Annotated in this window: 44 protein-coding genes, 6 tRNA genes and 1 riboswitch (1 of these 51 cut by a window edge); of the genes, 22 read left to right on the forward strand and 28 right to left on the reverse strand. The window is 71.6% G+C overall.

Annotated features, from left to right (window positions below; all coding sequences use genetic code 11):
- Window positions 1-474: 474 nt before the first annotated feature.
- Complete coding sequence (locus ACZ7MF_RS25790; RefSeq protein ID WP_471480136.1) at window positions 475-1,023, reverse strand: MarR family winged helix-turn-helix transcriptional regulator; 549 nt, start codon at window positions 1,021-1,023, stop codon at window positions 475-477.
- 145 nt (window positions 1,024-1,168) lie between these two features.
- Here ACZ7MF_RS25790 and ACZ7MF_RS25795 point away from each other — a divergent pair, with 145 nt between their 5' ends.
- Window positions 1,169-2,446 carry an MDR family MFS transporter gene (locus ACZ7MF_RS25795; RefSeq protein WP_471481182.1) on the forward strand — a complete coding sequence of 426 codons (1,278 nt, stop codon included), beginning with the start codon at window positions 1,169-1,171 and terminating at the stop codon, window positions 2,444-2,446.
- Window positions 2,447-2,500: 54 nt separating this feature from the next.
- Here ACZ7MF_RS25795 and ACZ7MF_RS25800 read toward each other — a convergent pair whose 3' ends face one another.
- Window positions 2,501-4,159: an ATP-binding SpoIIE family protein phosphatase gene (locus ACZ7MF_RS25800; RefSeq protein WP_471480138.1), complete on the reverse strand. Its 1,659-nt coding sequence runs from the start codon at window positions 4,157-4,159 to the stop codon at window positions 2,501-2,503.
- Window positions 4,160-4,341: 182 nt separating this feature from the next.
- Complete coding sequence (locus ACZ7MF_RS25805) at window positions 4,342-5,721, reverse strand: NAD(P)/FAD-dependent oxidoreductase (protein ID WP_471480140.1); 1,380 nt, start codon at window positions 5,719-5,721, stop codon at window positions 4,342-4,344.
- A gap of 374 nt (window positions 5,722-6,095) precedes the next feature.
- On the opposite strand from ACZ7MF_RS25805, the gene ACZ7MF_RS25810 reads away from it, so the two are divergent.
- Both ACZ7MF_RS25810 and ACZ7MF_RS25815 read left to right on the forward strand, forming a co-directional pair.
- Window positions 6,096-6,992 (forward strand): TetR/AcrR family transcriptional regulator, encoded by an 897-nt coding sequence (locus ACZ7MF_RS25810; RefSeq protein WP_471480142.1) that lies wholly within the window; start codon window positions 6,096-6,098, stop codon window positions 6,990-6,992.
- Window positions 6,993-7,175: 183 nt separating this feature from the next.
- Window positions 7,176-9,230 (forward strand): sigma-70 family RNA polymerase sigma factor, encoded by a 2,055-nt coding sequence (locus ACZ7MF_RS25815; RefSeq protein ID WP_471480143.1) that lies wholly within the window; start codon window positions 7,176-7,178, stop codon window positions 9,228-9,230.
- Here ACZ7MF_RS25815 and ACZ7MF_RS25820 read toward each other — a convergent pair.
- Complete coding sequence (locus tag ACZ7MF_RS25820; RefSeq protein ID WP_471480145.1) at window positions 9,217-12,519, reverse strand: BTAD domain-containing putative transcriptional regulator; 3,303 nt, start codon at window positions 12,517-12,519, stop codon at window positions 9,217-9,219. The two genes, ACZ7MF_RS25815 and ACZ7MF_RS25820, sit on opposite strands and share 14 nt — an antisense overlap.
- Window positions 12,520-12,560: 41 nt before the next feature.
- A complete protein-coding gene (locus ACZ7MF_RS25825) occupies window positions 12,561-14,687 on the reverse strand; it encodes an asparagine synthase-related protein (RefSeq protein ID WP_471480147.1) in 2,127 nt (708 codons plus the stop codon).
- Window positions 14,688-15,399: 712 nt separating this feature from the next.
- Between ACZ7MF_RS25825 and ACZ7MF_RS25830 the strand changes: the two genes are divergently transcribed.
- Both ACZ7MF_RS25830 and lhgO read left to right on the forward strand, forming a co-directional pair.
- Entirely contained in the window at window positions 15,400-16,821 is a 1,422-nt protein-coding gene (locus ACZ7MF_RS25830; RefSeq protein ID WP_030404821.1) for a hypothetical protein, read from the forward strand.
- 75 nt (window positions 16,822-16,896) lie between these two features.
- Window positions 16,897-18,126 carry an L-2-hydroxyglutarate oxidase gene (gene lhgO / locus ACZ7MF_RS25835; protein ID WP_471480149.1) on the forward strand — a complete coding sequence of 410 codons (1,230 nt, stop codon included), beginning with the start codon at window positions 16,897-16,899 and terminating at the stop codon, window positions 18,124-18,126.
- A 30-nt stretch (window positions 18,127-18,156) separates the two neighbouring features.
- Here lhgO and ACZ7MF_RS25840 read toward each other — a convergent pair whose 3' ends face one another.
- Entirely contained in the window at window positions 18,157-18,567 is a 411-nt protein-coding gene (locus ACZ7MF_RS25840; protein ID WP_471480150.1) for a Dabb family protein, read from the reverse strand.
- A 124-nt stretch (window positions 18,568-18,691) separates the two neighbouring features.
- Between ACZ7MF_RS25840 and trmB the strand changes: the two genes are divergently transcribed.
- Entirely contained in the window at window positions 18,692-19,507 is an 816-nt protein-coding gene (gene trmB / locus ACZ7MF_RS25845; RefSeq protein ID WP_471480152.1) for a tRNA (guanosine(46)-N7)-methyltransferase TrmB, read from the forward strand.
- A gap of 9 nt (window positions 19,508-19,516) precedes the next feature.
- Window positions 19,517-20,911 carry a PrsW family intramembrane metalloprotease gene (locus ACZ7MF_RS25850; protein WP_471480153.1) on the forward strand — a complete coding sequence of 465 codons (1,395 nt, stop codon included), beginning with the start codon at window positions 19,517-19,519 and terminating at the stop codon, window positions 20,909-20,911.
- 24 nt (window positions 20,912-20,935) lie between these two features.
- Here the strand turns inward: ACZ7MF_RS25850 and ACZ7MF_RS25855 are convergent, their stop codons facing one another.
- From ACZ7MF_RS25855 to ACZ7MF_RS25875, 5 genes are all read right to left on the reverse strand, one after another.
- The gene (locus ACZ7MF_RS25855; protein WP_471480155.1) at window positions 20,936-21,880 is read right to left on the reverse strand and encodes an aldo/keto reductase; all 945 of its coding nucleotides are present in this window, start codon (window positions 21,878-21,880) and stop codon (window positions 20,936-20,938) included.
- A 152-nt stretch (window positions 21,881-22,032) separates the two neighbouring features.
- A complete protein-coding gene (locus ACZ7MF_RS25860; protein WP_471480156.1) occupies window positions 22,033-23,076 on the reverse strand; it encodes a M23 family metallopeptidase in 1,044 nt (347 codons plus the stop codon).
- A gap of 10 nt (window positions 23,077-23,086) precedes the next feature.
- A riboswitch (cyclic di-AMP (ydaO/yuaA leader) is annotated at window positions 23,087-23,244 on the reverse strand.
- A gap of 224 nt (window positions 23,245-23,468) precedes the next feature.
- The gene (locus tag ACZ7MF_RS25865; RefSeq protein WP_471480158.1) at window positions 23,469-24,689 is read right to left on the reverse strand and encodes a PP2C family protein-serine/threonine phosphatase; all 1,221 of its coding nucleotides are present in this window, start codon (window positions 24,687-24,689) and stop codon (window positions 23,469-23,471) included.
- Between the two features lie 185 nt (window positions 24,690-24,874).
- A tRNA-Met gene (locus ACZ7MF_RS25870) sits at window positions 24,875-24,948 on the reverse strand.
- A gap of 70 nt (window positions 24,949-25,018) precedes the next feature.
- Window positions 25,019-26,149 (reverse strand): dihydrofolate reductase family protein, encoded by a 1,131-nt coding sequence (locus ACZ7MF_RS25875; RefSeq protein ID WP_471480160.1) that lies wholly within the window; start codon window positions 26,147-26,149, stop codon window positions 25,019-25,021.
- Between the two features lie 87 nt (window positions 26,150-26,236).
- Here ACZ7MF_RS25875 and ACZ7MF_RS25880 point away from each other — a divergent pair, with 87 nt between their 5' ends.
- Window positions 26,237-26,431, forward strand: a complete 195-nt coding sequence (locus ACZ7MF_RS25880; protein ID WP_471480162.1) for a GntR family transcriptional regulator — start codon at window positions 26,237-26,239, stop codon at window positions 26,429-26,431.
- 46 nt (window positions 26,432-26,477) lie between these two features.
- Complete coding sequence (locus ACZ7MF_RS25885; RefSeq protein ID WP_471480164.1) at window positions 26,478-27,437, forward strand: MerR family transcriptional regulator; 960 nt, start codon at window positions 26,478-26,480, stop codon at window positions 27,435-27,437.
- Here ACZ7MF_RS25885 and ACZ7MF_RS25890 read toward each other — a convergent pair.
- From ACZ7MF_RS25890 to ACZ7MF_RS25900, 3 genes are read right to left on the reverse strand one after another with little or no spacing between them, the layout of a single operon-like run.
- The gene (locus tag ACZ7MF_RS25890) at window positions 27,418-27,807 is read right to left on the reverse strand and encodes a hypothetical protein (RefSeq protein ID WP_471480166.1); all 390 of its coding nucleotides are present in this window, start codon (window positions 27,805-27,807) and stop codon (window positions 27,418-27,420) included. The genes ACZ7MF_RS25885 and ACZ7MF_RS25890 overlap by 20 nt on opposite strands.
- A 6-nt stretch (window positions 27,808-27,813) precedes the next feature.
- Window positions 27,814-28,206: a hypothetical protein gene (locus tag ACZ7MF_RS25895; RefSeq protein WP_471480167.1), complete on the reverse strand. Its 393-nt coding sequence runs from the start codon at window positions 28,204-28,206 to the stop codon at window positions 27,814-27,816.
- Window positions 28,207-28,243: 37 nt separating this feature from the next.
- Window positions 28,244-28,915 (reverse strand): TetR/AcrR family transcriptional regulator, encoded by a 672-nt coding sequence (locus ACZ7MF_RS25900; RefSeq protein WP_471480168.1) that lies wholly within the window; start codon window positions 28,913-28,915, stop codon window positions 28,244-28,246.
- Between the two features lie 100 nt (window positions 28,916-29,015).
- Between ACZ7MF_RS25900 and ACZ7MF_RS25905 the strand changes: the two genes are divergently transcribed.
- A complete protein-coding gene (locus tag ACZ7MF_RS25905; RefSeq protein ID WP_471480170.1) occupies window positions 29,016-29,705 on the forward strand; it encodes a CatB-related O-acetyltransferase in 690 nt (229 codons plus the stop codon).
- 357 nt (window positions 29,706-30,062) lie between these two features.
- On the opposite strand, the gene ACZ7MF_RS25910 is transcribed toward ACZ7MF_RS25905, so the two are convergent.
- Complete coding sequence (locus tag ACZ7MF_RS25910) at window positions 30,063-33,383, reverse strand: type ISP restriction/modification enzyme (RefSeq protein WP_471480172.1); 3,321 nt, start codon at window positions 33,381-33,383, stop codon at window positions 30,063-30,065.
- Window positions 33,384-33,734: 351 nt separating this feature from the next.
- On the opposite strand from ACZ7MF_RS25910, the gene ACZ7MF_RS25915 reads away from it, so the two are divergent.
- The 3 genes from ACZ7MF_RS25915 to ACZ7MF_RS25925 all read left to right on the forward strand — a co-directional run bounded on the left by ACZ7MF_RS25915 (window position 33,735) and on the right by ACZ7MF_RS25925 (window position 35,526).
- The gene (locus ACZ7MF_RS25915; RefSeq protein ID WP_471480174.1) at window positions 33,735-34,256 is read left to right on the forward strand and encodes a hypothetical protein; all 522 of its coding nucleotides are present in this window, start codon (window positions 33,735-33,737) and stop codon (window positions 34,254-34,256) included.
- 102 nt (window positions 34,257-34,358) lie between these two features.
- Window positions 34,359-35,015, forward strand: a complete 657-nt coding sequence (locus ACZ7MF_RS25920; RefSeq protein ID WP_399940740.1) for a hypothetical protein — start codon at window positions 34,359-34,361, stop codon at window positions 35,013-35,015.
- 61 nt (window positions 35,016-35,076) lie between these two features.
- Window positions 35,077-35,526, forward strand: coding sequence for a DUF6907 domain-containing protein (locus tag ACZ7MF_RS25925; RefSeq protein ID WP_471481184.1), 450 nt, complete (start codon window positions 35,077-35,079; stop codon window positions 35,524-35,526).
- A gap of 129 nt (window positions 35,527-35,655) precedes the next feature.
- Here ACZ7MF_RS25925 and ACZ7MF_RS25930 read toward each other — a convergent pair.
- From ACZ7MF_RS25930 to ACZ7MF_RS25950, 5 genes are all read right to left on the reverse strand, one after another.
- Window positions 35,656-35,728, reverse strand: a tRNA-Lys gene (locus ACZ7MF_RS25930).
- A gap of 121 nt (window positions 35,729-35,849) precedes the next feature.
- Complete coding sequence (locus ACZ7MF_RS25935) at window positions 35,850-37,385, reverse strand: amino acid permease (protein WP_471480176.1); 1,536 nt, start codon at window positions 37,383-37,385, stop codon at window positions 35,850-35,852.
- Window positions 37,386-37,516: 131 nt separating this feature from the next.
- Window positions 37,517-39,721, reverse strand: a complete 2,205-nt coding sequence (locus ACZ7MF_RS25940) for a DEAD/DEAH box helicase (protein ID WP_471480178.1) — start codon at window positions 39,719-39,721, stop codon at window positions 37,517-37,519.
- A gap of 247 nt (window positions 39,722-39,968) precedes the next feature.
- On the reverse strand, window positions 39,969-40,532 hold the full coding sequence (locus tag ACZ7MF_RS25945; RefSeq protein WP_471480180.1) for a hypothetical protein: 564 nt from the start codon (window positions 40,530-40,532) through the stop codon (window positions 39,969-39,971).
- 136 nt (window positions 40,533-40,668) lie between these two features.
- Entirely contained in the window at window positions 40,669-41,019 is a 351-nt protein-coding gene (locus tag ACZ7MF_RS25950) for a metallopeptidase family protein (protein ID WP_011029427.1), read from the reverse strand.
- A gap of 71 nt (window positions 41,020-41,090) precedes the next feature.
- Between ACZ7MF_RS25950 and ACZ7MF_RS25955 the strand changes: the two genes are divergently transcribed.
- The 7 genes from ACZ7MF_RS25955 (at window position 41,091) to ACZ7MF_RS25985 (ending at window position 47,857) form a co-directional block, all read left to right on the forward strand.
- On the forward strand, window positions 41,091-42,755 hold the full coding sequence (locus tag ACZ7MF_RS25955) for a metallophosphoesterase family protein (protein ID WP_471480182.1): 1,665 nt from the start codon (window positions 41,091-41,093) through the stop codon (window positions 42,753-42,755).
- A gap of 80 nt (window positions 42,756-42,835) precedes the next feature.
- Window positions 42,836-42,908: transfer RNA gene (locus ACZ7MF_RS25960), tRNA-Glu, on the forward strand.
- Between the two features lie 34 nt (window positions 42,909-42,942).
- Window positions 42,943-43,017: transfer RNA gene (locus tag ACZ7MF_RS25965), tRNA-Asp, on the forward strand.
- 24 nt (window positions 43,018-43,041) lie between these two features.
- Window positions 43,042-43,115, forward strand: a tRNA-Phe gene (locus tag ACZ7MF_RS25970).
- Window positions 43,116-43,233: 118 nt separating this feature from the next.
- Window positions 43,234-47,193, forward strand: a complete 3,960-nt coding sequence (gene hrpA, locus ACZ7MF_RS25975) for an ATP-dependent RNA helicase HrpA (RefSeq protein ID WP_471480183.1) — start codon at window positions 43,234-43,236, stop codon at window positions 47,191-47,193.
- Between the two features lie 93 nt (window positions 47,194-47,286).
- Window positions 47,287-47,361, forward strand: a tRNA-Asp gene (locus ACZ7MF_RS25980).
- A gap of 301 nt (window positions 47,362-47,662) precedes the next feature.
- The gene (locus ACZ7MF_RS25985) at window positions 47,663-47,857 is read left to right on the forward strand and encodes a DUF6274 family protein (RefSeq protein WP_471480185.1); all 195 of its coding nucleotides are present in this window, start codon (window positions 47,663-47,665) and stop codon (window positions 47,855-47,857) included.
- A 440-nt stretch (window positions 47,858-48,297) separates the two neighbouring features.
- On the opposite strand, the gene bldC is transcribed toward ACZ7MF_RS25985, so the two are convergent.
- Window positions 48,298-48,504: a developmental transcriptional regulator BldC gene (gene bldC, locus ACZ7MF_RS25990; RefSeq protein WP_003949541.1), complete on the reverse strand. Its 207-nt coding sequence runs from the start codon at window positions 48,502-48,504 to the stop codon at window positions 48,298-48,300.
- A 533-nt stretch (window positions 48,505-49,037) separates the two neighbouring features.
- Entirely contained in the window at window positions 49,038-49,889 is an 852-nt protein-coding gene (locus tag ACZ7MF_RS25995; protein ID WP_471480187.1) for a DUF8083 family protein, read from the reverse strand.
- Window positions 49,890-50,118: 229 nt separating this feature from the next.
- Between ACZ7MF_RS25995 and ACZ7MF_RS26000 the strand changes: the two genes are divergently transcribed.
- Together ACZ7MF_RS26000 and ACZ7MF_RS26005 are read left to right on the forward strand one after the other, a co-directional pair.
- Window positions 50,119-51,213, forward strand: a complete 1,095-nt coding sequence (locus ACZ7MF_RS26000; protein WP_471480189.1) for a Leu/Phe/Val dehydrogenase — start codon at window positions 50,119-50,121, stop codon at window positions 51,211-51,213.
- Window positions 51,214-51,534: 321 nt separating this feature from the next.
- Entirely contained in the window at window positions 51,535-51,789 is a 255-nt protein-coding gene (locus tag ACZ7MF_RS26005) for a DUF3073 domain-containing protein (protein WP_003974884.1), read from the forward strand.
- Window positions 51,790-51,885: 96 nt separating this feature from the next.
- On the opposite strand, the gene purM is transcribed toward ACZ7MF_RS26005, so the two are convergent.
- The 6 genes from purM to ACZ7MF_RS26035 all read right to left on the reverse strand — a co-directional run.
- Entirely contained in the window at window positions 51,886-52,953 is a 1,068-nt protein-coding gene (gene purM / locus ACZ7MF_RS26010; protein WP_471480191.1) for a phosphoribosylformylglycinamidine cyclo-ligase, read from the reverse strand.
- 79 nt (window positions 52,954-53,032) lie between these two features.
- Window positions 53,033-54,559: an amidophosphoribosyltransferase gene (gene purF, locus ACZ7MF_RS26015; RefSeq protein WP_471480193.1), complete on the reverse strand. Its 1,527-nt coding sequence runs from the start codon at window positions 54,557-54,559 to the stop codon at window positions 53,033-53,035.
- A gap of 62 nt (window positions 54,560-54,621) precedes the next feature.
- Window positions 54,622-55,461: an META domain-containing protein gene (locus ACZ7MF_RS26020; RefSeq protein WP_471480195.1), complete on the reverse strand. Its 840-nt coding sequence runs from the start codon at window positions 55,459-55,461 to the stop codon at window positions 54,622-54,624.
- Between the two features lie 72 nt (window positions 55,462-55,533).
- Window positions 55,534-56,331, reverse strand: a complete 798-nt coding sequence (locus ACZ7MF_RS26025; RefSeq protein WP_471480196.1) for a maleylpyruvate isomerase family mycothiol-dependent enzyme — start codon at window positions 56,329-56,331, stop codon at window positions 55,534-55,536.
- 36 nt (window positions 56,332-56,367) lie between these two features.
- Complete coding sequence (locus tag ACZ7MF_RS26030) at window positions 56,368-56,676, reverse strand: hypothetical protein (RefSeq protein ID WP_471480198.1); 309 nt, start codon at window positions 56,674-56,676, stop codon at window positions 56,368-56,370.
- Between the two features lie 82 nt (window positions 56,677-56,758).
- A protein-coding gene (locus ACZ7MF_RS26035; protein ID WP_471480200.1) for a M23 family metallopeptidase crosses the window boundary here: on the reverse strand, window positions 56,759-57,379 show its 3' portion. Its footprint extends 231 nt past the window's final position; 621 of the gene's 852 nt are visible here — the last part of the coding sequence; its start codon lies beyond the right edge, outside the window; it ends in the stop codon at window positions 56,759-56,761.

Raw genomic sequence — 57,379 nt, forward strand, 5'->3', positions numbered from 1 at the left:
AGTTCTCAAGGAACGGACGCTTCCTTTGTACTCACCCTCTCGGGCTTTCCTCCGGGCGCTTCCCTTCGGTCTTGCGTTTCCGACTCTATCAGATCCTTTCCGATCCGATTTCCTCGGTGCTTTCCAGGTTCCCGCTTTCGCGTTTCCCTTTCCGGCGGTTCCGACTCTATCAGATCCTTTCGGGCTCTGATTCCCCGTCAGAGGGGGTTGCCGTCCCGGCTGTTGGGCCGTTCCGACGTTTCAAACCTTAGCGGACCCTCTCGGCGATTCCCAATCGGGGTCGATCAGGCCGACGAGTGCCCAGCGGAATTGAATTCGGGCGCGCCGAAGCCATTCCCACTTGGGGATCGTGCTGGTGGTTTGATTGCCGCTGCTGCGGCGGGAGGTGCTGCCGCAGTACCGTTACGGTCCCGTGGCAACCCGGAGAACACTACGGATCCCGTGGGGGCCTGTCAAGCGTCGCTGTCAAGATCTTTAATCGAGGTCGCTGAGCCGGCCACCGGCGTCCGGCTGCGCGTGCTCCACCCTGCGCAGGAGGCGGGTCAGCACCTCGCCGAGCGCCGTGCGGTCGTCGGCGGAGAGGTCCTGGAGCAGGTCCTCCTCGAAGACCGTGGCGAGGCGCATGGCCGCCAGCCACTTCTCGCGCCCCTCCCCCGTGATCGCGACGATCACGCGGACCCGGTTGGTCTCGTCGCGTTCCCGGGTGACCAGGCCCTCCGTCACCATGCGGTCGATGCGGTGCGTCATCGCGGCCGGGGTGAGGCCGAGGCGCTTGGCGAGGTCGCCGGGGCCGAGGCGGTAGGGGGCGCCGGAGAGCACGAGGGCCTTCAGTACCTCCCAGTCCGTGTTGCCGATGCCCAGCTCGGCGGTCTGGCGGCCGTACGCGACGTTCATACGGCGGTTGAGGCGGGAGAGCGCCGAGACGATCTTCTCGACCTGCGGGTCGAGGTCCTGGAACTCGCGCTGGTAGGCGGCGATCTGCTCTTCGAGTGTCGGCTCGCCGGCGCCGGAGGTGTCGCCCATGACCGCAGTATGGCACGCGACTCCTTTGCTTTGAAGTCCTTCGGTATGTACTCTTTACCTTCGAACTTTAGCTTCTAAGTCTTCAGCTCTAACGGCTGGAGCGGACGATCCGAGAGATCAAGAGAGGGTGAACGTGACCAGGGCAATGGGCGCGGCGATGCGCCGGATCCACGTGGGCAACGCACTCAGCGCGTTCGGACTCGGCTTCACGGTCCCCTACCTGTACGTCTATGTGGCGCAGGTACGGGGACTGGGTTCTGTCACGGCGGGTCTCGTGCTCGCCGTCTTCGCCGTGGCCGCGCTGATCGTGCTGCCGTTCGCCGGGCGGGCCATCGTCCGGCGGGGTCCGCTGCCGGTGCTGCTGGTCGCCCTGGTCACCGCCGCGCTCGGTGCGCTGAGCCTCGGGCTGTCGGCCTCGGCCGGCACGGTGCTGCTGTCCGCCGCCGCGCTGGGAGCCGGGCAGGCCGTGATGCAGCCGGCGCTCGCGACGATGATCGTGGACTGCTCGACCACGGAGACCCGGTCGCGTGCCTTCGCGATGCAGTTCTTCCTGCAGAACCTGGGGCTCGGCGTCGGCGGGCTCATCGGCGGTCACCTGGTCGACACCACGAGCGCGTCGTCCTTCACGCTGCTGTTCGCCATCGAGGCGGCGATGTTCCTGGTGCTGGTCGCCGTCATGGCGACGGTGCGGTCGCCGCGCGCGCCGCGGATCGAGGGGGCGCCGGGACAGGCCGGCGGCGGAAGCTGGAAGCAGCTCCTCGGCAACCGGGCCATGGTGCAGCTGTGCGTCCTGGGCTTCGTGCTGTTCTTCGCCTGCTACGGGCAGTTCGAGTCAGGGCTGAGCGCGTACGGCGTCGAGGCGGCCGGGATCTCCACGTCCGCGCTGGGGACCGCGCTGGCGGCGAACACGCTGATGATCGTGATCGCGCAGTTCGCGGTGCTGAAGTTCGTGGAGCGGCGCAAGCGGTCCCGAGTCATCGCGTCCGTGGGGCTGATCTGGGCCGTGGCGTGGGCCGTGGCCGGGTACGCCGGGCTGGGGCACGGCAGCCAGACGATGGCCACGGCCGCCTTCATCTCGACGTACGCGCTGTTCGGGCTGGGTGAGGCGATGCTGTCGCCGACGCTGGCGCCGCTGGTGGCGGACCTGGCTCCGACCGGTCTCGCCGGGCAGTACAACTCCGCCTTCGCCCTGGTGAAGCAGCTCGCCCTGGCGATCGGTCCGGCGGTCGGCGGGCCGCTCGGGGCCTCGCTGCACGCGCCGTACATCGTGGCGTTCCTGTTGTTCTCGCTGGGCATCACGGTGCTGGCGGTGCGGCTGGGGCGGCAGCTCACCGATGTACAGAATCAGCCGTCGCTGGCCAGGAGCCGGGTGGTCACGCAGGGCGGGGCGCCGGCCGACGCCGTGGTGGCCGCGGAGGCGTGAGCGGGCCGGGCGGGTCGCGGCGGGGCCGGGGTCCGCGCCCGCTCCGCCGTCGGCTCAGGGCTTCTGCAGGACGAACTCGCACCAGACCGCCTTGCCGCCGCCCGGGGTCCGCCTGGACCCCCAGTTGGAGGCGATCGTCGCGACGATGGCGATGCCCCGGCCGGACTCGTCCCCCGGCTCCGCGCGGCGGCGTCGGGGCAGGTGGTCGTCGCCGTCGGTCACCTCGATGATCAGGCGGCGGTCGGTACGGCGCAGCCGCAGCCGCATCGGCGGGGTGCCGTGCTGGAGGGAGTTGGCGACCAGTTCGCTGGTGGCCAGGGCGCCGAGGTCGTGCAGCTCGGTGGGGAAGCGCCAGCTGGTGAGGACACCGGAGGCGAAGGCACGCGCGCGTGGGGCCGCTTCCACGCCGCCGAGCAGTTCCAGGGCGGCGTTGCGGAACAGCTCGGCCTCGGCGCCCTTGCGGGCGGGGTGCTGGAGGACCAGGACGGCGACGTCGTCGTCGTGGTCCGGGGTGACGCCCGCCGAGCGGACCAGTCGGTCGCAGACCACCTGGGGCGTGCCGGTGGCGCCGGACAGGGCGCGCTCCAGGGCGGCGATGCCCTCGTCCAGGTCCTCGTCGCGGCGTTCGACCAGGCCGTCGGTGTAGAGGACGGCCGTGGAGCCGGGGGGCAGGGCGATCGAGCCGGACGTGTGGATCCAGCCGCCGGTGCCGAGCGGCGGGCCGGTGGGTTCGTCGGCGCGCTGGACGGTGCCGTCCTCGTCGCGGACCAGGATGGGGAGGTGGCCGGCGGACGCGTAGACCAGCCGGCCCTCGTTGGGGTCGTGGATGGCGTAGACGCAGGTGGCGATCTGGTTGGCGTCGATCTCGGCGGCGAGGCCGTCGAGGAGCTGGAGCACCTCGTGCGGGGGCAGGTCGAGGCGGGCGTAGGCCCGGACCGCCGTGCGGAGCTGTCCCATGACGGCCGCCGCGCGGACGCCTCGGCCCATGACGTCGCCGATGACCAGGGCGGTGCGGCCGCCGCCGAGAGTGATCACGTCGTACCAGTCGCCGCCGACCGCTGCCTCGGTGCCGCCGGGGTGGTAGGTGGCGGCGACGCGCAGGTCGTCGGGCTCCTCCAGCTCCTGCGGGAGGAGGGAGCGCTGGAGCGTGACGGCGGTCTCGCGCTGGCTGCGTTCGCTCGCGCGGAGGCGGCCGGCGGCCTCGGCGTGGTCGGTGACGTCGGTCGCGAAGACGAGCACTCCGCGGCCGTCGCCGTTGTGCCCCGCGGTGACCGGGGTGCAGGTGAAGGTGTAGGAGCGGCCGTCCGGGGCCTTGCGGGACTTGAGGGTGCGGGGCCTGCCGCTGCGCTGGACCTGGTCCAGGAGCGGGAAGAGGCCCGGCTCGTCCAGCTCGGGGAGGGCCTCGCGCGCGCGGGCGCCGAGGTCGCGGATGCCGAAGGCGGCGACGTAGGCGTCGTTGACGTAGGCGAGGCGGTGTTCGGGGCCGTGCAGGAGGGCGACGAGGGCCGGGACGCGGCCGAGGACGTCGCGGACGGGCAGTTCGTCAACGCTGGGGGTGTTTGCGGCGGGCGGGGCCTCGTCGGTCAGCTGTTCGGCGCGGGCGGCGGGTACGGAGCCGTCCGCCCGCCGGTCCGGGGAGAGGGCCGTGTCGGTCCGCGCGGCGGCGCGGCGCTGTGTTCCGGGGAGTCGGGCGCTCCAGCGCGTGAAGTTCACGAATCCTTGCCTCGTGTAGTTGTCGGCGGCCGGGGACCGGGGCGGGCCGGGGCGGCCCGGGCCCCGGGGGCCGCGCTGGGGCGAGCGGCGGCGCGCCCGCGGTGGTGGACCAGTCTGGCAGGGTGCCCGCCTGGCCGACATCCGTCAGACGCCCCAGTGGCCTGGGGAGTTCCTGAGTCCGGTCAGGACGACCCCTTCGGGTTGTGCGGGGGCTCCTGAGAAGGCTTTCCACCGGCCGCGAGTTCGAACTCCGCCCGCGGATGTTCGAGTGAGCCCAGGGAGACGATCTCTCGTTTGAAGAGCCCGGCGATCACCCATTCGGCGAGCACGCGCGCCTTGCGGTTGACGGTGGGGACGCGGCTGAGGTGGTAGGCGCGGTGCATGAACCACGCGGGGTAGCCCTTGAGCTTGCGCCCGTAGACGTGTGCGACGCCCTTGTGGAAGCCGAGGGAGGCGACGGAGCCCGCGTACCGGTGCGCGTACGTGTCGAGGGGCTCGCCGCGCAGGGCGTGGGTGACGTTGTCGCCGAGGACCTTGGCCTGGCGGACGGCGTGCTGGGCGTTGGGGGCGCATTCCCGGCCGGGTTCGGGCGCGGTGACGTCGGGGACGGCGGCGGCGTCACCGGCCGCCCACGCGTGCGGGGCGCCGTCGACCGACAGGTGGGCGGTGCAGGCGAGCCGGCCGCGGTCGTCGAGGGGCAGGTCGGTGGAGGCCAGGACCGGGTGCGGTTTGACCCCGGCCGTCCAGACGACCGTGCGGGTGGGGAAGCGGGAGCCGTCGCTCAGGACGGCGACGCGGTCGGCGCAGGACTCGAGGCGGGTGTCCAGGCGTACGTCGATGTTGCGGCGGCGCAGTTCGGTGACCGTGTAGCGGCCCAGCTCCTCGCCGACCTCGGGCAGGATGCGGCCCGACGCCTCGACGAGGATCCACTTCATGTCCTCGGGGGTGACGTTGTGGTAGTACCGCGCGGCGTAGCGGGTCATGTCCTCCAGCTCGCCGAGGGCCTCCACGCCCGCGTAGCCGCCGCCGACGAAGACGAAGGTGAGGGCGGCGTCGCGGATGGCGGGGTCGCGGGTGGAGGAGGCGATGTCCATCTGTTCCAGGACGTGGTTGCGCAGGCCGATGGCCTCCTCGACGGTCTTGAATCCGACGCCGTGGTCGGCGAGTCCGGGCACGGGCAGGGTGCGCGAGACGGAGCCGGGGGCGAGGACGAGTTCGTCGTACGTCAGCCGGCGTGCGCCCGTCTCCTCCTCGTCGGTGGCGAGGGTGGTGATGGTGGCGGTGCGGGTCGTGTGGTCGATGGACCGGGCCTCGCCGACGACGACGTCGCACTGGCCGAGGACGCGGCGCAGGGGCACGACGACGTGCCGGGGGGAGATGGACCCGGCCGCCGCCTCGGGGAGGAACGGCTGATAGGTCATGTAGGCCTCGGGGGTGACGACCGTGATCTCGGCCTCGCCCCGCCGCAGTTCGCCCTTGAGATTCCGTTGCAGCCGCAGGGCCGTGTACATCCCGACGTAGCCACCGCCGACAACGAGAATGCGCGCACGTTCCTTCACCATCCCATGACGCACCCGACGCTTGCGTTTGTCCACAGGCTCGTCAATTTGTGTGACCGGAGATCGTCGGGGCGCCCAGCCGCGGGAATCACCGTCACACGGCATGATCACGCAGGTCAGCGTGGGTGAGTGCGGGCTCGGAGGGTGGCACATTCGGGGCGTGTGCGATCCGTGCTCCGATCGGGGGGCGCTCCGTGCGGAACGTGCCCCTTCTGAATTGACCCCCGCTCAACTATGTTCTTTCCCACGGTGTGCAGGGGGATGTGCTCATGGGGTCCGCGACGGGCGGGCCGCGCAACCGGGCCCGTTCCACGCACTCCGGCTTTCGATGGCGGGGAGTGTCTCCGGGGGGAGACGTCATTACCGGGGGATTGTCTATGCATGTTCAGGATTCTCATTGGTCGTCCGCGTCGGCCGTCGCGCCCGGCGGTGCGATGAGTACGGCGGCGGGCGGCGCACGCGCGGACGCGGCACGGAGCGCGCCCTTGCGCGTGGACGCCCAGCGCAATCTGGAGCACGTGCTGCGCGCGGCGCGTGAGGTGTTCGGCGAGCTGGGATACGGCGCGCCGATGGAGGACGTGGCGCGGCGCGCGCGGGTCGGTGTCGGCACGGTGTACCGGCGTTTCCCGAGCAAGGACGTGCTGGTGCGTCGGATAGCCGAGGAAGAGACGGCACGGCTGACCGACCAGGCCCGCACGGCGCTCGGGCAGGAGGACGAGCCGTGGTCGGCGCTGTCCCGCTTCCTGCGCACGTCGGTCGCCTCGGGCGCCGGCCGGCTGCTGCCGCCGCAGGTGCTGCGGGTCGGGGTGTCGGACGACGCCGACACCGACGGTCGCGTGGGCGGTTCCGGTGGTGCGGCAGCCGGTGATCCGCGGGTGCCGCAGCAGCGGATACAGCCGGGCACCGGCGAGTTGCGGCTGGTGCCCGAGGAGCCCACCGCGGCCAGGGCGTCGGCCGCCGCCGGAGGTTCCGTCGCGGACGCCGCGAGCCCTGTCGCAACCCCTGCCACAGGTCCGGCGGCAGGCTCTGTCGCAGGTTCCGTCGCGGGCTCCGTGGTCGGCGACGACGGTGCCGCGGCGCTGCTGGAGGTCGTGGGCCGGCTCGTGGAGCGGGCGCGCACGGCGGGTGAGCTGCGGCCGGACGTGTCGGTGTCGGACGTACTGCTGGTCATAGCCACGGCGGCGCCCTCGCTGCCGGACCCGGCCCAGCAGGCGGCGGCCTCGGCCCGGTTGCTGGACATCCTGCTGGAGGGGCTGCGGTCGCGGCCGGTGTGAGACGGCGGCGGCACCGTCGGGGGCCCGTATCTCCTTCCCCGAACGGCTGAGCGTTATTACCGCGGCACGTGAAGTCCGCACAGACGAGTGACGGTCGGCACAGGGGGGTCCTGAACAAAAGCCAATATGGCACGCTGACCCGGTGTTCGGACTGGCTGGGCAGGTTGGCGGGGGCTTTCCGCGATGAGCGTTGACGGGCGGGACGGGTCAATCGGTGACGGCGAGAGCGGTCCCGGTGACGCCGAGACCGGCGAGAGCCGGGGCGGCCGCACCGGGGACGGTGACGCCCGGGCGGGCGACTCGCCGCAGGTGCCGGGCCAGGGCGGTCGGCCCCATGCCGGGCGGGACGCCGCCCCCGTGGAGGACGGCGGCGCCCGTGACGGCGGCCGCGAGGGTCCCGCCGAGGACGAGCGCCCTGCGGGGACCGGTGTTCCGGCCCAGCGCGAGCTGCACGAGGACAGCGTCCTGCCGCCGCCGCGCGACCTGTACGACGACGGCGTCCTGCCGCCGCCGCGCGAGCTTCCGGCGTCCGACGCCGAGCTGATCGGGCGGATGCGCTCGGGCGACGACACGGCCTACGAGGAGCTGTACCGGCGCCATGCGGACGCGGTACGCCGGTACGCGCGCACCTGCTGCCGCGACGCCCACACCGCGGACGACCTCACCGCCGAGGTGTTCGCCCGCATGCTCCAGGCGGTGCGCGGCGGTTCGGGACCCGAGCACGCCGTACGCGCCTACCTGCTCACCGCGGTCCGGCGCGTCGCCGCCGGCTGGACCCGGTCGGCCGGGCGGGAGCAACTCGTCGAGGACTTCGCGGTGTTCGCCACGCAGGCCGCGCACACCGCGAAGGTGCCGGACGACGACACCCTGGAGCTGGGCGCCGACGTCCGCGCCATGCACGAGGCCGAGCAGTCGATGGCCATGCGGGCGTTCCGGTCACTGCCGGAGCGGTGGCAGGCCGTGCTGTGGCACACCGAGGTCGAGGACGAGTCGCCGAGCGAGGTGGCCATGCTCTTCGGGCTGGACGCCAACGGCACCCGTGTCCTGGCCAGCCGCGCCCGCGAAGGGCTCAAGCAGGCCTACCTCCAGGCCCACGTCAGCGATGCCCTCGCCACCGACGAGGAGTGCGCCCGCTACGCCGACCAGCTCGGCACGTACGCGCGCGGCAGACTGCGCGTCCGGGCCGAGCGCGGGCTGCGCAAACACCTGGAGGAGTGCGCGAGGTGCCGACTGGCCGCGACCCAGATCAAGGAGGTCGCGAGCGGCATTCCCGCCGTGGTGCCCGTCGCGGTCATCGGCTGGTTCGGTGTCGCCGGGTACGCGAAGGCGGCGGGGCTCATCGCCGGGGGCGCGGGCGCCGGTGCGGCGGGAGCCGCGGGCGCGGCGGCCACGGCCGGCGGCGGTGCGTCCGGCGGAGCGGGCGCCGGGGCCGGTGCGGCGGCCTCCGAGGGGCTGGGCGCGCCGGTGAAGGCGGGGATCGCGGCCGGTGTGGTCGCGGTGGCCGCGGCGGCGGCGCTGGCCCTGGCCCTGATCGGCGACGACACCCCGGACAAGAAGCCGCCGAAGGCCGCCCCGCCCGCCTCCTCACCGGTGGCGCAGCCCGCCCCGGACACCCCCACGCCCTCGCCCCGACCGCCCCGCCCACCCGAGCCGGTGGCGGCCCCCAAGCCGACCCCCACGCCCACTCCGACCCCGACCCCGAAGCCCACCCCGAAACCGAAACCGACCCCCACCCCGACTCCCCCGCCGAAGCCGACCCCCACCCCGACACCTCCCCCTCCTCCACCCCCACCACCGCCCGCCCCGACCGTCTACCAGTGGAGCGAGCTGGCGTACGACGTGAGCGGCGACGGCACCGGCCCCGAGATGCGGCTGGCCGGAAGCAGCTGGGTGTGGCAGCGCTCCGCCCTGTCGGTCGACGACGTGTCGTACGCCCACGGCGTCACCGTCAACGGACGCTCCTCGGTCACCATCGACCTCAACCGCGCGTGCTCGTCCTACGACGCGCTGGCCGGCGTCGACGACCTGACGATGAAGCTGGGCAAGGTCCACTTCTCGGTGTACGCGGACGACGTCCGGCTGTGGAACTCGGGGATGGTCAAGGGCGGGGACCCCGCGGTACCGGTCCACGTGGACATCACGGGACGCGAGACGCTGCGGCTGGTGACCGAGCCGCACAGCCCCTTCGACTCGTTGGCGCTCGCGGACTGGGCCCAGTCCCGCTTCACCTGCGCGTAGGAGCCTGCCGGACCGGCCGCCGCACCGCCGCCTCCAGCTCGCCGACGACGTCCCGGGGCGTGAGCCCGGCGCCCACGGCCACTTCGGCGTCGTACAGCTCCGGGCCGAGGGCACCGCGGGCGGCGGCCTCGGCCCGCTCGGCGTGCGTCCGGTCCGGCATGGGGCGCGGACGGTCGCCGCGCCAGTGTCCGGCCGCGCCCAGCAGCCGCGCCGCACGGGCCTGGTCGCCGAGGTCGCTCAGCAGGCCCGCCGCGCTGTCCACGAGGGTCGCGAGGACCAGCTCGGCGCACCGTTCCTCGACGGCCGCCCGCAGAGCGTCCGCCAGCAGCGGCAGGGCGGCGCCCGGGCCCGACTCGCCCGCCGTCACGAGCGCGTCCACCAGCCCCAGCATCGCGAGGAACTGCGGCGGCGGCGTACCGCGCAGGCACTCCTCGCGGGCCGCCTCCCACAGGACGCGGGCCCGCGCGAACTCCTCGTCCACCACCGCGAGCCCGGCCCGCAGCATCAGAACGAAGGCCTTGGAGTCCACCACGCCGTACCGGTCGGCCGCGGCACCGGCCTCGTCGAGCACGCCCAGCGCCGTGCCGTGGTCCCCCTCGCGGTAGGCGATCTCGGCGAGCCGGGCGATGAGGAACGGCGCCTCCGCGAACGCCCCCACCTCCTTGGCGAGCCGCAGCGCCTCCGCGTACTCGCCCCTGGCCTCCTCGTAGCGGCCGCGCACCATGGCGGCCTCGCCGAAGGCGCTGCACACCTGGGCCTCCACGAGGCGGTCGCCGACACGGCGGCTGAGCACACGCATCTCCGCCAGGTCGGCGTCGACGCCCACCGGAGTGCCCGAGATGTCGACCACCGCATGGGTACGGAACATGAGGCTGGCGGCGATCTCCCACTCGCCGCCGTAGGCACGGCAGTTGGCGACGGAGGCGTCCATGGATCCCTGGACGTCGCCGGAGTCGCTGACGAAGAACTCGGTCAGCGGCCAGACGAGACCGGGCACCCGGGCCGCTTCGGGGCCGCCCGCCGCGAAGTGGTCCCGCACCCGCCGGACGTACTTCCGCATGCGCTCGTCCAGCAGCCCCTCCCTGGGCGCGGTCTCGAAGGTGAGGAGGATGTGCATCATCCGCACCTGCATGCGCAAGGAGTGCAGCGGGTGCGTCGGGCCGCCCTCGCTCCCGGCGAGGAGCGCACCGACGGGATCGGCGGCGGCGATACGCCGGGCGAGCACGTCCGCCGCCGGCACCTGGTCACCCCCCGCGTCCAGGGCGGCTCCGAGACGCAGCACCCGGTCCAGCCACCCGACCCCCTCGTGCCGGTAGTTGCGCAGCCACCAGAACCAGCCCATGGCGAGCGCGAGGGCCGCGGCCTCCGGCTCGTCGCCCGCGGTGAGGGAGCGGTCGAGGGCCGCACGGATGTTGTCGTGCTCGGTCTCCAGGCGGGAGATGTACGGCAGTTGCCCGGCCGAGCGCAGCAGCGGGTCGGCTTCCTCTGCCAGGGCGCGCGCCCACACGCGGTGGGCGCGTTCGGCGGCGGCGCGCAGCCCGGGCGTCTCGGCGGCGCGTTCCTCGGCGTACTCGTGAATGGTCTCCAGCAGGCGATAGCGCATGCCGGCGCCGTCGGCGCCCGGGTCGGCGACGACGAGGGACTTGTCGACGAGGGCCCCGAGGAGGTCCGCAGCGGGCCCGGTGCCCACGGCCTCCGCGGCCGCCAGGTCCCAGCCGCCCGCGAAGACGGACAGTTCGCGCAGCAACGTGCGTTCCGCCTCGTCGAGGAGGTCCCAGGACCAGTCGACGACCGCGCGCAGCGTCTGCTGGCGGGGCAGCACGGTACGGCTGCCCGAGGTGAGCAGGCGGAAGCGGTCGTCGAGCCGGTCGGCGATCTCCCGGGGGGTGAGCAGCCGGAGCCGGGCGGCGGCCAGCTCGATGGCCAGCGGCAGTCCGTCGAGGCGCCGGCAGATCTCGGCGACCGCCTCCTCGTCACGCAGGACCGCGTCCGCGTCGGGACGCACGGCGCCGGCACGCGCGGTGAACAGGCGCTGCGCCTGCTCGGGGGTGAGCGGCTCGACGGGGCGCACCGACTCGCCGGGCACGCCCAGGGGTTCCCGGCTGGTGGCGAGGACGGTGAGGCCCGGGCAGCGGGTCAGCAGGGTCTCGGCGAGCCGGGCCGCCGCGCCGATGACGTGTTCGCAGTTGTCGAGGACCAGGAGTTGGCTGCGCGGGGCGCAGTACTCGACGAGCAGGGCGACGGGGTCGTCCTGCACGGCCGCCCGGTCGCCGGTCAGCAGCACGGTCTCGCGCAGCCCGAGGGCGTTGACGACCGCGCCGGGCACCGCGTCCGGCCGGTCGAGCGGAGCGAGCTCGACCAGCCACGCCTGTTCGAGCCCGGCGGCGGCCTCCTCGGCGAGGCGGGTCTTCCCGGATCCGCCGGGCCCGGTGAGGGTGACGAGGCGGGCCCCGGGCAGTTCGGAACGGAGGGCGTCCAGCTCCAGTTCCCGCCCCACGAAGGTGGTCAGCCGAGGCCTGATGTTGCCCTTGCGGCCGTCGGAGGGGGCCCGCTCGGGTGCCGGCCGCCGCGCGCCCCGGGCGCCGAGCAGTTCGGCGTGCAGGGCGCGCAGCCGGGGGCCGGGTTCGGTGCCGAGGCCGTCGGCGAGGGTGCGGCGGGCGCTCTCGTAGGCGGCCAGCGCGTCGGCGTCGCGGCCGGAGGCGCGCAGGGCGGCGATCAGGAGGGCGTGCAGCGGTTCGTCGTACGGGTGCGCGGTGGTCAGTTCACGCAGCCGCGGTACGGCGTCGTGGGCGTCGCCGAGACGCAGACCGGCCTCGATACGAGCGCGGGTCGCCTCCAGGCGCAGGGCGTCGGGGCCGGCGGCGTGGCCGGGGAGGTCGGCCAGGGCGGGGCCGCGCCAGAGGGCGAGCGCCTCGTCCAGGTGCCGGGCGGCGGTCGCGGCGTCGCCGTGTTCGAGGGCGGTGGTGCCCCGGCGTACGAGGCGCTCGAAGACGAACAGGTCGACGTCGTCGCCGGTCGCCGCGAGCCGGTACCCGCCGGGGGCGGAGGCGACGGCTTCCTTGCCGACGGTACGGCGGAGGCGGCCGACCAGGGCCTGGAGGGCGGCGGGGGCGTCCTGCGGGGGGTCGTCGTCCTCCGCCCAGACCTCCTCGATCAGCGTGGTGGGGGTGACGACGTCGCCGGGGCGCAGGGCGAGGGCGGTGAGCAGCGCGCGCAGGCGGGGACCGCCGGGGTTGACGACGGTGCCGTGGTCCTCCGTCTGGGTGACGCCCAGGATTCTGTACCGCACGGAGTCATTGTCGCCGCACCGGTGGGGTGCGGACACCCGCCTCAGGCCCGCCGCACAACCGCCCCGGTCCCGCCCAGCGCCCCCCGCTGCGGCGCGATGCCCGCGGGTACCGCGCGTTGGCGGGCCGGGGTGCCGGTCCAGCAGGTGCCGCGGCGGGCCAGCAGGCGGCCGAGCCACAGCTCCAGCGAGACGAGGTCGGCCAGCCCGTCCAGCGGCAGCGGCTCACCCGCGGCCGCCGCCCGCACCGCCTTGCGCACGACCCGCGCCTCCACGAGCCCCGCCTCCGCGAGCAGCGGCCGGTCGAAGAGCCCCAGCAGGGAGTCCGCGGCGACCCGCAGCCCCGTCCGCGCCGTGGAGGCCGCCAGCGCCTGCGTGGGCGCCCCCCACCCGCTCGGCAGCTCGCTCACCCCCGCCCCCTCCAGCACCGTCCGCAGGATCGCCGCCCGCGCCCCCGGCTGCACCCGCAGCGCCTCCGGCAGGGCCCGGCAGGCCCGCACGACCTGGTTGTCCAGGAACGGCGTGTGCAGCCGCTGGAAGCGGATCTCCGCGGCCTGCTCAAGGACGCGCACCTCCGATGCCTGCCGAGCCAGCGCCGCCCGCGCCCGGAAGTCCCCCGGACGCTGCCCGGGGCCCACCCCCGACCGCTGCGAGGACGTCTGCAGGCGAACCGATACTTCAGCCAGCGCCTCTCCGGTCAGCCACCGCGCCGCCGGCCCCGCCCCGGCCCAGGTCAGCGCGGCCAAAGAGGCGTCCATCGCCCCGTCGCCCGGCGTGTCGAACCGTCTGCGCAGCAACCGCTCGGCGAGCACCTCAAGACCGCTCCGGTACGGCGTACGCGCCAGCCGCCGCGCAGCGCCGTACACGCGCGCGGGGACCAGAACCGACCCGTCGGCCTTGGCCAGTGCGGCGACCGGCCGGACCAGATGGCGCCGCTTGCGGTCCATGAGCAGGTCGGCAAGGCGCGCCGGGTGCGCGTCCAGCACCTGCCGCGCCCCGTACCCGGTGAAGTGGTCCGCGCTGCCCGCCGCCAGCCGCGCCCGGTGCCGCGCGGCGGCGACCAGGGACGAGCCCGGTTCGTCGGTCAGCGGCCCGTCCAGCGCGGCGTACGGCAGCATGTCCTCGCCGCCGGTGACCACCACGTGGTGCAGCCGCGGGTTGGCCGCGAGCGCCCCCGCCCGCGCCAGCTCGGACTCCTGCCCGCCGACCGCGAGGTCGTTGAAGGTGACGGCCAGCAGCCGCTCCCCCGCTCCGGTCCCGTGTCCGAGCACGGTCCCCGGCATCCCCGGCAGCCCGGCCGCCAGCAGCGCCAGCGTGCCCGAGGCCGGCCCGCCGGACAGATCGGCCCCGATCCCCGGCACCGGCATCCCGCGCGCCGCCCGCCGCTCCGCGGGCCCCATGCCCGGGACGGGCCCGGGGTCGATGCCGTCCCCGGGGACGTGCCGCGGCGCGGCGAGCCGGGTGCGCACCGCGTCCACCAGGGCGTCCCGCACGCCGTCCACCGCACGGTCGGGGTCGGCCGAGGGCGCCGCGACGGCGAGCGAGGCCACCGGTTCGTACCCGGCGATCTCCCGCGCCCCGGCGCGCAGAATCAGCGCGTGCCCCGGCGGAACCCGTTTCACGCCGTCGTACGGGGTGGAGTCGTCCAGCGCGGCCGGCACGTCGGGCGTGGCGAGCAGCGCGGCGAGGTGGCCGAAGTCGAGGTTGGCCTCGACGAGGTCGGCCAGCGGCAGCGCGGCGGTGGCATAGGCGGTGCCGCCCGACCAAGGGGTGTGAAAAACCGGCCGCGCGCCCGCGAGGTCGCCGCAGACGGTGACCCGCCGCCCCACCTGGACGACGGCCGTGTAGCTGCCGGGCCACGCCGTCAGATGCCGCAGCGCGCCCCCGCGCGCGGCGAACAGCGCGACCCGCAACTGCTCGTCGCTCGCACCGCAGATGCCGAGCACGGCGATCCGGGTCTGCGCGTCGGCGGCGACGACGCGCACCTCGTCGGGACGCCAGTCGCCGACCGCCCACAGAGGGTCGGGGTCGCCCCACAACGGCTGGGCGCCCACGGGCTGCACGGTCTCACCGTCGTAGCCGGTGGCCCCGGCGGAGCCGCCCGCTCCGGCGATCCCCGCTGCTGCTCCCACTCCCACGGCGGCGCTGCTCCACCCCACCAACCACCGCATCGACGCCTCCACAGGCTGGGGACAACCAGTGCACGGTACGAACTGGTTCCCCATGCTGCCATGAAGGGCGCGCCACAGAGCGTCGGCGGAGCCGCGTGTGCTCCGCGAGTGCGCCTCGCGGAGACTCACGCGAGAACGCCGGGACATCGCCGCGGGACCGTCAACTCCCGTTTCCCCACGGCGAAGACGACGCGAATGCGCCCCCGCAACGCGCCCTTTGGCTCCCCAACGCGCCCTCAACTCCCATGGTGAGGGCGGTTGTACCCCGAAATCACCAACGGTGATTTTCAGCCAAATCGGCGTCAGGCGATCGCACCCGAACACGCTCCGTACAAACTCTGCGCACCACCCGTCAGCACAACGGCGGCGCGCAGTCCGGGGGACGGGACTCGCCCCCCGGACCGGTCCGCCGCCCGCGGGGATGTAGGCGGCGGCGTCCCCCAGCCCACTGGATCCAGTACAGCGGGCCGACCCACGCACCGCCCATGGAATCGCTCCCGCGGTGGCCGGAGAAGAGCGCACGCACGGGCGCACGGCCACACATCGGGAGCACGCGGCAACAGACCGTACATACACCGCACTTGAGTACGGACCACAATCCCGCCATCCGGAACAATGCCTCTTAACGCCTGGGATGCGGCGAACTACGCTGGGTTTACGAATGCCGCGTGGTTATGCCAGCGCGGCAGCCGTCTGTGTCGAGGGGTGGCGCATGTCCAGGGAGCAACGCGGGCCGAACGAAAAGCTCGGCGCCGTTCTCGCCCTCGCGGGAATCAGCAACGCAGGACTCGCCCGGCGCGTCAACGACCTCGGCGCCCAACGCGGGTTGACACTTCGCTACGACAAGACGTCGGTGGCGCGCTGGGTGTCGAAGGGCATGGTGCCCCAAGGCGCCGCGCCGCACCTCATCGCGGCGGCCATAGGCCAGAAGCTCGGCCGCCCGGTGCCGCTCCACGAGATCGGCCTGGCGGACGCGGATCCCGCGCCCGAGGTGGGCCTCGCCTTCCCGCGGGACGTCGGCCAGGCGGTCAGGTCCGCCACCGAGCTGTACCGTCTCGACCTCGCCGGCCGCCGCACCGGCGGCGGCATCTGGCAGTCGCTCGCCGGTTCGTTCGCGGTGAGCGCGTACGCGACGCCCGCCTCCCGATGGCTGATAACCCCGGCCGACAGCTCGGTGGCGCGCGAGGTGGGCCCGGCCGAGGGCTCCGGCGCACCGCTCAAAGTCGGCCACAGTGATGTGCAGAAGCTGCGCGAGGCCGCCGAGGACGCCCGGCGCTGGGACTCCAAGTACGGCGGCGGCGACTGGCGTTCCTCGATGGTCCCCGAGTGCTTACGCGTCGAGGCGGCCCCGCTGCTCCTCGGCTCCTACTCCGACGAGGTCGGCCGCGCCCTGTTCGGCGCCTCGGCGGAACTGACCCGGCTGGCCGGCTGGATGGCCTTCGACACCGGCCAGCAGGAGGCGGCCCAGCGGTACTACATCCAGGCCCTGCGCCTGGCCCGCGCGGCGGCCGACGTCCCGCTCGGCGGCTACGTGCTGGCCTCCATGTCCCTCCAGGCGACCTACCGCGGCTTCGGCGACGAGGGCGTGGACCTGGCCCAGGCCGCCCTGGAGCGCAACCGCGGCCTGGCCACGGCCCGCACCATGAGCTTCTTCCGCCTGGTCGAGGCGCGCGCCCACGCGCGCGCGGGCGACGCGGTGGCGGCCGGCGCGGCGCTGAAGGCCGCCGAGAGCTGGCTGGAGCGCGCCCGTCCCGGTGACAGCGATCCGACGTGGCTGGGTTTCTACTCCTACGACCGGTTCGCCGCCGACGCGGCCGAGTGCTACCGCGACCTGAAGGCACCACGTCAGGTCCGCCGCTTCACCGAGCAGGCGCTGTCGAAACCGACGGAGGAGTTCGTACGCTCGCACGGTCTCAGACTCGTCGTCTCGGCGGTGGCCGAGCTGGAGTCCGGCAATCTGGACGCGGCCTGCGAGCAGGGCGTGCGGGCGGTGGAGGTGGCCGGCCGCATCTCCTCGGCCCGCACCACCGAGTACGTGAAGGACCTCCTGCACCGTCTGGAGCCGTACGGCGACGAGCCGCGCGTGGTGGAGCTGCGCGAGCGCGCCCGCCCCCTGCTGGTGACTCCGGCCTGACGGACCGCCCGCTTCCGGGTTTGAGGGCATTGTCAGTGGCGCAGTGCACTATCGAAGCGGGAGGTGGGCCGGGAAATGGAAGAAGTGCGGACCGGGCTCGTTCGGAGCACCGCGTACGACTGCGACGTGCTGGTGATCGGCGGCGGGATCGTCGGCCTGTCCACGGCGTACGCGATCACGCGCGCCGCACCGGGCACCCGGGTCACGGTCCTGGAGAAGGAGCCGGGCCCCGCCCGCCACCAGACGGGCCGCAACAGCGGCGTCATCCACAGCGGTGTCTACTACCGCCCCGGCTCCCTCAAGGCGCGCTACGCGGTCCGGGGCGCCGCCGAGATGGTCAAGTTCTGCGCCGAGTACGACATCGATCACGCCGTCACCGGCAAGCTGATCGTCGCCACCGACCGCGCCGAGCTGCCCCGCCTGCACGCCCTCGTGCAGCGCGGCCGGGAGAACGGCATACCGGTGCGCGAGCTGAGCGGCGCCCAGATCCAGGAGTACGAGCCCGAGGTGCGCGGCCTGGCCGCCATACACGTCGGCACCACCGGGATCTGCGACTACGGCGCCGTGGCCCGGCAGCTCGCGCACGCCTCCGGGGCGGAGATCCGCTACGGCGCCGAGGTGCACCGCGTCGACCGGCGCCCCGGCCTCGGCGTCGCCGTGCGCACCCGCACCGGGGACGTGCTCCGGGCCCGGACCCTGGTCAACTGCGGCGGGCTGCACTGCGACGAGATCGCCCGGCTGACCGGGGACGACCCGGGCATGCGGATCGTCCCGTTCCGGGGCGAGTACTACGAGCTGGCGCGGCCGGAGCTGGTGCGGGGACTGGTGTATCCGGTGCCGGACCCGGCCTTCCCGTTCCTCGGCGTGCATCTGACCCGGGGGATCGACGGCGGCGTCCACGTCGGGCCGAACGCGGTGCCGGCGCTGGCCCGCGAGGGATACGGCTGGGGCGTGGTGCGCCCCCGCGAGCTGGGCGCGACCCTGGCCTGGCCGGGTTCGTGGCGGATAGCCCGGCGGCACTGGAGGTACGGCGCGGGCGAACTGCGCCGGTCGCTGTCCAGGAGCGCCTTCACGACGGCGGTCCGCAGGCTGCTGCCGGCGGTGCGGGAGGACGACCTGGTCGCGGCACCCGCCGGGGTCCGGGCGCAGGCGGTGCTCGCGGACGGCACGCTGGTGGACGACTTCCTGATCAAGGAGGGCGCCCACGCGGTGCACGTCCTGAACGCGCCGTCGCCCGCGGCGACCGCGTCCCTGCCCATCGGCCGGGAGGTGGCCCGCAGAGCGCTGGCGATGCTGGCGGACTAGAGACGACCACCCGGCGGACTGGCGGACTGGCTAGCCGTGCCCGGGCGCGCTGCTGCCCTCGTACGAGCCGAGGCCCTCGATCAGGGCGACGAGGGCCGGGTCCCCCGCGAAGCGCTCGGCGTGGATCTGCCGGATGCGGTCGCCGGTGGCCGGGTCCTCGTCGTCGGTCAGGTCGTGGGAGACCATGTGCCGCACCAGCGGCAGTCCGATCTCGTCGACCCGCCGGTGCAGCGGAGCGTGCATGTACGCCCGGTAGGCCTCGATGTCCTCGACGGCGAACATCGCTCCGTAGTCGAAGTCGCCGCCCACGTCGCGCCCGACCGTCCAGTACGCGACGGCGTCGATCTCGCGCCCCATCCTGCGGAGCATCTCAAGAGCTTCCTCGACCTTGTCCCGGGGTGCGTCGGGTCGCATGGCAAGGCGGATCTGGTGGTGAATCACGGTGGCTCTCCCCACGGCTACGACTGTCACGTCAACTGGCGCTTCAACCAATCGCTTACGTTATAGACTCTAACTACTTCGACAGGCAGTCGCAACCACGTGCGCGGTCTAAAATCGACGCATTGTGTCTGACTCCCACCACACCTCCGATGCCGCATCCCCTTCCCTGCGGCACGTCCGCGCCAAGGGCGAGTCCCGCTTCCCCGACGGGCCGAAGGCCGATCCCGCCGGTTCGCACTTCGAGCGGCGGATCCGCAGCTTCCAGCCCCGGCGGAGCCGGGTGACCGCCGGGCAGGCGGACGCGCTGCAACGGCTGTGGCCCGTGTGGGGACTGGACATCGACGGCCAGCGGATCGTCGACCTCGCCGAACTCTTCGGCAACGCCCGGCCCGTCGTCCTGGAGGTCGGCTTCGGCATGGGCGAGGCCACCGCCCGGATGGCCGCCGCCGCCCCGGACACCAACATCCTCGCCGCCGACGTCCACACCCCCGGCCAGGGCAACCTGCTCGGCCTCGCGGAGCGACAGGAGCTGTCCAACATCCGGGTGGCCAACGGCGATGCGATCATCCTGCTGCGCGAGATGCTCGCCCCCGACTCCCTCGCCGGGCTGCGCGTCTACTTCCCCGACCCGTGGCCGAAGAAGCGGCACCACAAGCGCCGGCTGATCCAGCCGGAGTTCCTGACCCTGGCCGCGGCCCGGCTCGCTCCGGGGGCCGTGGTGCACTGCGCCACCGACTGGGAGCCGTACGCCGAGCAGATGCTCGACGTGCTGACCGCGCACCCCGACTTCGAGAACACCGTGCCCGGCGGCGGATTCGCGCCACGCCCCGAGCACCGGCCGCTGACCCGTTTCGAGGGCCAGGGACTGGACAAGGGACATGTGGTGAACGACCTGCTCTTCCGTCGCGTACAGCACAAGGAGCCGCCCCCCACCGGTTAGGGTCCTGCCGTGGCCACCTGTCCCCCGTATCCGACCCATGTGCACCGGCATACGCACTGGTGGCAGCGGACCTGGGTCCGCTACGGCGCGCTGATCACCCTGCTCGCGCTCTCCGGCCTGGTGATCCTGGCCCTGGTGCGCGAACAGACCGGCACCCAGGGGTTCCTGGTGGGGCTGGGCCTGGCGGTGCTGCCGGTGCCGCTGCTCATAGCCGCGTTCCGCTGGCTGGACCGGGTGGATCCCGGCCCCTGGCGGAACCTGCTCTTCTGCTTCGCCTGGGGGGCCTGCGCGGCGGCGCTGATAGCGATCGTCGCCAACAGCTTCGCGACCCGCTGGATAGCGACCGCGACCGCCGACCCGGCCGGCGCCGACACCCTGGGCGCCACGGTGATAGCGCCGGTCGTCGAGGAGTCCGCCAAGGCGGCCGCCGTCCTCCTGGTCTTCCTCTTCCGCCGACGGGACTTCACCGGCATCGTCGACGGCGTGGTCGTCGCCGGGGTCACCGCCACCGGCTTCGCCTTCACCGAGAACATCCTCTACCTGGGCACCGCCTTCGGCACCGACCAGCTCACCGGCGACAGCGGCATCGCCTCCGTCACCGCGGCGACCTTCTTCGTCCGGGTCGTGATGTCGCCGTTCGCGCACCCGCTGTTCACCGTGCTCACCGGCATCGGCTTCGGCATCGCCGCGCTCTCGACGGGCCGGCACCGCCTGCGCCGGGCGCTGCTCCCGCTGGCCGGGCTGCTGCTCGCGATGGGCGTGCACGCCCTGTGGAACGGCTCGGCCGCGTTCGGCGAGTACGGCTTCTTCGCCGTGTACGCGGCGTTCATGCTGCCGTCCTTCGGCCTGCTGACCTGGCTGGTGATCTGGACCCGGCAGCGCGAACTGGGCACCGTGCGGGCCGAGCTGCCCGCGTACGTCATGGCCGGCTGGCTCACGCCCGCGGAGCCGTACGCGCTCGGCTCGATGCGGGCCCGCCGCATTGCCCGGCAGTACGCCCGCCGGCACGCCGGGAAGGAAGGGGCGCGGGCGGTGGCTCGGTACGAGGCCTGCGCGACCTCGGTGGCGTTCCTGCGGCAGCGGGGCCGCCGGGGCCGGGCGGGCGCCGACTTCGCCGTACGGGAGCGGGCGCTGCTGGACGCCCTGTGGCACCTGCGGGACCTCGCCCGCCCGGCACTGGACTACGCCGCCCGGGCCACCGCCCCGCCGCCCGTGCCGGTGCCGCCGTGGGCGTATCCGTACGGCGGCACGCACGGCGCCTACGGTCCCCATGCCGGCGCATACGGCCCCCGTACCGCACCCAGCCCCTACGCCCCGCAGGCCCCCTACGCCACACAGGCCCCGCACAACCCGTACGCACCGCCGTACCACCCGTACGCCCCGCCCGGCCCCCACCGGCCGTAGGTCCGCGGCGCGCGGACCGCCCGCTCAGGCGGACGCCCGGGTCAGCCTCCCGACCTCGTCCTCCGTCAGGCTCAGCTCGGCCACGCCCAGCAGCGCCGGCAGCTGCTCCACCGTGCGTGCGGAGGCGATCGGCGCCGCCACGGTCGGCCGGGCGGCCAGCCAGGCGAGGGCGACCGTGGCGACGGGAGCCTCGTGGGCCGCGGCGATCTCGTCCAGGGCGGCCAGCACCCGGCGGCCCCGCTCGGTCTCCAGGTGCTTGGCCGCACCGCCCGCCCGCGGGCTGTCCACCTCCGTGCCGGGCCGGTACTTGCCGGTGAGGAAGCCGGCCGCGAGGGCGTAGTACGGCACGGCGGCGAGACCCGCCCGCTCGGCGAGGTCGCGCAGTTCGCCCTCGTACGTGTCGCGGGAGACCAGGTTGTAGTGCGGCTGGAGGGCGACGTACCGGGCGAGGCCCTCGCGGTCGGAGAACTCCAGGGACGCCGCGAGCCGCTCGGCGGAGATGTTGGAGGCGGCGATGTGCCGCACCTTGCCGGCCTTCACCAGTGCGTCGAGCGCGCCGACGATCTCCTCGACCGGCACCTCGGGCTTGTCGAAGTGGGTGTAGTAGAGGTCGATGTGGTCGGTGCCCAGGCGGCGCAGTGAGGCGTCGGCCGCGGCCTTGATGTTCGCGGCGGACAGGCCCGGGTACTCGGGGTGCTGGCTGACCTTGGTGGCGAGGACGACGTCGTCACGGTTGCCGCGGGCCGCGAACCACTGGCCGAGGACGGTCTCGGACTCGCCGCCGCTGTTGCCGTCGACCCAGGCGGAGTAGGAGTCGGCGGTGTCGACGAAGTTGCCGCCGGCCGCCGTGTAGGCGTCCAGGACGGCGAAGGACCGGTCACGGTCGGCCGTCCAGCCGAAGACGTTGCCGCCGAGGGCGAGGGGGAAGACCTCGAGGTCGGAGGAGCCGAGCTTGCGCAGAGAAGTCATGTAGGGAGTCAACGACCGTGCCGGAGCGGGCGATTCCGGCAGGCACGCAAAATCCCCGCAAACCAGCAGCGCAGCAAACCGGCAGCCCTGACGTCGGGGGGTCGCCGTCAGGACCGCCGGTGATCAGCGGGGCGCGTCGTGGGCGGCGCGGATCAGGGGGTGAGCCCCTTGCTCTGCAGCCAGGACATCGGGTCGATGCCGGTGCCGCCGTCGGTGTGGACCTCGAGGTGGAGGTGGGCGCCGGTGACGTTGCCGGTGGCGCCGACGCGGCCGATGACGTCACCGGTGGTGACCTTCTGGCCGACGCTGACGTTGATGGAGGACTGGTGCGCGTACCAGAGCTCGGTGCCGTCGTCGAGGGTGAGCACGGTCTTGTAGCCGTACGACCCGTCCCAGCCGGCCGACGTGATGGTGCCGCTGTGCACCGCCTTGAGCAGCGTGCCCGTGGGGGCGGCGAAGTCGAGGCCGGTGTGGTGACCGGAGGCCCAGAGGGAGCCGGCCTGGTTGAACGTGGAGGAGATCGTGTACGAGGAGGTCGGCAGCGTGTACTGCTTGGCCAGCTTCGCGAGCCGCTCGGCCTCGGCCTTCTTCGCGGCCTCCTCCTCCGCCTTCTTCTTGGCGGCGGCGGCCTTCTCCTCGGCCTCCTTCTCCGCCTTGGCGGCGGCGTCGGCGGCCTTCTTCTCGGCCGCGGCGGCGGCTTCGGCGGCGGCCTTGGTCTCGACCTGCGCCTGCTGCTGCTCGGCCTGCGCCATGATCCGGGCCCGCAGCGACTCACCGGCGCCGGTGGTGTCGGTGCCCTCCGCGCTGTCGGCGGCGGCGGCCTGGGTGATGCCGCTGAGCGGGGTGGCGGAACCCTCGGGCTCCGACTTCTCGTCGTCGCCGGGAAGGAGCGAGCCGACGTTCGGCAGGTCCGGCATGGAGATGGACACCGGGGGCTTGCCGGTCTGCGCGCTGGCCATGCCGCCCGCTCCGACGGCGGCTATGACACCGACGCCGAGGACGGTGGAGCTGCGGGCGAGTCCGCCGCGCTGCTTGGCCACGCGGTGCCGGCCGCGTACGGGACGGATGGACTCCGCGGTGGGATTCCACTCCTCCCAGGGACCCTCTTCGGCGCGGTAGCCGTCGTAGCCGAAGGTGTCGGTGCCGTGCCCACTGGGCGCGGACGGGGCCTCGGGGGCAGGCCGGTTTGACGCCACGTGGGCGTACTCCTTTCCTTCCTTTCGCCTACCGGGTTAGCTGACGGGTTCGGAGCAGGAAGGTCTCCTACGGGTGTCTGCCGACCGTGTTTCCACGACGGCATACGCCCGATTCACCCCAATGTGGTGGTTCCCCGGTTCCCTTGCGGGATTCGGCGCGTGCGCACGGAGCCGCCTTCTGTGACGGCTGGGACGACCGCGCTGCGTTATCGAACGTTAATAGACGCGAGGCTCCGATTCCAAGCCGTTCCTCTTGATCATTACCGAATACCGCCGGGACGTACGCCTCACGACCGGTGAAAACCGGGCGAGTTGACCGGGCCTCAGTATTCCTCTTCGCCGCACTTTCTTCTGACGGTGTATCAGTTGTTATGCGGAGGGGGGTCGTACTGTCACGGCTCGTGACAATGATCATGATCGCCGGGCCGGGGACGCCGGACGGCGAGCAGCGCCATGTCGTCCGCCATGCCGCCCCCGGAGTGCCGGCGCACGTCCTCGGCGAGGGTGCCGAGCAGGCTCGCCGGATGCGGGAAGACGCGGCCGGCCAGCCGCGCCTGCGGATCGTAGAACTCGCCCTTCGCGTCGCGGGCTTCGGTCAGCCCGTCGGTGTAGAGCAGCAGCGTGGCCCCGCCGGGGAAGGCGGCCTCCTCCGCCCGGTCGGGCCACACGCCCAGCTCGCCCATGCCGAGCGGCAGCGCCGACTCGTGGGCGGGCAGCGGGCCGAGGGTTCCGTCGCCGTAGAGCAGCAGGGGCGGCGGATGGCCGCGGTTGACGATGCGGACGGTGCCGTCGCCGTGCGGGAGTTCGGCGAGGACGGCGGTGGTGAAGCCCTCGAAGGCGTCCAGTCCGTCGCGCCGGGTGCCCTCGCGCGCCAGCGCCCGCTCAAGGCGCTGCGCCACCGCCTCCAGCGTCGCCTCCTGCTCGGCCGCCTCCCGGAAGGCGCCGATCACGACGGCGACGGCGGCCACCGCGCCCATGCCCTTGCCGCGCACGTCCCCGACGATCAGCCGGACGCCGCGGGCGCTGTCCTGCACGGCGTACAGGTCACCGCCGATGAAGGCGTCGGCCTGCGCGGCCTCGTAGCAGACGGCGATCTCGAAGCCCGCCATCCGCTCGGCGGGTTCGGGCAGGACGGCGCGCTGGGCGGCCTCGGCGATCTCGCGGACGGAGACGAGGCGCTCGCTGCTGCGGCGGACCATGCCGTTCACGAGGACGGCGAGCACGGCGACCGTCGCGATGGTGATCAGCTCGGTGAGGGAGTCGACGTAGTGGATGACGCCCTTGCCGAGTTGCAGCGCGATGACCGCGGCGACCACGGCGACGCCGGTGAGCGCCGTGCCGCGCCGCGAGTAGAGGGGGGCGGCGATCAGGGGCGCGGCCGTGTAGAGGGGCCCGGCGGTGAAGTACCTCGGGGTGAAGATGTCGTACAGGATGGCGACGACGATCAGCAGCACGGGGAGCGCGTGCACGAAGGTCCGCCCGTACCCGGCCCGCCGGCGGGGCGGTGGTCCCGGGGGCGGCCCGGTCGGCGCCTCGTCGCCGAGGCCCGGGTCGGGCACGGGATCGCCGGGGAGCCTGCCACCGGCCCTGGCGGCCGCTCCCTCGTCGTCCACGTCACCTGGCCGCACCACTCGTCTCCCGCCGCCCCGTACGTCCGCGCCGCTTGCCGTCCCGGACTCCAGGGTTCCGGGGGCGGGGGCGGGCGGCGAGCGGTGAGGGGCCGACCGGATGACACGGGGCACCTGCGGAAACGCACCGAGGGCCGGAACCCTTTCGGATTCCGGCCCTCGGCCTTCAGTAGCGGGGACAGGATTTGAACCTGCGACCTCTGGGTTATGAGCCCAGCGAGCTACCGAGCTGCTCCACCCCGCGTCGTTGTGTTCACCACTGTACGTCATCCCGGGGGCGGAATGCACATCGGTATCTCCTCGCCCCGCTCTCCCTACCCCTCCAGGTGGCGGTTGGGCGCCTTCGCCCGCTGCGCGTACTCGGCCAGTACGACGACGACGGCACCCGCGGCGGTGAGCACCCCGCTGCCGTCCGCTCCCGCCACGAAGGTGTCCGGCTCCCGCCAGGCCGTGACGACCCGGCGCACCCCGGCGTCGAGGATCAGCCGGGCGCAGGGCGCGGGCCGCGAGGCCCGGCGGGCACAGGGCTCCAGGCTGCTGTACACGGTGGCGCGGGCGAGCCGCGGGTCTTCCGGGCCGACCTTGGCGAGCGCGGCCTCCTCGGCGTGCACGACCGGATCACCGCCCTCCCGCGAGTACCCCCGCGCCAGCTCGCTCCCGTCGGCGGCGACCACGACCGCCCCCACGCTGAACGCGGTGTCCGACGGCGGACACAGCTCGGCCAGTTCGCAGGCGAGCGCCAGCCAGTGCCGGTCGGCGGCGGCGACGCGGTCACCGGTGCCGGGTGCGGTCGGCAGGTACCGCGCCAGCACGACGTCCTCGATCCGCCGCGTCTCGACCAGCCGCAGCCGCCCGCCCTGGTAGGCACCGGGCCCGAACAGCCGGGGCGCGGCCGGGTCCCCGACGAGGAGCGGCGCGAGGACGAGCTGGAGCTCGTCGACGAGTCCCTGCTGGAGCAACTGGGTGTGGACGGTCCCGCCCCCCTCGACCATGAGCCGCCGCACGCCCCGCCGGTCGTGGAGGTACTCCAGCGCGGCGTGCCAGTCGAGGTCCGGGCCCAGGGACACCACATCGGCACCGATCCCGAGCGCGCGGGCCCGCCGGGCGCCGTCGTCCGTGGTCAGCAGGACCTTGTCCCCGCCCGTGTGCCAGAACCGCGCCGCCGGATCCAGCTCGCCACTGCCACTGACGGTGACCTTGAGCGGGTACTCCGCCCTTCCGTCCGCGACCCGGGCCGCCCGCCGCTCGGCCGAGTTCACCAGCAGCCGCGGATTGTCGGCCCGGACCGTCCCGGCACCGACCAGGATCGCGTCCACGGAGGCCCGCACCTCGTCCACCCGGTCGAAGTCGGCGGGGCTGGAGAGCAGCAGCCGTTCGGGGCCGGTGTCGTCCAGGTAGCCGTCGAGGGAGACGGCGGCGGAGAGAAGGACGTGGGGAAGCGGCATGGGTGGCACTCCGGGAGGCAGACGGGCGGCGGGTTCCGGCGGGCACACACTAGGCGGCGCTGCCGCCGCTACGGTTCACCGTGGTCCGTGGACAGGCGCCGCCCCCTCGGCGAGCTGCCGGACCTCCGTCTCGTCGGCGAGTACGGCGTGGCGCGACTCACCGCGCGCCGGGCCGCGCAGGAGCTCCGTGAACGGGGGCTCGTCGTCACCGTCCGCGGCAAGGGGTCGTTCGTCGTGGAGCGGCCGCCCGCCGCCGACGACGAGGACAAGCCCTCCGGCTGACGCCCCGCCTTGACTCTCCAGTGGCTGGAGACCGCAGGGTGGGCTCATGAACGGCGCGACGCCCCCGCACTCGATCGGTGAACTCTCGGCCCGTACCGGCGTGTCCGTACGGACGATCCGGTTCTACTCGGACACCGGACTGCTGCCCCCCACCGACCGCACCCCGGCCGGCTACCGCCGTTACGGCGACGCGGCCCTCGACCGGCTCCGCCTCATCTGCGTCCTGCGGGAGCTGGACGTCGATCTGGCCACGGTCCGCCGCGTCCTGGACGGTGACCTCTCCGTCGCCGAGGTCGCCGCCGCGCACGCCGACGCCACCGCCCTGCAGATCCGCGCGCTGCGGCTGCGGCACAGCGTGCTGCGGCTCGTTGCCCGGCGCGACGCCAGCCCCGAGGAGACAGTTCTCATGCACCGGATCGCCCGCCTCACCTCCGACGAACGACGGCGCCTGATCGGCGACTTCATCGCCGCCCTGGAGGCCGGCACGCCCCACGCCCGCGACGCCGCCGCCGCCCTGCGCACCGCCCTGCCCGAACTCCCCGACGAGCCCTCCGACGCCCAGCTCTCCGCCTGGGTGGAGCTGGCCGAACTCGTCGCCGACGACGACTTCCGCGAGCGCATGGCCCGTGCGGCCCTCCCGCCCGCCGACGAGGACGTGGTGCCGGGGGTGGCCCCCGAGGCGGTGGCGGAGCTCATCCCCTTCGTCCGGGAGACGGTCGCCGGGGCGAGGGCGGCGGGCATCGATCCCGAGGGCGACGAGGCCGCCCCGGTCGTCGACGCCGTCGTGGCGCGCTTCGCCGCCGTACTCGACCGCCCGGACGGCCCCGAGCTGCGGGCGTGGCTGGCCGGGCGGTTCGAGGCGGGGCACGACCCGCTCGTCGAGCGGTACTGGCGCCTGGTCTGGACCCTCAACGACTGGCAGGTCGTCCCCGGTCACCTGCCCTTCCAGCCCTGGATGGCGCAGGCCCTTCGCCGGCCCGGCCGGGTCAGCCCCAGTCGCCGTTGACCCACGCGACCAGGCGGGCTCGCTTCGTGTAGTAGCAGAAGGTGTGGTCCGCGCCGGACGCGGCATACGGTCCCGACCCGTACCGCAGCTCGTACCCGCGGTCGCCGGGACCGTACTCACCGTCGCGGGAGCCGTCCATGTCGTCGGCCCAGTCGAGGAGACCGGAGACGAGGCCGAGGTTCTCGAGGTACCGGCCGGGGTCGGCCGGTTCCACCGGTGCGGGACGGGCTTCGGATCCGGCGATCGGCCGGTCCTCCAGGCAGTCGTCGGACCGCACCGGCTCACCCAGCCACCATCCGGCCAGGAACACGGCGTACAGGATGGTGACGACACCCAGGCGGCGCAGGGTCATCCAGGCGGGCACGGACATCCGGCTCTACTCCCCGTCACCTTCGAACCAGGCTCGGAGGCGAGGGCGTTCACCCATGTCGTTGGTGCAGGCGACGGCGTAGGAGGTGACGGTCAGGGTGTCGACAGCCATGGACTGCACGGTGTGGATGTCTGCGAGGGCGCTGTGGTCCGGAAATGCCGACGGTGCCGGGATGGGACTGTACTCAGGTGCGGGCGTGGCAGACGGTTCGGGGCGGTACCGCTCGGCGGCCCGATCGATCGCCGCCCGGTCGACCTGGCACTCGGGGGTCACGGGCTGCCCCAGGTACCAGCCCGCGACGAACACGCCGTAGACCACGGCAGCGGCACCGAGACGGCGCGGGGTGACGCGACGGGGCCGCAGGTCAACCAGGCTGTCGCCGGGGGGAGTTGCGCTCATGCCGGGGGACTCTACCCGTCGCTCCGACGGGCCCCGGTCACGCGTTCTCCGTCCGGGGGACGGAGAAGGCGCCCGCGGCGGCCGCCAGCACCGCGGCCGCCGCCGCCCGTTCCGGAAGCCGCGGGTCGGGATCGGCGCGCAGGAGTACCAACTGGTGGTAGACCGGCGCCGTGGCGGCGATCAGCAGGCCGCGGGCGTCCAGGTCCGTCGCGGCTCGTGCGGGGAGTTCGCCCCGCTCGACGGCGCGCGCCACGAGGATCTCGCACTGGGCGTACCGGTCCGCCCACAGTCTCGTCTGGGCCCGCGCGGCCTGCTCGGAGTGGAAGGACGCGGCCATCAGGGCGACGGCGAAGGACGGCCGTACGACGAGGGACTCCTGGATCTCCCGGTTGAGCGCGGTCAGATCGCCGCGCAGGGAGCCGGTGTCCGGCGGCTGCCAGTCCATCTCGCCGGCGGCGTCGATGACGTCGACGAGCAGCCCGCCCACGTCGCGCCAACGCCGGTAGACCGTGGTGCGGTGCACTCCCGCGCGGGCGGCGACCCCCTCCACGGTGAGCCCTTCATGCCCCGCCTCGGCGAGTTCGGCACGCACCGCGTCGAGGACCTGGGCGCGGACGCGGGCGGTACGGCCGCCCGGACGGCGGTCCGGCGCCGTATCCGTCGACTCCGCCGAGTCCGCCGGGTCCGTCGGGTCTGTCGGGTCCGTCATCGGCGATCCGCTGTCCGGTTGATCGATACGACTGGTCGTGTCACCCTCTTAACGCTACACCCGTCGCACTAGTGGTCCGCCGAGAGGTTCCGCCTTGCCGATGCCCGCTCTCCCCGCCGATCCCACCGTGCTCCACCCGATGCCCGAACAGCCCCGGGTCGTACTGCTCAAGCCCCTGGTGAAGTCCCCGCTGATCGAGGTCGGCGACTTCTCCTACTACGACGACCCGGACGACGCGACCGCCTTCGAGACCCGCAACGTGCTGTACCACTACGGGCCCGAGAAACTGGTGATCGGGAAGTTCTGTGCCCTGGGGACCGGCACCCGCTTCATCATGAACGGCGCCAACCACCGCATGGACGGCCCGTCCACCTTCCCCTTCCCCACCATGGGCGGCTCCTGGGCCGAGCACTTCGACCTGCTCACCGGCCTGCCGAACCCGGGGGACACCGTGGTGGGCAACGACGTCTGGTTCGGCAACGGCGCCACCGTGATGCCCGGCGTCCGCATCGGCCACGGCGCGATCATCGCCACCGGGGCGGTGGTGACGAGCGATGTGCCCGACTACGGCATCGTCGGCGGCAACCCGGCCCGTCTGATCCGCAGGCGCCACGAGGAGCAGGACATCGCACGACTGCTCGCGGTGGCGTGGTGGGACTGGCCCCTGGAGCAGATCACCGAACACGTCCGGACGATCATGTCGGGCACCGTCACCGAGCTGGCAGAGGCCGCCGCACAGACGAACGGGACCCCAGCTCAGTCCTGCCGTGAGCCGGGGTCCGACGAGTAGGCCCTGTGGGACTCGAACCCACAACCAATGGATTAAAAGTCCTGGCCAAAGCTTGTTGGGTGGTTCAGGACCGTTCTTCGGTGTCCGGAACCACCTGTTCAGGACTGATGGGGCTCGTGGCCCGGTCTTCCCCGTGATGGCCTATGCGGTCCCGTCCGCTCACGCATCGCTCACGCAGAAGAGGTCGGCTGAGCAGCACGTTCAGCAGCGATGTAGGTGCGACGCTACTGCTGCTGGCTCTTGCAGTCCCAGCATGCTCCGGGGTGGGAGCGGACTCGTGCCCGAGCAGGTCGAGTCGAGTCGCAGGTTCGCGACGGCTTGGACCAGTTGCACGTGGTTCGGCGGCCGCTCCTTCGCTTACAGGTCGAATAGTGCGTCGCCCGCGTCCGATGTTGCCTTCAGCGCCTTGGTTGCCTCTGTGGGAACGGGGAGGATCCCCGCTGTGGTCAGGTCCGTAACCGTGATCAGTGGGCCGGCGCACACATCATTGAAGAGATCGGCCTGTGCTGGCTCCTCTCGCACGAGCAGGCCGAGGACATTCAGCAACTCCAGCAGCTCCGTTGTCCATGAGGGAAGCCAGCGCGGAGCCACCTCGTGGTCCAGTTCGAGGCGTCGCTTGCCGGCGGGGTTCCTCCGTCGGTAGCCGAACCACTTGTCGAGAACGTTCATCCCGGACACTTCGTACTCCCGGACCGCGCGAGGCACCGGACTGATCCGTCCACTGCCGACCCACAGATCCTGTGTCACGGGGTCGTACGTCAGCTTCTCCGGCATGGCTTCCGCATCGTCCGGGATCTCCTCGACGCATCGAGGGCGGTCGCGTGGTAGCAGCACCCTGCCGTACGGCCTCCCGGCCGTCTCATCGGCGTACCGCTCGCCGTAGGTGTGCAGCCACAGGACTCGCTGGCCGATGGCAACCGCCCGCTCCCACAAGCAAAGGTCAACGGTGAGGGGTATCCGCGCGCCGGGGACTTCAAGGTCCTCTTGGAATCGAGCCGTGTACTCCGGGTGGGACGCGATCGCGGCGATGTAGGCCAGTAGATCTTCAGCGACGACCGGTATGCCGAGCCGCCCGGCGAGCAGAGGGAGCAGGCCGGGCATGACGTTGGCCAACGTGCCGGCGGCGTTGCGGTAGAGGGGACGGGCGCAACCGCTGCGGTTGTTGAAATAGTCCATGTCGGTAATGAGGGCGCTGAAGACCAGTGCCGGACCGTTGACCACCGGGTGGGCGTTCTGCTCAACGGTGTAGATCTGGCGGTCGCTGCGAACTCGCCAAAGGTCCGCTCTGCCTCGCTCCATCAATCGGCTGTCCGGCAAGACGTATTGCCGGTCGAAGGAGCGGAACCCGATGCGCACCGTTTGAGGGCTTGTCCTGTGCTCGGCGGCGAGCGGTGTCCGCCCGTGAGACTCAACTCCTGGCAGGGGCGGGACATTGTCTGAAGGTGCTCGCTCACCAGAACGTCCGAGCATCTCGGCGCGTCTCTCGGTATCCGCGGCGAGTAAGCGCTGCCACCGTTTATGAAGTGTGTCCTCGTCCGGCGCGTAGACCCACATGCGCCCGGGCGTGACGCCGCGAGACGACCACGGCATCAGATCTCTCAGCTGCGGGCAGGACTCCCACAGGTCGCTGCCGGGTGGCAGAAAGACGTCCGTCTCACCCGTGGCGCACTCGCGCCATTCGGGGTCGTCGAGCCTGAGTGTCGTCAGGCGTTCGATCTTCTCATCTTTGCGCCCGCCGACCTTGAGGTGTCTTACCTTTGCAGTCTGCTGGTCTGTCCGTGGCCTGGGGCTGTCCCGCCACCGCACAAAGATCGCGATGCACAATTCCTGGGCGACCTCGGGGAATATCCGGGTCGCGACATCCGCGCGGTGGCCCTCCGGGGACAGGTCGACGATCCAGCCTTCGTCGGCGGTTTCGCGTAGATAACGCCGCATTCCGGCGAACGCCCGCCCCTTGAGCCATGCCTTCGGCGTGATCAGCGCGACCACACCGAATGGCACGTCGTCGTGTGCGTCGAAGACCTTCCAGGTGGCCCAGCGCCAGAAGTAGACGTAGAGGTTGGCGATCTTCGACTCGTACCTGCCGTTGCCGGGTTGCCGGAAGGCCCCCAGCGGGGCCGGGATGTCCGCCTCGGGCTCCCCTCGTTCCACCCACTTGCCAGCACCCCGTTTCACGGCGTCGTGAGGCGGGTTGCCCATGACGACCATGACACGTTCGTCCCGCTTGACCTGGTTGGCCTGCCGGCGGGATTCCGCGAGCGCCCGGTAGGTGTGGGGGATCCAGTTGAACTCGGCTGTCGGGCTGTCCAGGGCGTCAGCCACCAACAGTCTGAGTCCCCGGGCGGGGGCTGCGGACCCGTACTGCTTGAGCATGGCGTGCATGCGTAGTTCCGCGACAGCGAACGGACCGACCTGCATCTCGAAACCAACCAGCCGACGTCCCACCATCTCTCGCAAGCGTGGGCCCACCGCGCCTGGGCCCTCCGCCTCGGTGATGGTCTCGGCGGCCAGCTCCAGCGCCGACAGGAGGAAGGTGCCGGTGCCCATGGCTGGGTCGACAAGGACCACATCGGGAGAAGCGAAGCCGGACGGGATACGGAAACCCTCCCGCTTCAGGACGTCCTCGACGAGCCGGGCCATGGCCGAGACGACGCCACGCGGTGTGTAGTACGAGCCTGTGCGTATCCGCAGGTCCGGGTCGTAGATCTGGAGAAAGTGTTCGTACAGCAGGAAGTAGGCGTCCCCGGTGCCATCGTCCAGCACATCCCATCTGACCGCGCCGATGACACGAAGCAATGTGTTCAGCGTGGTGGACAGGCCAGCAACAGAGTCGCCGGCCAAGACATCCAGGGCCTGCCCCATCAACGAGTGCTTCTTGCCGAGCTTCGTGGCGATCTCATGCACAGTTTCGCCTTCGAAATTGATCTCCTCCACCCTGGCGAGCAGCAGTGCGAACACCACTGCCTGACCGTATTGCTCGACGAACTGAGCGTCGGTTGCTTCCGGAAACAGCAGGTGTCGCCAGTCCTTGGCGAGCGTCGTGAATGCCAGTGGACGTCGACGGCTCTTCTCCTGTGCGATCGCTTCTCCGACCTCTTCCGACAGAAGTTGGCATAGCCCGGCGACTGCTCGGATGAGCTGACTCGTGGTGCGAGGTGTTTGCGGCTCCCAGGTCAGGAATTCGCGTAGCACCCGCGCGAGTGTCCCGTCGGCGGGGGTAAGCCGGGACCCAGAGGTGAGAACCGAGCCCTTCAAGTGGGCCACTTCACCAACCCGTTGGCCCTCTTGGTGGACGGAGAATTCGTTCCCGTCACAGAGCAGAACGTTGTTGAGCAGCCGTAGTTTTGCCCACTGTTCGGCGTTGCGGCCTGTGTAGACGGACGGGTCGGCCTGGGTGCCCGGCTTCTTGAGCTCGATGTAACCGACGAGGGCGCCTCCGACCTCAACGGCATAGTCAGGGCGGGCTCCCATGTCGACAAGCGGGACTTCGCCAATGAGCGTGACGTCCAGACCCAAGCCACGACATATGGACCGGATCATGTTCTCCAGCGGTCCCCGGAGCTGGTCTTCCTGCCACCCACCGCCTCTCAGCTTTGGCGTGACCTCCGCCCCGAACGTCGACACGGCGGCCTGTACTGCCTGCTCGAAGCTGTCATCGATCCTGCGACGGGACCCCATACCGCCCCCATCCCCAAGGCGGGCAGATCCGGCCGACGTCAGGTCAGTGCGGTCACCTGCCGCACCGTGCTCCCCGTCGGGGCCGGACGTTTCCGGCCCTCGCTGTTGCACGACCGTAGGAGGGGAGCGCGGGGTGCCTGGAGGGTGCATGCGGGGGCGCACGGAAGCACTAATGCCATCGTCCTGCGACGGCTACACCAGCTCACCTTCCGGCTCGACCCGCGGACCATCACGCCGAGTGTGGAAGCCAGCCAGGTGCGGCAGCGCCCACTCCCACTGCCGGGTAGCCCGTCCGTCACGGAACAGCCATCCCCGGCACAGACGCAGCTGCAGGTCGAAGTCGCATGATCAGTGCTGCTTCCCGACCTTGCGGACCACTCGATCTACCGCGCGCAGTCTGTCGTCTACATCTGCGTCCGAGCGTGGCGCGGGGGACAGATTGCTGATGTCGACGACAGCGACCGCGCCGGTCACCTCCTCCTGCCCCGGACGACGGCCTGGGCCCTTCGCTATCCAATCACCGCTCGCGAGCAGAGAAGAATAGGAGTACCTTTTGGTACCAGAGAGGGTGTGAGCATGAGAATCACAGAGGAAGCCCGCGGTCGGACAACCCGTACGACCGCTCCGTTGAAGGTCGATGCAGCCATAGACGAGCTGATCGCGGACGGCGCCCATTTTCTGGGGATGACTAAGAAGGACCTGGTCGCCGAGGCCGTCCGAACCTACTTGGAGATCCGCCGTGAGGAGGTTCGGGCCAGCATGTTGGAGAAGATGCGCAAGCTGGACGGATCCGTGGAATCGAGCGTCTCGCTGCTCACCGGACTGTCACCGGAGCGGATCAAGGAACTCGGCGGAGTAGGCGAGGACGACTGATCCGTGCGGCCCGCTCGACCTACCCTCCGCGCGCTCCGCGAGGACTTGAAACTACCGCTACCGTCAGCCCGGGAACCGCTCGACGAACTGAATCATCCGATCTTGTCCAAGGCCCGGGAACACTTCGCCGACGACGGGGCCGGGCATGAGCGCATCCGCTCGATCGATGATGAAGTCCTCTTCAAAGTCAAGGTCCAACGCTGGCGCGGAGCGGTCTGGACCGACGAGGATCTGCCCTGGCTCATCGCTGCCGGGCAACGCGAGGACGGTTCACCGGACGACTTCTACTCAGCCCTGGAGACGACCGCGAGGGCCGCACGAGCCCACTACAACGCCAACAACCGCCAGCCTCTGAGCACCACGACGTACGTCGGGCGTCTCCTCCCTGACCAGAACGACCGTGATCGCTACCAACTCGAGGCCGGTGCACGGCTCGTCCGCGATCTCGCTGCGGCTGTCCGGGAGCTGGCTCGTGGATCACTGCACGATGGGCATGAACACGCCGCCGACTTTCCCGCTTTCCGCCTCGGCATCCTCGTACGCGCCGACGACGGCCATGAGACCTATGCTGCGGTGCGCATCACCGGCTCCGTACCCGACGACCTCATCGCGGTCATCCTGCGCCATGTCCCCGGCTGCGACCCCACCGCCTGGTACCCCGAGTACGCCCTCCCCAGCCGCCCCCTTCTTCCCGCCGAGCAAGCCTGGTCGACCCTCATGGATCCAAAGGCCGCGGCTGAACTCCTGAACGAAGACTGAGCCAGAGTCCTCACCCAAACACCGGCCTGGGCCGATGACCGCCGAACCAAGGAACGCGCTCATGCCGGATCATGGCAATTCGTCCCGGACAGTAACTGTCCCCACGTGCGACCACGGGCCCGTCACCGTCTGGGAGCCCGACTGGTGTACCGGAAGCGAAACAGAGCATCAGCCCGGCGGCTACCGCGTCGACATCACGCACGCGAGCCCTGACTACGAATTCACAGTCTCAACGAGCCGTGGCACGCCGGCGGTTCTGCGTGCGTGCTTCGAACAGCGCCCCTTCACCGAGCGCCCACCCGGTCACGTCCCCTTCATGAACGTCGAGCTGGATGGCGACTGGCATCCGCACAGTTCCGACGATTTGCGCCGCCTCTCGGAGTCCCTCACGGCACACGCGGATCGGCTCCGGGAGCTTGCCGACCGCCTCGACGGTCTCACCAACGCCTGCGATGCCACAAAGGAGACCACGCGTGCGGCGGCGGACGACAAGAAAGGACGCGGTGACTGAACAAGCCACGCTGCCTGTTGGCACACCCGCTCACGCAGACGGACTCCACACATGGCGTAGCCCCGGCCAGGAGGACTGGCCGGGGCCACGAAACCGCTTGTCATAGCCACAAAACGGCCCTGACCTCGGTAGGCCCTGTGGGACTCGAACCCACAACCAATGGATTAAAAGTCCACTGCTCTGCCAATTGAGCTAAGGGCCCGGGCGGTGTGTCGCGCGGTGCTGCGTGATGTTGCCACACCGAGCATAGCCCGCCGCGGCCGGGACACCGATCGGGTATCGGGGTCCCGGCCGCGTCGGAGGGCGGCGGGAGCTGGGGCGGGCTACGGGTCCACCGGCTCGGGGGCGTTCGCGCGGGCGGCCGCGCGGGCGCGGGTGCGTTCGTGGTCGGGGTTGAGGAACCAGTGCCGGGCCGAGGCCAGCCACCAGGTGGCGGCGAAGCCCAGCACGACCAGGACGGCGATCGGCGCGTAGTTGAAGGTCTCCCAGGTGACCGGGGAGACCTGGGGCAGCATGAACAGCACCGTGATGACGCCGACCCACGTCACCGCGACCACACCCACCGGCTGCGACCAGCGGCCCAGGTGCCAGGGCCCGCGTTCGAAGGCGGCGCCCTTGCGGACGCGGAGGAGCGTCGGGATGACGTACGCGATGTAGAGGCCGATGACCGCGATCGACGTCACCGCGGCGTACGCCGTGACGTTGATCAGGTAGGGCAGGCCCAGGACCAGGGCGGCCAGCGCGGCCAGCCAGCCCGCCGCGGCCGGGGTGCGGGTGCGTGGGTTCACCGAGTGCCAGATGTGGGAGTACGGGAGCGCGCCGTCCCGGGAGAAGGCGTAGATCATGCGGCTGTTGGCCGTCACCGACGCCATGCCGCAGAAGAGCTGGGCGCCGATCACGACGAGGAGGAGCAGTTTGCCCGCCGTCGCGCCCAGCGCGTCCAGGAGGATCTGCGCGGGCGGGGCGCCGGTCGGGGACGTCAGGGCGCCGTCGTAGGACTGGATCGCGAAGGTGAAGCCGAGGAGGAGGACGAAGCCCGCGATCCAGGAGGTCCAGATGGAGCGGACGATGCCCTTCGGGCCCGCCGTGGACGCGTCGTGCGTCTCCTCGGTCATGTGGGCGGAGGCGTCGTAGCCGGTGAAGGTGTACTGGGCCATCAGGAGACCGATGAGGACGACGTACGCCCCGCTGCTCCAGCCCGTGTTGTTCACGAACTCGCCGAAGACGAAGGACGCCGACTGGTGGTGGTCGGGCGCGAAGGTCAGCGCGCCGACGATGACCGCGACGCCCAGGACGTGCCACCACACGCTCACGCTGTTCAGCAGGCCGACGATGCGGACGCCGAAGGTGTTCAGCAGGCCGTGCAGGATCAGGATCGCGGCGAAGAGCAGGATCGTGCGGCCCGGCGTCACCTCGAAGTCGAACTGGAGGTTCAGGTAGGCGCCCAGGAAGGACGCGGCGCCGAAGTCGATGCCGGCGGTGACCGCGACCTGGCCCAGCACGTTGAACCAGCCCGTGAACCAGGCCCAGGCCGCCGCCGTGCGCGGGGGAGCCAGGCGGTGCGCCCAGAAGTACAGGCCCGCCGAGGTCGGGTACGCCGAGCAGATCTCGGCCATCGCCAGGCCGACGAAGAGCGTCATCAGGCCGACGGCGACCCAGCCCCACGTGATGACGGCGGGGCCGCCCGTGTTCATGCCGAAGAGGTAGAGGGTCAGGCAGCCCGACAGGACCGAGATGATCGTGAAGGAGACCGCGTAGTTGGAGAACGCCGACATGCGGCGGGCCAGAACCTGGGTGTAGCCGAGCTGGGCCAGCCGTTCCTCGTCCGACAGTCCACTCGCCTTGGCGTCATCTGTCATGCCCCCAGCAATTCCCTAGCGGTGGGCGTGACATGCGTCACTCGGTGGCCGAAACCGGACCGCAACGCGAAGCGCCGTGGCCTCCACCCGGTGGGGCGGAGGCCACGGCGCTCGTCTCAGATGTTCAGGCGTCAGCCGTTGCGCTTCCAGCGCGGCTTGTCGTCACGGCGGCCGAAGGACGAACCACGGTGGTCACCGCGGTGGTCGTCGCGGCGGCCGTACGGACGGTCGTGACCGCCGGAGCGGAAGCCGGGGCGGTCGCCCTGACGGTCGCGGTTGAACGGGCGGTCGCTGCCACGGTGCCCGCCGCGCTCGCCGCGGTCGTCACGGCGCTCGAAGGAACGGCCACCACGGTCGTCACGGCGGAAACCGCCACGGTCGTCCCGACGGTCGAACGAACGCCCGCCACGGTCACCACGGTCGTCACGACGCTCGAAGGAACGCCCACCACGGTCGTCCCGACGGTCGTCACGGCGGTCGAAGGAACGCCCGCCACGGTCACCGCGGTCGTCACGGCGCTCGAAGGAACGCCCACCACGGTCGTCCCGACGGTCGTCACGGCGGAAACCGCCACGGTCGTCCCGACGGTCGAACGACCGGCCACCACGGTCACCACGGTCGTCCCGACGCTCGAAGGAACGCCCACCACGGTCGTCCCGACGGTCGTCACGGCGGTCGAAGGAACGCCCACCGCGGTCACCGCGGTCGTCGCGGCGGAAACCGCCACGGTCGTCCCTACGGTCGAACGAGCGCTCGCGGTCGTTGCCGCCGCGCTCCGCCTTCTCCACGTCCCGGGCGCCGGACTGCTCGGGCAGCGAGACCTCGGGCTCGGCCACGGTCGCGGCCACCTCGGCCAGGACCGTCTCCGGGTCCTCGCCACGCTCCCGCGCGGACCTGGCGACCAGGCGGTCGGCCTCCTCGCGCAGCTCGGTGGCGCGGCGCTGGGCCCGCTCCAGCTCCTTGGTGAGCTGGGTGACCTCGCGCTCGGCCTGCTGTGCCGCGTTGCCCGCGGACTCGGCCTGGACCTCGGTCATCGACCGGGCGCCGGTGATCTCGGCGACCTCGGGGTCGAAGGCGGCGCCGCCCTGGATGATGTGGCGCGTGGCGTCGACGCCCGCGTCCTCCATCAGCCGGAAGATCTGGCGGCGCTGGTGCGGGAGGGACAGGGACACGACGGTGCCGGTGCGGCCGGCGCGCGCCGTACGGCCGGCGCGGTGCAGGTAGTCCTTGTGGTCGCCGGCCGGGTCCACGTTCAGGACCAGGTCGATGCCGTCCACGTGGATGCCGCGGGCGGCGACGTCGGTGGCGACCAGGACGTTGACGTAGCCGTCCTTGAAGTCGGCCAGTGTGCGGGTGCGCGCGCCCTGGGTCATGCCGCCGTGCAGCGCGTCCGCCTTGGCACCGGCGTCGCGCAGCTGCTCGGCGACGCGGTCGGCGCCCAGCTGGGTGCGGACGAAGATGATGGTGCGGCCCTTGCGGGAGGCGATGGCCGCGGTGACCGGCGCCTTGTCCTTGGGCTTCACGACCAGGATGTGGTGCGACATGGTCGTCACCGCGCCCTGGGCCGCGTCCACCTCGTGCAGGGCCGGGTCCTTCAGGTACCGGTCGACGAGGGTCTTGATCTCGTTCTCCATGGTGGCGGAGAACAGCATCCGCTGGCCGCCGGCCGGGACCTGGTCGAGCAGCTCGGTGACCTCGGGCAGGAAGCCCAGGTCGGACATCTGGTCGGCCTCGTCGAGGACCGCGATCTGCACGTTCTCCAGGGAGCAGGCGCCGCGGTTGATGATGTCGCGCAGCCGGCCCGGGGTGGCGACCAGGATGTCGACGCCGCGCTCCAGGGCGTAGATCTGGTTGCCCATCGAGGTGCCGCCGCAGACGACCTTCATCTTCAGGCCGAGGACGTCGCCGTACGGCTGGAGCGCGTCGGCCACCTGCATGGCCAGCTCGCGGGTCGGGGTGAGGATGACGGCGCGGGGCTTGTGCTTCTCGGTGCGGCCGCCGGCCAGCGTGGCCAGGGTCGGCAGACCGAAGGAGAGGGTCTTGCCGGAGCCGGTGCGGCCTCGGCCGAGGATGTCCTTGCCCGCCAGCGCGTCCGGGATGGTCGCGGCCTGGATCGGGAAGGGGGTGGTCACGCCGTTCTGCGCGAGCTTGCGCACGACGCCCTCGGGCAGACCGAGGTCGGCGAACGTCGGCTCGGGAGCCGCCTCGGGAGCCTCGACGGCCTCCGGGGACTCGGTGGTCGCGGAGGCGTCTACGGCCTCGACGGCCTCCGGCGCGCCCTCTGCGCCTTCGGCGTTTCCGGGCACGACGACGTGGTCAGTACTGGTCATGGACATGCGAATGCGAAACCTTCCGGAGTCTCTCGTCGGCACGCGCCCGTCAACTCCGTGAATCGCGATTCGCAATACGACCGCCTCGATGCGGTCCACCACGGCAAGGGGAGAGTACGCGCCACACGGCGCGCTCTGCGGTGGCGCCGGGCAAATGGGATCAAACGATCTACCACCATACGCACCCTCCACCCTCGAAGGCAAACCGGCAGCACATGCCCAGCTCAGCGACCCGTCGCCGCCCGTCACCGTCCTACGCCGGCGTCCCGGCCGCCGGTGCCGGCTCCCGCTGCTCGAGCTGGGTCCCGGGAGGCTCGTGCGCCGACGAGGACGGCTCGGCCACCGTCGGGTCCGGCGTCGGGGAGGCGGGCGGCTCCTCGGTCCGCGTCGGCTCCGGCTCGGCCGTCCGGGTGGGCTCGGCCGGGGGCGTCCGGGTCGGCTCGGGGTCGTGATTGCCGCCGTCCGGCGGCGGGGCGCCGGTCGGGCCCGCGGCCGGGGGCTCCGAGGCGGACCCGGCCCCGCCCTTGCCGTCCTTGCCGCCCTTCCCCTTGCCGTCACCCTCGTCCCGCCCCTTGCCCTTGCCCTTGGCCTTCTTCCCCTTGCCGTGCCCCTCGTCGGCCGCCGCCGCGCCGTACCCGGCGTTCCCCCCGGAGACCGCGGGGCCGCCCTCCGGTACCTCGCCGCCCCGCCCCCCGGCGGAGTGGGACGGCCTGGCGCCCCCGCCGGACTCGTCGTCGCCGACGCTCATGCAGCCGGCGGCGGCGACGACGGCCAGGGCGGTGGCGGCCATACGGACGGGTACGTACAAGGGGCGCACGGGCGGCCACCTCCGGGGGTCAAGGAGTCGACGTGCCCAACTCCCGTCACCCACAAGAGGACACGCGCCCGGCGAGGCGGACTTGACCCGAGCGCGTCACCCGTACCCGTGGCACCCGTCCGCACCCGGGCGCGCGTCACCCGTACCCGAGGGAGTGCAGCCGCGCGTCGTCGATCCCGAAGTGGTGGGCGATCTCGTGAACGACCGTCACCTCGGTCTCGGCGACCACGTCTTCACGCGTCGCACAGAACCGCAGCGTCGGCCCCCGGTAGATGGTGATCCGGTCCGGCAGCACGCCCGCGTACCACTCCCCGCGCTCCGTCAGCGGCGTCCCCTCGTACAGCCCGAGCAGCTCGGGATCGTCCGCCGGCGGTTCGTCCTCGACGAACACCGCGACGTTGTCCATCAGCCGCGTCAGCTCCGGCGGGATCCGGTCCAGGGCCTCGGCGACCAGTTCCTCGAACTCCTCGCGCGTCATCTCCAGCACAGGACCATTGTCGGGTACGACCGTGGAGTACGACCCGCATATCCGCCCCGGGCCACGGGCATACGGGACCAATGGCCCGCGTCCCCGCCGCAGCCCCGCACGCCCTGGCCGAGGTGATGAACCCCATCCGCAACGTCCCGCGCATCCTCACCCGCCGCTACCGCGACCGGCGCGCACGCCGTGGCCGGCCCACGTCCGCCGCCCCCGAACTCGCCGCCCGCTCCCACCCCTGGACCCGGGCCGCCGGTCTGGTGGCCGTCGTCCTGCTCGGTGCCTGGCTGGGACTGCTGGTCGTCGGCAACGTCCGGGCCCCGGTCGGCCCCATGAACACGACGATGACCCTGCGCCCGTCGCTGGCCGGCGGCACGAAGATCAACGTCTCGCCGCTGGGCGCCCTCCAGCTCGACAGCCACGTCGCCCCGGTCCGCCTCGACGTCAACGTCGACCAGCTCGACCCCGCCCGCGCCCAGGCCCTCGTCGACCACCCCGAACGCCTCTCCGGGCTCCAGGACGAGGTCGCCCAGGACGTCGAGCACGGCACGCTCGACCTGGCCGTCCGCTCCTGCGTGGCCGTCGTCACCGGTGCCACGGCCCTCGGCCTCGTCGTCTACCGTCGCCCCCGGCGCGCCCTCGCCGCCGGGGGACTCGCGCTCACTCTGCTGGTCGCCTCCGGCGGCACCGCCTACGCGACCTGGAACCCCGACTCCGTCCTGGAGCCGAAGTTCTCCGGCCTGCTCTCCTCCGCGCCCTCCCTGGTCGGCAACGCGCGCAGCATCGTGACCGAGTTCGACGTCTACCAGAAGGAGCTGGCACGGCTGGTCACCAACGTGACCAAGCTCTACGACGTCACCTCGACGCTCCCCGCCTACCAGCCCGACCCGACCACGATCCGCGTCCTGCACGTGTCGGACATCCACCTGAACCCGGCGAGCTGGAAGATCATCGCCTCACTGGTGGAGCAGTACAAGGTGAACGTGATCGTCGACTCGGGCGACACGATGGATCACGGCACGGCCGCGGAGAACGGCTTCCTGGACCCCATCGAGGACCTCGGCGCCCCCTACGTCTGGGTCCGCGGCAACCACGACTCGCGCGGCACCCAGGAGTACCTGAAGCACCTCAAGAACGTGCACGTCCTGGACGACGGCCACGCCCGGACCGTCGCGGGCCTGCGCTTCGCCGGCATGGGGGACCCGCAGTACACCCCCGACCGCTCCCAGGCGGACGGCGCCGAGGCCTCCCAGGAACTGGCCGGCGCCCGCCTCGCCTCCGCCCTGCGCGACCAGAGCGCGGCCGGCACCCCCGTGGACATCGCCGTCGCCCACGAGCCGTCGGCCGCCCGCGAGGTCGACGGCGACGTGCCCCTCGTGCTCGCGGGGCACCTGCACCACGAGGACATGGAGGTCATGAAGTACGGCACCCGGCTGCGCGTCGAGGGCTCCACCGGCGGCAGTGGCCTGCGCGCCGTCGAGGGCAAGTACCCCGACCCCATCCAGGCGTCCATCCTCTACTTCGACCGGGACAGCCGACGCCTCCAGGCCTGGGACGAGATCGAGCTGGGCGGCCTGGGCCTGACGACGGCCGAGGTCAGCCGCCATCTGCCGAAGGAGAACCAGCCGGGCGCGACTCCGTCCCCCTCCGCGACCACCCCCTCTCCCTCCTCCACCGGCCCGTCCCCCTCCGGCCCGGGAGCCTCCCCCACTGCCCCGGGCAGCCCCGCCCCCAGCACTCCGTAAACCGTTTTGGCGATACCTCCCGCCATCCCATATGCTTCTCACGTCCCCGACGCGCTGCGAAGCGCCCAGGCGGGCCGATAGCCCTCATCGTCTAGCGGCCTAGGACGCCGCCCTTTCAAGGCGGTAGCACGGGTTCGAATCCCGTTGGGGGCACGCAGTACATGTGCGACACTGTCGTACGAAGCTTGGTCCTGTGGAGCAGTTTGGAGTGCTCGCCACCCTGTCAAGGTGGAGGCCGCGGGTTCAAATCCCGTCAGGACCGCTGAGGTTTCACGTGAAACCTCGCGGCTGGGTAGCTCAGTTGGTACGAGCGATCGCCTGAAAAGCGATAGGTCGCCGGTTCGACCCCGGCCCCAGCCACAGCAAAGGCCCCGATCTTCGGATCGGGGCCTTGTTGTAGTTACCTGCGTTGCCTGGGCCGACGCCGCGGCAAAAGCGTTAGCCAGGTTTTTCCCGAGGATGAGATCCTGGAACCCGTATGTCTACGCATCCTGCCCCCGCCCTCGGCACCCTCGCCCCCCGGCTGACCGAGCTGTCGCTGCGCGACGCACACCGGCTCGGCCGCAGGCTGGAGGGTGCGCGGAAGATCCGCAAGCCGGAGGCCCGCGCCGCCGTCCTCGCCGAGATCGAGACGGAGGTGGCCAAGGCCGAGCGGCGTATCGGTGAGCGCCGGGCGCGGGTGCCGGCCGTCAGCTACCCCGAGCAGCTCCCGGTCAGCCAGAAGAAGGACGAGATCGCGGCGGCCATCCGTGATCACCAGGTCGTGATCGTCGCCGGTGAGACGGGGTCCGGGAAGACCACGCAGATCCCGAAGATCTGTGTCGAGCTGGGCCGAGGCGTCCGCGGCATGATCGGACACACCCAGCCCCGCCGGATCGCCGCGCGCACCGTCGCCGAGCGGGTCGCGGACGAGCTGGACACCCCGCTCGGGGAGACCGTCGGCTGGAAGGTGCGGTTCACCGACCAGGTGAACCCGGAGTCCACCTTCATCAAGCTGATGACGGACGGCATCCTGCTCGCCGAGATCCAGACCGACCGCGAGCTGCGCGCCTACGACACGATCATCATCGACGAGGCCCACGAGCGGTCCCTCAACATCGACTTCCTGCTGGGCTACCTCGCCCAGCTGCTGCCCAAGCGGCCGGACCTGAAGGTCGTCATCACCTCGGCGACCATCGACCCGGAGCGCTTCTCGCGCCACTTCGGCGACGCGCCGATCGTCGAGGTCAGCGGGCGCACCTATCCCGTGGAGGTGCGCTACCGGCCACTCCTCGAGGAGGACGGCGACGACGCCGACCGGGACCAGATCACGGCGATCACCGACGCCGTCGAGGAGTTGATGGGCGAGGGCAAGGGCGACATCCTCGTCTTCCTCTCCGGCGAGCGCGAGATCCGCGACACGGCGGACGCGCTGGAGAAGAAGAGATACAAGTTCACCGAGGTGCTGCCGTTGTACGCCCGGCTCTCGCACGCCGAGCAGCACCGCGTCTTCCAGCAGCACACCGGGCGTCGGATCGTCCTCGCGACCAACGTCGCCGAGACCTCCCTCACCGTGCCGGGCATCAAGTACGTCATCGACCCCGGCTTCGCCCGCATCTCCCGCTACAGCCACCGCACCAAGGTCCAGCGGCTGCCCATCGAGCCGGTCTCGCAGGCCAGCGCCAACCAGCGCAAGGGCCGCTGCGGCCGTACGTCCGACGGCATCTGCATCCGGCTGTACTCCGAGGACGACTTCACCGCGCGCCCGGAGTTCACGGACGCGGAGATCCTCCGGACCAACCTCGCCTCCGTCATCCTCCAGATGACCGCGGCCGGGCTCGGGGACATCGAGAAGTTCCCGTTCATCGACCCGCCGGACCACCGCAACATCCGCGACGGCGTGCAGCTGCTCCAGGAGCTCGGCGCGCTCGACCCGGCGCAGAAGGACGTGCGCAAGCGGCTGACCGACACCGGCCGCAAGCTCGCCCAGCTGCCCGTCGACCCGCGGCTGGCCCGGATGGTGCTGGAGGCGGACAAGAACGGCTGTGTCCGCGAGGTCATGGTCATAGCCGCCGCGCTGTCCATCCAGGACCCGCGCGAGCGCCCGGCGGAGAAGCAGGCGCAGGCGGACCAGCAGCACGCCCGGTTCAAGGACGAGACCAGCGACTTCCTCGCCTTCCTCAACCTCTGGCGGTACGTGCGCGAGCAGCAGAAGGAGCGCGGCTCGTCGTCCTTCCGCCGGATGTGCAAGCAGGAGTACCTGAACTTCCTGCGTATCCGCGAGTGGCAGGACATCTACACGCAGCTGCGCACGGTCGCCAGGCAGATGGGCATCCACCTCAACGACGCCGACGACGCCGCGCCCGACGACCGGGTGCACGTGTCGCTGCTGGCCGGGCTGCTCTCCCACGTCGGCATGAAGGACGTGAAGGAGGGCGCGAAGAACGAGTACGTGGGCGCGCGCAACGCCAAGTTCGCGATCTTCCCGGGCTCCGCGCTGTTCAAGAAGCCCCCGCGGTTCGTGATGTCGGCGGAGCTGGTGGAGACCTCCCGGCTCTGGGCCCGTGTCAACGCCAAGATCGAGCCCGAGTGGGTGGAGCCGCTCGCCGGCCACCTCCTCAAGCGCACCTACAGCGAACCGCACTGGGAGAAGGACCAGGCGGCGGTGATGGCGTACGAGAAGGTCACGCTGTACGGCGTGCCGATCGTGGCGCAGCGCAAGGTGAACTACGGGCGGATCGATCCGGAGATCAGCCGCGAGCTGTTCATCCGCAACGCCCTGGTGGAGGGCGACTGGCGCACGCACCACAAGTTCTTCGCCGACAACCGCAGGCTGCTGACCGAGGTCGAGGAGCTGGAGCACCGGGCCCGGCGCCGGGACATCCTGGTCGACGACGAGACGCTGTACGACTTCTACGACCAGCGGGTGCCCGAACACGTCGTCTCGGGTGCGCACTTCGACTCGTGGTGGAAGCACAAGCGGCACGAGCAGCCCGACTTCCTCGACTTCGAGCGCGAGATGCTCATCAACGAGAAGGCGGGGGCGGTCACCAAGGACGACTACCCGGACTCCTGGCGGCAGGGGCCGCTGAAGTTCCGGGTGACGTACCAGTTCGAGCCGGGCGCGGACGCCGACGGCGTGACCGTGCACGTGCCGCTCCAGGTGCTCAACCAGGTCACGGACGAGGGCTTCGACTGGCAGATCCCGGGCCTGCGCGAGCAGGTCGTCACGGAGCTGATCCGCTCCCTGCCCAAGCCGGTCCGCCGCAACTACGTGCCCGCGCCGAACTACGCCCAGGCGTTCCTGGACCGTGCCGTGCCTCTTCAGGAGCCGCTGACGGTGACCATGGCGCGGGAGCTGAAGCGGATGGTGGGGGTGCCGTTCGACGCGGAGGACTTCGACTGGTCGAAGGTGCCCGACCACCTCAAGATCACGTTCCGGATCGTCGACGAGCGGCGCCGCAAGCTGGCCGAGGACAAGGACCTGGAGGCGCTGAAGCTCCGGCTGCGTCCGAAGGCGCGCAAGGCGCTCTCGCAGGCCGCCGCGGCCACCGCGGAGCGCAGCGGCGGCGAGTCCCTGGAGCGCTCCGGACTGACGGACTGGACGATCGGCACGCTGACCCGGGTCTTCGAGACCCGCCGGGCCGGTCAGCCGGTCAAGGCGTATCCGGCGCTGGTGGACGACGGGCCGAAGGCGGACACCGTCTCCGTCCGCCTCTTCGACACCGAGGCCGAGCAGGCGCAGGCGATGTGGAGGGGCACGCGGCGGCTGATCCTGCGCAACATCCCGGTCAACCCGGCGAAGTTCGCGTCCGAGAAGCTGACCAACCAGCAGAAGCTGGGCCTGTCCGCGAATCCGCACGGTTCGATCCAGGCGCTGTTCGACGACTGCGCCATGGCGGCGGCGGACCGGCTGATCGCGGACTTCGGCGGCCCGGCCTGGGACGAGGAGTCGTACCGGAAGCTCTACGACAAGGTCCGCGCGGAGATCGTCGACACGACCGTCCGTACGGTGGGCCAGGTGCAGCAGGTGCTGGCGGCCTGGCAGGCCTGTGAGCGCCGCCTGAAGGCCGTACGCAGCCCGGCGCTGCTGGCGAACCTCCAGGACGTGCGGGGGCAGCTGGACGCGCTGGTGAAGCCCGGCTTCGTGACGGAGGCGGGGATCGGACGGCTGCCGGACCTGATGCGCTACCTGGTCGCCGCGGACCGCCGGCTGCAGCAGATGCCGACCGGCGTGCAGCGGGACACGTCCCGCATGGAGAAGGTCCACGAGATGCGGGACGAGTACGCGTGGCTCCTCGAGCAGATGCCGCAGGGGCGGCCGGTGCCCCGGCAGGTCCTGGACGTCCGCTGGATGATCGAGGAGCTGCGGGTCAGCTATTTCGCCCACGCGCTGGGCACGGCGTACCCCGTCTCCGACAAGCGGATCGTGAAGGCCATCGACGCCCTCGCGCCGTGACGGAGCCCGTACGGAGGGTGAGTTCGACCGGCGGCCCACCCTCCTGTACAGTCTCTTCTCGCAGCGCAACACAACAAAAGCGCCGCGAAACCTGGTCCTGTGGAGCAGCTTGGAGTGCTCGCCACCCTGTCAAGGTGGAGGCCGCGGGTTCAAATCCCGTCAGGACCGCAGTAAAGAGAGGCCCCGCACCGAGCAATCGGTGCGGGGCCTCTTCGTATGGCGGGGCGTCACACGCGAAGCGCTCGCCACCCTGTCAAGGTGGCCCCGCACCGTCTGGTGCGGGGCTTCTTCTTTTGCCCGCAGCGTCGGGTGCGGGCAACTGGCCTTCCCTGGTCGCCCTCAGGGGCATCAGGAGTCGCCAGAAGCTCTCAGCGGCCCTGAGCCGCCCTCCCGCGGCCTTGACGGCGTCACTTTCGCTCGGTACTTCAAAGACAGGGCACAACCACCCTGTGGCCCCTGGAGGTGGCGTATGGCGACATCGGTCAGGCACGAGACGCGGGCCCTGCTCCGCGCGCATCTGTCGGCCGCGTCGTCGTACGGTCACCTGACGCGCCACTGCCCGATCTGCCACCGGCTCCTGCGGCTCGCACTGGACTCGCCGGCCCCACAGTCTCCGACAGGTCGTCAAGAGGGCGTCGAGGACGGGAGCGCGCCCACGGCATGAAAGCGCGCGACCCCAACGCCCTTGCCCCGCAGACCTCCTGGAGGCCACGCCTCCATTAGCGCACCGGCGTCGGATCCAACAACCGCCGCGGCGTGTGACGGGTGTCACCGCATGAGTTTTTGGAACCGTGGCACTTACGGCTCCCCTACAACTGATCAATTTAATATGTGCAATTGCACCACCTTCGCAGTGCTCGCACAGCCGATCCGACACCCCTCCCCAGACTCCGACAAGCCCGGACACAGGACAGGACGCGGACCCGGTCATGCACCCGGGCACACGCCTGGGCCCGGGCACAAAAAAATCGCGCTGGACCCGGCGGAGTCCAGCGCGATCAACGACGCACCTCTGTTGGGGCAGGGACGGCGTCGCTTGGAGCTGTGGTTCCAGGCGCCGCGACAGATTGGGGGACCTGTCGTTCTGCCCGGTTATTCAGTTGTTCAGGCCTCGCTGCGCTGCTGCGGAATGCCCGCGAGCAGAGCGCGGACCTCGGCTTCGCGGTAGCGGCGATGCCCGCCGAGCGTGCGGATCGACGTGAGCTTGCCGGCCTTCGCCCAGCGCGTGACCGTCTTCGGGTCGACGCGGAACATGGTGGCGACCTCAGCCGGGGTCAGCAGCGGCTCGGCATCAGGGGTGCGAGCGGTCATGAGCGGCCTCCTCGGGAGAACCGAACCTTCTCGGTTCATTCCTCTAAATTCTGCACCTTGACCCGCGTTGCCCGAAATGGCGGACGCGAGTCGAGTCGGTTATAGGACGAACGGCTTGTCCTCGGCACTACAACTACACCATCTGTCCAGCCGCGTCGGCCAAACCGATGGAATTGCCCTCCCAGGTGTTCATCAGCGACGGAAGCCGATGGACCATGCCATAGCGGACAGTCACGCCTCTGTGACGATCAGTCACAGGGGCGATCAGGAGTCACCAGACCCCCCAAAGCGTGCAATGCTGAGATTCCACCCACAGTGCATCACGGCAGGACGGAAGGAGCCCTCCCCGGGCTCCTTGTCCTATTTTGGCATGAGGAGGGGGAAGCGGCGCAAGAGTGATGTACGTGCGGTCCGTCACGCTTGACGCATACGCCCGGATCGGGACCTACGTCCCTTGTCGGCAGGAGATCAGCCCACCCCGGGCGGGTGTCGGAGCGGAAGACGAAACCCCACATCGGGCGGTACGTCAAACGTCAGTTCGCCGAGCGCCGGTCCCGGACCGCCCGCCAGCGCTCCACCAGCCGCCCGTACGCCGCCCCCGCGGTGACCCCGTCGCCGTGGCGCAGCGCCTCGATCCCCTCGGCCACGTCGGCCGCGGAGTGGTCCGCCGCCAACTCGCCGGCCGGCAGGGCGTGCACCAGTCCGCCGTAGTCCAGCTCGACCAGGGAACGCGGGTGGAACTCCTCCAGCCAGCGCCCCACGTCCACCAGGCCGTCGATGAGCGGCCCCTCGTCCACGGCCTCCCGCAGGGCCCGCAGCCCCCGGGCCACCCGCCGGCGGGCCTGCACCATGGGCGTGCGGTAGCGCAGCACCGGTGCGGTCGCCGCCTCGTCGTCGCCGCCCTCCTCGTACTCCCGCTCCGCGTCGGAGACCAGGACGAACCAGTTGATCGGCACCTGCCAGGTGGCGGTGCGGATCCAGGGCCGGGCGTCCGGGTTGCGCTCCAGCCAGCGCTCGTAGTCCTGCGCGCTCTGGCGGCGTACGACGGGTGGGATCAGGGCGTCCAGGACCGGCTCCGGGAAGTCCTCGGCCAGGTCGCCCAGGGCCTGCCAGCCGCGCAGCCGGGTCCGCCAGGGGCAGACGCAGACCACGCCGTCCACCTCGGTCACGAAGGCGTCGGCGCTCTCGTGCACCGGCACCGCCACGGGCGGGGTGGGCAGCAGGTCGGCCAGGGAGCGGCGCAGCTCGTCCTGGTAGGAGGGCCGGTCGGGACGGCGGGCGTAGCGGGTCCAGTGGGCGCGTTCCTCGTCGGGGAAGGCCGCCAGCGGCTCGTACACGCGCAGGTACGCCGCGTACGGGACGATCACCGAGGACACCTTGGGCACGCCTGCTCCCTCCCCCGCGCACCGGCGCGAAAACCTGCGGAAACCCGTGGAAACGGATCACAAACGCGCGGGAATCTCTGCAAATCGTCGCACGCCCGTACTCCGTGCGGAGGTGATCCTGAGCACTGTGCGGCGGGCCGGTACCCCCAGGCTCTAATCTCGTGCCACAGTCCCCGCCACCTTCACGGGGCCTGCCACCCATCGCCGCACCTACACAGGAGTCACCACCGTGACCGACGTAAACGGCGCACCTGCTGATGTACTGCACACCCTGTTCCACTCGGATCAGGGGGGTCATGAGCAAGTCGTGCTCTGCCAGGACCGTGCCAGCGGCCTCAAGGCCGTGATCGCCCTCCACTCCACCGCCCTGGGCCCCGCGCTCGGCGGTACCCGCTTCTACCCGTACGCGAGCGAGGCGGAGGCCGTCGCCGACGCGCTGAACCTCGCGCGCGGGATGTCGTACAAGAACGCCATGGCCGGTCTGGACCACGGTGGCGGCAAGGCGGTGATCATCGGCGATCCGGAGCAGATCAAGAGCGAGGAACTGCTCCTCGCCTACGGCCGGTTCGTCGCCTCGCTGGGCGGCCGCTACGTCACCGCGTGCGACGTCGGCACCTACGTCGCCGACATGGACGTCGTGGCCCGCGAGTGCCGCTGGACGACCGGGCGCTCCCCGGAGAACGGCGGCGCGGGCGACTCCTCCGTGCTCACCTCCTTCGGCGTCTACCAGGGCATGCGGGCCGCCGCCCAGCACCTGTGGGGCGACCCGACGCTGCGCGACCGCACGGTCGGCATCGCGGGCGTCGGCAAGGTCGGCCACCACCTGGTCGAGCACCTGCTCGCCGAGGGCGCCCACGTCGTCGTCACCGACGTGCGCAAGGACGTGGTGCGGGGCATCACCGAGCGGCACCCTTCGGTGGTCGCCGTCGCCGACACCGACGCGCTGATCCGGGTGGAGAACCTGGACATCTACGCGCCCTGCGCGCTCGGCGGCGCGCTGAACGACGACAGCGTGACGGTGCTGACCGCCAAGGTGGTGTGCGGCGCGGCCAACAACCAGCTCGCCCACCCGGGCGTCGAGAAGGACCTCGCCGACCGCGGGATCCTCTACGCGCCGGACTACGTGGTGAACGCCGGCGGTGTCATCCAGGTCGCCGACGAGCTGCACGGCTTCGACTTCGACCGGTGCAAGGCGAAGGCCGCGAAGATCTACGACACCACGCTGGCCATATTCGCACGTGCGAAGGAGGACGGTATTCCGCCGGCCGCGGCGGCCGACCGGATCGCCGAGCAGCGGATGGCGGAGGCCCGTCCCAGGCCGTGATCCGGCGATTGCGGACGGTGACCCGGCGGGGGCTTCGCGGGGTTTGACCGGTACCCGTCGGGGCGCAGTTGGAGAGAACTCTCACTTATCCCGGCGGGTCGACCGTCGAAAGGTGGTTAAAATCGCCTTTGACCAGCGAGGACGGGGCTCCTCGACGGTCCTGGGCAGGGCCACGTGCTGCGGGCGACGTACCGTATGGGCGTGGGCTCAGGTACCGTGGAAGCCCTACGGACCGGTCTCTCTGCGGAGAGCCCGTTCCGGACCATGAACGCGTGTCAAGACTCTGGGGCCGTCGAGCCCCGTCGTTGAGGGGGTCGAGCCATGGGGCGCGGCCGGGCCAAGGCCAAGCAGACGAAGGTCGCCCGCCAGCTGAAGTACAACAGCGGTGGGACTGATCTCTCCCGCCTGGCCGAGGAGCTGGGCGCATCGCCGTCGAATTCGCAACCGCCGAATGGCGAGCAATTCGAGGACGATGAGCAGGACGACGACGTGTACGCAAAGTACGCCGACCTCTATGAGGACGACGACGAGGACGAGGACGGCCAGTCCCCGTCCCAACAGCGACGCGGCGCTTGACCTTGCACTGAACACCTTCCCGGTCGGTGACCTCTGTCACCGACCGGGTTCTGTGCTACCCGCGGCATCCGGGGCACCTGCGGCACCTGCGTCTCCTCAGGCGGCGTAGTCGCCGATCAGTGCCGCGCCGCTCTGGTGGTCTGCGCGGTCGGTGATCTCGCCGGCCACCCACGCGTCCACGCCGCGGTCGGCGAGGGTCGTCAGGGCCACGTCCGTCGACTCCTCGGGCACGATCGCGATCATGCCCACGCCCATGTTGAGGGTCTTCTCCAGCTCCAGGCGCTCGACCTTGCCGGTCCGGCCGACGAGGTCGAAGATCGCGCCCGGGGTCCAGGTGGAGCGGTCGACCACGGCGTGCAGGCCGTCGGGGATCACGCGGGCCAGGTTGGCCGCGAGGCCGCCGCCGGTGACGTGGCTGAAGGCGTGGACCTCGGCGGTGCGCATGAGGGCCAGGCAGTCCAGGGAGTAGATCTTGGTCGGCTCCAGCAGTTCCTCGCCGAGGGTGCGGCCGACACCGTCCAGGTGGGCGTCGAGCGCCAGGCCGCCCTCGTTCAGCAGGACGTGGCGGACCAGCGAGTACCCGTTCGAGTGAAGCCCGGAGGACGCCATGGCGATCACCGCGTCACCCGTACGGATGCGATCCGGGCCGAGCAGACGGTCGGCCTCCACGACGCCCGTACCGGCGCCCGCGACGTCGAAGTCGTCGGCGCCCAGCAGGCCGGGGTGCTCGGCCGTCTCGCCGCCCACCAGGGCGCATCCGGCCAGCACACAGCCCTCGGCGATGCCCTTGACGATGGCGGCGACACGCTCGGGGTGGACCTTGCCGACGCAGATGTAGTCGGTCATGAACAGCGGCTCGGCGCCGCACACCACGATGTCGTCCATGACCATCGCGACCAGGTCGTGGCCGATGGTGTCGTAGACGCCGAGCTGACGGGCGATGTCGACCTTGGTGCCGACACCGTCGGTGGCGGAGGCGAGCAGCGGGCGCTCGTAGTTCTTGAGGGCCGAGGCGTCGAAGAGGCCGGCGAAGCCGCCGAGGCCGCCGAGGACCTCCGGGCGCCGCGTCTTCTTGACCCATTCCTTCATGAGCTCGACGGCGCGGTCGCCCGCCTCGATGTCGACGCCGGCTGCTGCGTAGCTGGCACCAGTTGTGTCAGGCATGACGATGTGAACCTTCGTGTCGTACGGCAGGGAGGCCAGGGAAACCATGGGAAGCCGGGCAAGCCAGGGAAAGGGACGGCTACGGGCGACGGATGGCGTCGGCGGCGGCCGTACCGGCGGGCCCGGCGGCCAGCTCGGTCTCCAGGAGCTGCTTGCCGAGCAGCTCGGGGTCGGGGAGCTCCATCGGGTACTCGCCGTCGAAGCAGGCGCGGCACAGGTTCGGCTTGGCGATGGTGGTCGCCTCGATCATGCCGTCGATGGAGATGTACGCCAGGGAGTCGGCGCCCATCGAGGTGCCGATCTCCTCGACGCTCATGCCGTTGGCGATCAGCTCGGCGCGGGTGGCGAAGTCGATGCCGAAGAAGCAGGGCCACTTCACGGGCGGGGACGAGATCCGGATGTGGATCTCGGCGGCGCCCGCCTCGCGGAGCATGCGGACCAGGGCCCGCTGGGTGTTGCCGCGGACGATGGAGTCGTCGACGACGACCAGCCGCTTGCCCTTGATGACTTCCTTCAGGGGATTCAGCTTCAGGCGGATGCCCAACTGGCGAATGGTCTGTGAGGGCTGGATGAAGGTCCGGCCGACATAGGCGTTCTTCACCAGGCCGTTGCCGAAGGGGATGCCGGAGGCCTCGGCGTAGCCGATCGCGGCGGGGGTGCCGGATTCCGGGGTCGCTATGACGAGATCGGCCTCCGCGGGGGCCTCCTTCGCCAGCCGGCGGCCCATCTCGACACGCGAGAGGTAGACGTTGCGGCCGGCGATGTCGGTGTCCGGGCGGGCCAGGTACACGTATTCGAAGACACAGTGCTTGGGCTTCGCTTCTGCGAATCGAGACGTTCGCAGGCCGTTCTCGTCGATGGCGACGAACTCGCCCGGCTCGATCTCCCGGACGAAGCTGGCGCCGCAGATGTCGAGGGCGGCGGACTCGGAGGCGACCACCCAGCCGCGCTCGAGGCGGCCGAGGACCAGCGGGCGGATGCCCTGCGGGTCGCGGGCCGCGTAGAGGGTGTGCTCGTCCATGAAGACGAGGGAGAAGGCGCCGCGCACCTGGGGCAGCACCTGGCCGGCCGCCTCCTCGACGGTCAGCGGCTTGCCGTCGTCGTCGACCTGACCCGCGAGCAGGGCCGTGATCAGGTCCGTGTCGTTGGTCGCCGCGACGCGGGTGGAGCGGCCTTCCTGCTTGGGCAGGCCGGCGACCAGCTCCGCGAGCTGGGCGGTGTTGACGAGGTTGCCGTTGTGCCCGAGCGCGAGGGAACCCTGCGCGGTGGCACGGAACGTCGGCTGGGCGTTCTCCCACACGGAGGCACCGGTGGTCGAGTAGCGGGCGTGACCGACCGCGATGTGACCCTGGAGCGAACCGAGCGAGGTCTCGTCGAAGACCTGGGACACCAGGCCCATGTCCTTGAAGACGAGGATCTGGGAGCCGTTGCTGACCGCGATTCCCGCGGACTCCTGGCCCCGATGCTGGAGGGCGTACAGCCCGAAGTACGTGAGCTTTGCGACCTCTTCGCCAGGAGCCCAGACACCGAAGACGCCGCAAGCGTCCTGGGGGCCCTTCTCGCCGGGAAGCAGATCGTGATTGAGTCGACCGTCACCACGTGGCACGCCTCCGAGTGTAGGCGAGGTCGACCACTGGTCCGAATTGGGGATGCGGGCTCACCAGTGGATCACCGGTCGGCGACGGCGCGGACCGTGACACCGTCTGCGCTGGTCAGCGTGAGGGTTTCCTGATCGATCCGGTAGTCGACCTTGCTGTCGAAGAAGCCCAGCAGCCGCTTCTCGGCGTCCATGAGTGAGCCTTCGCACATCATTCGGGTGGTGGACGGGGCGCCGAGGGTGATACGCCCGTCGCTGACGGTGGCCCTGGCGTTGACGTGGTTGCAGGGGAGCCGCCCGGAGACGGTCTTCGCGTCCTGGTCGAAGGTGAGGTGGGCGCGGCCCTTCCCGTCCTTCTTGCCCGGGGCGTCGACGGCCCACTTCGTGCCGTGGAGGGACGCGTCCTCGGACCTGCTGAGCCGGACGGTGTCGCCGTCGGCAGTGGTGAGGGTCAGGCGGTCGCCCTCGCTCTCCGTGGTGAGGGGGCCGGTGGTGAGGGCGCGGCCGAGGGACTTCTCGAAGCCGGCGGGCGTCCGGGCGCAGGCCTTCTCGGTGAACATGGCGTCGCTGAGCCGGACACGTCGGCCGTCGTCACCGCTGTCGCCGTCGCCGTCGCCCGCGTCTTCGACGGCGGCGCGGGCGCTGAAGCTGTTGCAGCCGGTGCTGCCCGCGGCCTCGCCGCCGTCGTCGATCCGTACGTGTGCCGCGTCCGGCGCCCGGTGCGTGGTGCCGTCGACGGTGACGCTGTCGATGCTCCACCGGACGCCGGTGACGCCCGGTCCGTCCGCGCCGACGGAACCACCGCCGGTGCCGTCGGCCTGCTCGCTCCCGCAGGCCGCGGCGAGCGGGACGAGCGCGACGACGGCCGCCGCGGTGAGGGTCATGCTGCGCTGCTGCTTCTGCCTGTACATGCCGATTCGACGGAGACGGGGAAGGTCCGGTTCCGTCGTCCGCCCGGTTCTCCGCCTCTCCCCGGCCGCCGCTCAGCTCAGCAGCGGCAGCAGCGCCCCGAGGTCGGCCCGCTCCCCGCTCGCGCTCACCTTCGCCCCGTCCAGGGCGTCCTTCCAGGCCAGCCGTCCGGTGGCGAGCCGGATCCAGGTCAGCGGGTCGGTCTCGACGACGTTGGGCGGGGTGCCCCGGGTGTGCCGGGGGCCCTCGACGCACTGCACGACCGCGTACGGCGGGATCCGCACCTCCGTCGAGCCGCCGGGCGCCTTCACGGCGAGCGCGTCGGCCAGCAGCCGGGTGGCGGCGGCCAGCGCCTGCCGGTCGTACGGGATGTCGAGGCCGGGGACCGCGGTGTTCAGGTCGTCGGTGTGCACGACCAGCTCGACGGTGCGGGTGACGACGTAGTCGGCCAGCGGCAGGGCGCCCGCGCTGGTGGGGAGCAGCCTGCTCCCGGGGTGGGTGTCGAGCCGCTCGGTGAAGCGCCGCTCGACCTCGGCGAGGTGGGCGCCGAGGTCGGGGTGCTCGGCGGCGAGCCGGCGGGCGGTGCCCGCGATGGCGTCCGCGTCGGCGGCGATGGCGAACGGCCAGTCGAGCAGTTGCCCGTCCTGCCGCGCGGGTTCCGGCTCGCCCATCAGCCGGTCCACGGCGGTCAGCGCCATCCCGACGTGCGCGACCAGCTCCCGCACGGTCCAGTCCCCGAGCCGCGTCGGCAGGCCGAGCTGCTCGGGGGTGAGAGTGCGGACGGCCGCCCGCACGTGGCCGAACTGGGCGAGGACGGCGGCACGGGTGCGGACGGGGTCGTAGGCGCGGGGGCGTTTCCTGGCGGGCGGCATGGCGGTGAGCCTAGGCGAGCCCCGCGAGTGGGCGCCTCACCCCTCGGCGGCGGCCTCCCGGATCAACGGCTCGAACACCCGGCGCACATAGGCGTCGAACGGCTCCGTCAACCCGCCGTCGATCACCCGCCGCACTCCGCACTCGCCCGCGAGCTCCTTGAGGGCGGCGCGGGAGTCCGGTCCCACGCCCCCGCCGATGACCATGACGCCGAACTCCCGCGACTGCAGGAGCTTGCGGGCCTCCTCGTCGGTCGTGACCCCCTCCACGTCGAACCCGTCGGCGCGCAGCGTGTCCAGCACCGCCGTCACCCTGAGCCCGGTCCTGCCCAGCACCAGCGTCCTCATGACCGCTCTCCTCCCGTACGCCTTCGGTCCGTCTCCGGTCCGTCTCCGGTACGTCGACCTCGACGTCGCCGACCCTAGAAGCTCAACCGCGCTCGAGGTCAAGCCCGGCCCGCTCGGCCTCCGCCACGTCGAGGTACGCGCCGTTGCGCGGGACGCCGATGCCGCGCCAGGCGAAGGGGACACCCCGCGCGGTGTCCGGGTCGGGGCCGTCCATCAGCTGGAAGTGGACGTGCGGCTCGGTGGAGTTGCCGGAGTTGCCGCACCGGGCGAGGACCTGGCCGGCGCGGACGCGGTCGCCCTCGCGGACGGCGAAGGAGCCTCGCTGGACGTGGGCGTACAGGGCGTGGGTGCCGTCGCCGAGGTCGAGGACGAGGTGGTTGCCGACGATGTGGCGGACCCCCGCCAGCTCCCGTACCGAGCCCTCGACGAGCATCAGGTACAGCAGCGCGGGCAGCGAGGTGCGGCTCAGGTGGTCGCGCCGGCCGTCGTCGGCCCGTACGACCGTGCCGTCGGCCACCGCGAGGAGCGGGGCGCCGAACGCCGGGAAGTCCCGGGGGCGCCGGGCGAGGGGCCACAGGGCGCGGAAGCCGGGGCGGGCGCCGGGCTCGGGTTCGGCGACGAGGTCGATGGCGAAGGTCTGTCCGTAGGCGTGGACGCCGTGGCTCGGGGTGCGGTCGGCCGGGCTGTTCAGCGCGGACCAGCG

Source organism: Streptomyces sp. NPDC111628 (genome assembly GCF_055635195.1).

Excerpts from the sequence above, each read along its gene's own strand:
- ACZ7MF_RS25895 (WP_471480167.1), bottom strand. The coding sequence starts at position 28,206 with ATGAGCGCAACTCCCCCCGGCGACAGCCTGGTTGACCTGCGGCCCCGT.
- bldC (WP_003949541.1), bottom strand. The coding sequence starts at position 48,504 with ATGACCGCTCGCACCCCTGATGCCGAGCCGCTGCTGACCCCGGCTGAG.
- ACZ7MF_RS25885 (WP_471480164.1), top strand. The coding sequence starts at position 26,478 with ATGAACGGCGCGACGCCCCCGCACTCGATCGGTGAACTCTCGGCCCGT.
- ACZ7MF_RS25805 (WP_471480140.1), bottom strand. The coding sequence starts at position 5,721 with ATGGTGAAGGAACGTGCGCGCATTCTCGTTGTCGGCGGTGGCTACGTC.
- ACZ7MF_RS25935 (WP_471480176.1), bottom strand. The coding sequence starts at position 37,385 with ATGACAGATGACGCCAAGGCGAGTGGACTGTCGGACGAGGAACGGCTG.
- ACZ7MF_RS25985 (WP_471480185.1), top strand. The coding sequence starts at position 47,663 with ATGGCGACATCGGTCAGGCACGAGACGCGGGCCCTGCTCCGCGCGCAT.
- ACZ7MF_RS25810 (WP_471480142.1), top strand. The coding sequence starts at position 6,096 with ATGCATGTTCAGGATTCTCATTGGTCGTCCGCGTCGGCCGTCGCGCCC.
- hrpA (WP_471480183.1), top strand. The coding sequence starts at position 43,234 with ATGTCTACGCATCCTGCCCCCGCCCTCGGCACCCTCGCCCCCCGGCTG.
- ACZ7MF_RS25815 (WP_471480143.1), top strand. The coding sequence starts at position 7,176 with ATGAGCGTTGACGGGCGGGACGGGTCAATCGGTGACGGCGAGAGCGGT.
- ACZ7MF_RS26005 (WP_003974884.1), top strand. The coding sequence starts at position 51,535 with ATGGGGCGCGGCCGGGCCAAGGCCAAGCAGACGAAGGTCGCCCGCCAG.
- ACZ7MF_RS25910 (WP_471480172.1), bottom strand. The coding sequence starts at position 33,383 with ATGGGGTCCCGTCGCAGGATCGATGACAGCTTCGAGCAGGCAGTACAG.
- ACZ7MF_RS26025 (WP_471480196.1), bottom strand. The coding sequence starts at position 56,331 with ATGCCGCCCGCCAGGAAACGCCCCCGCGCCTACGACCCCGTCCGCACC.
- ACZ7MF_RS25905 (WP_471480170.1), top strand. The coding sequence starts at position 29,016 with ATGCCCGCTCTCCCCGCCGATCCCACCGTGCTCCACCCGATGCCCGAA.
- ACZ7MF_RS25955 (WP_471480182.1), top strand. The coding sequence starts at position 41,091 with ATGGCCCGCGTCCCCGCCGCAGCCCCGCACGCCCTGGCCGAGGTGATG.
- ACZ7MF_RS26030 (WP_471480198.1), bottom strand. The coding sequence starts at position 56,676 with ATGAGGACGCTGGTGCTGGGCAGGACCGGGCTCAGGGTGACGGCGGTG.
- ACZ7MF_RS25830 (WP_030404821.1), top strand. The coding sequence starts at position 15,400 with ATGTCCAGGGAGCAACGCGGGCCGAACGAAAAGCTCGGCGCCGTTCTC.
- ACZ7MF_RS25875 (WP_471480160.1), bottom strand. The coding sequence starts at position 26,149 with ATGCCGCTTCCCCACGTCCTTCTCTCCGCCGCCGTCTCCCTCGACGGC.
- ACZ7MF_RS25900 (WP_471480168.1), bottom strand. The coding sequence starts at position 28,915 with ATGACGGACCCGACAGACCCGACGGACCCGGCGGACTCGGCGGAGTCG.
- ACZ7MF_RS25790 (WP_471480136.1), bottom strand. The coding sequence starts at position 1,023 with ATGGGCGACACCTCCGGCGCCGGCGAGCCGACACTCGAAGAGCAGATC.
- lhgO (WP_471480149.1), top strand. The coding sequence starts at position 16,897 with ATGGAAGAAGTGCGGACCGGGCTCGTTCGGAGCACCGCGTACGACTGC.
- ACZ7MF_RS25890 (WP_471480166.1), bottom strand. The coding sequence starts at position 27,807 with ATGTCCGTGCCCGCCTGGATGACCCTGCGCCGCCTGGGTGTCGTCACC.
- ACZ7MF_RS25825 (WP_471480147.1), bottom strand. The coding sequence starts at position 14,687 with ATGCGGTGGTTGGTGGGGTGGAGCAGCGCCGCCGTGGGAGTGGGAGCA.
- ACZ7MF_RS25855 (WP_471480155.1), bottom strand. The coding sequence starts at position 21,880 with ATGACTTCTCTGCGCAAGCTCGGCTCCTCCGACCTCGAGGTCTTCCCC.
- ACZ7MF_RS25940 (WP_471480178.1), bottom strand. The coding sequence starts at position 39,721 with ATGTCCATGACCAGTACTGACCACGTCGTCGTGCCCGGAAACGCCGAA.
- purM (WP_471480191.1), bottom strand. The coding sequence starts at position 52,953 with ATGCCTGACACAACTGGTGCCAGCTACGCAGCAGCCGGCGTCGACATC.
- ACZ7MF_RS26020 (WP_471480195.1), bottom strand. The coding sequence starts at position 55,461 with ATGTACAGGCAGAAGCAGCAGCGCAGCATGACCCTCACCGCGGCGGCC.
- ACZ7MF_RS25925 (WP_471481184.1), top strand. The coding sequence starts at position 35,077 with ATGCCGGATCATGGCAATTCGTCCCGGACAGTAACTGTCCCCACGTGC.
- ACZ7MF_RS25795 (WP_471481182.1), top strand. The coding sequence starts at position 1,169 with ATGGGCGCGGCGATGCGCCGGATCCACGTGGGCAACGCACTCAGCGCG.